The following is a 56,463-nucleotide window of genomic DNA, read 5'->3' as shown; positions in this document are numbered from 1 at the left end:
TGTCGCGCTGCTGATCCTGGACAGCCGCGCCGCCGGTTGACCGGTGCCGCTGCAGTGGAGCCCGCGCCGTTACACCTGATACCGTTTCTGTCAACCGGGCTGTCGCGGCGGCCCACCTCATCGAGCGAGGGGAACCCATGGCCACACCCGTCATCGTCAGCGCCGCCCGGACGGCCATCGGCAGGTCCTTCAAAGGTGCGTTGGTCAACACGCCACCCGAAACGCTCATCACGACGGTATTGCCGGAGGTGGTCCGCCGCTCGGGCGTCGATCCGGCCGCGTTCGACGACCTGATCTTCGCCGAATCCCACTACGGGGGAGGGGATCTCGCCAGGTACGCCGCGACGGCGTCGGGTATGGAGGGCGTCCCCGGGCAGTCGGTCAACCGGCATTGCGCCGGCAGCCTCACCGCGATCGGTAACGCCGCCGCGCAGATCGGATCCGGCATGGAGCGGGCCCTGGTCGCCGGCGGCGTGCAGTCGCTGTCGATGACCCCGCTGGTCAACTGGCGCATCCCCGGTCCCGAGCTCACGTTCGAGGAGCGCTGGATGCCCCCGACGCATGTCGAGACGCCGGACGCTCCCGCCAAGGACATGTCGATCACGGTCGGGTGGAACACCGCACAGGCGGCCGGCATCAGTCGCGAGGAGATGGACGCATGGGCCGCGCGTTCGCATCAGCGGGCGATCGACGCGATCGATGCCGGCAAGTTCGTCGACGAGATCGTCCCGCTCAAGGTGGAGCAGTTCGACGGATCGGTGGTCGACTTCAGCGTCGACGAGCACCCCCGCCGCGATACGACCGTTGAGAAGCTGGCCGGTTTGAAGGTGTTGCATCCGGAGATTGAAGGTTTCTCCATCACGGCCGGCAACAGCAGCGGGACCAACGACGCCGCCGCCGCGGTGGCCCTGGTCGAGGCGGGTTACGCCGCGGCTGAAGGTCTTCCGGTATTGGCGAAGGTGCGGGCGTGGGCGGCCGCCGGTGTGGCGCCGCGCGACACCGGACTCGGCGCTGTGGCGGTCATCGGCAAGGTGCTGCAGCGGGCCGGGCTCACCTCGGCGGACGTGACGCTGTGGGAGATCAACGAGGCCTTCGCCTCTGTCCCGATCGCAGCGTGCCGCGAGTACGGACTCGACGAGGAGAGGGTGAACGTCTCCGGCAGCGGCTGCAGCTTGGGGCATCCCATCGCGGCGTCGGGCGCTCGCATGGTCACCACTCTGGTGTACGAACTGCGCAGGCGTGGTGGCGGAATCGGCGTCGCGGCGATGTGTGCCGGCGGCGGACAGGGCGGAGCCGTCGTCGTCGAGGTGTGACACAACCGGTCGGTCAACCGCTAGCGTGATCCCGTGACGTCGAGGATGCCGTCGAAGAGGTAGGGGACGACGGTGAGCACGTCACCGTGCTCTACCAGGCGCCGATGAAGCTCGAGGACGGCACCGAGACGAGCATCGCCGGCATCGAGGTGTTCGGTGTCCTCTACGGCCGGATCACCGAGGTGTGGAACTGCGGATACCAACCGGGAGTGTGGACGTGAGTGAGCGGGCGCTGGACGAACTGGGTTACTACCTGCTGGCCGGGGCAGGTGGTGAAGGGCCCGCGACCCTCATGGATGAGGCCCGCCGCGGTGAGGAACTCGGCTTCGGTACCGCCTTCATCTCCGAGCGCTGGAACGTCAAGGAGGCGTCGTCACTGGTCGGGGCGGCCTGTGCCGTCACCACCCGGATGCACATCGCCACGGCGGCCACCAACCACAACACCCGGCATCCGCTGATCACCGGATCCTGGGCCACCACCATGCATCGGTTGTCCGGAGGTCGCTTCACCCTCGGCCTGGGCCGGGGGATCGGAGCGATCTATCAGGCGTTCGGTGTGCCCTCGGTGACCACCGCACAGATGGCGGACTTCGCCGATGTCATGCGCCGGCTCTGGCACGGTGAGGTGATCCTCGACCATGACGGCCCGATCGGCAAATACCCGGTGCTGGTTCTCGACCCGGCTTTCCACGAGGACATCCGCCTCGCGCTCGTCGCCTTCGGTCCGCAGACCCTGGCGCTCGGCGGGCGGGCGTTCGACGACGTCATCCTGCACACCTACTTCACGCCGGAGACCCTGCGGCGTGCCGTGAAGACGGTCAAAGACGCCGCCGAGCAGGCGGGCCGTGACCCCGCCACGGTGCGGGTGTGGTCGTGCTTCGCCACCGTCGGCGACCATCTGCCCGAAGAGCTGCGGTTGAAGAAGACGGTGGCCCGGTTGGCCACCTACCTGCAGGGTTACGGTGACCTGCTGGTGTCCACCAACGGGTGGGATCCCGACATGCTGCGACGGTTCCGGCAGGACGCGGTGGTCGGCTCGATCGCGGGCGGCATCGACCACAAAGCCACCGCCGAGCAGATCGAGCACATCGCCACCCTCATCCCGGACGAGTGGCTCGAGCCCGCGGCAACCGGTTCGCCGGAGCAATGCGTGGCCCGGATCCGCGAGGAGTTCGATCACGGCGCGGACGCGCTGATCATGCACGGCGCCACACCGGACGAACTGGAGCCGATCGTGCGGGCCTACCGCGCCTGGCAGCACAGCGAATAGCCGTCCCGCAGGTCAGCAGCAGCGAGCGTTCGGATTCGCCTCCGTCGCGGCGTGCCGCATCCGCCAGTAGTCACGTTCGGAGAGCACCGGCTCGCCCGGGTGGGCGCGGGCGCGGTACTCGACGTAGCGCCGGTAGTGGTTGTCGCCCATCAATGTTGACCAATACCAGCCGATCTGGCGTGCGAGCGCGGTAGCGCGTCCCATTGCTTGGCAACCTCCTTCTCGGCGTGGGTCGGGATCAGTCCCGACGGAGCGAAGATCCGTGACGGTACGGGCTCGTCCACCGCGAGCGGCAGACCGCGCCCGCGCATCGACTGGATCGCCGCGATCACTCCGGCGACGACCACGATGACCACCAGCACGGCGAACACGATCGACAGCGTGCCCTGGATGAAGGTGTTGCGCACCACGGCGTCGATGTCCTCTGGCGTCTTGGCCGACAGGAAGCTGGTCTCGCCCGCCTCCTGGGCCGCGCGGTACTGGAAGTGCTGGGTCCAGTAGCCCACCCGGGGGTCGCCGGAGAAGATCTTCTGCCACGACGCGGTCAGCGTGACGATCAGATCCCACAGCAGCGGAATGCCCGGAATCCACGCCCACTTGATCAGACCGCGTTTGATGACGACGACGGTGACGACGGTCAGGGCGATCGCCGCGAGCAACTGGTTGGCGATGCCGAACAAGGGGAACAGCGTGTTGATCCCGCCGAGCGGATCGGTGACGCCCATCAGCAGAATGCTTCCCCACGCGGCGACGACGACGATGCTGCAGATCCACGCGCCCACCCGCCAGCTCGGATCCTGCAACCGGCGCATCGGGCCACCGAGGTTCGACACACCGTCGGAGAGCATGAACCGCGCCACCCGGGTCCCCGCGTCGACGGTGGTGAGGATGAACAGCGCTTCGAACATGATCGCGAAGTGGTACCAGAACGCCTTGAGACCGGCTCCACCGAACACCTGGTGCAGCACCTCGGACATGCCGAAGGCCAACGTCGGGGCGCCGCCGGTGCGGGACACGATCGTGCTCTCGCCGACCGAGGCGGCCGCGTCGTTGATCTCGGCGGCGGTCATCGGCGCCCCGGAGAGCCCCAGCCCGTTGACGTACTGAGCTGCAGTCTCGGCCGTCCCGCCGGTGGCCGCTGCGGGCGCGTTGATCGCGAAGTAGAGGTGCTGGTTGAGGATGGCGGCGGTGATCAGCGCCATGATCGCGACGAACGACTCGGTGAGCATGCCGCCGTAGCCGATCAGCCGCATCTGGCTTTCCTTCTCCAGCAGCTTGGGCGTGGTGCCCGAGGAGATCAGTGAGTGGAAACCCGACAGTGCGCCGCACGCGATGGTGATGAACAGGAACGGGAACAGCGAACCCGCGAAGACCGGACCCGTGCCCGATCCGGCGAAGCTGGAGATCGCCGGTGCCTCCATCACCGGGCGGGCGATGAGGATGCCGATCGCGAGCAGGCCGATGGTGCCGACCTTCATGAACGTCGACAGATAGTCGCGAGGGGCCAGCAGGAACCAGACCGGCAGTACCGACGCGGCCAGACCGTAGATGATGATGCACCACGACAGCGTCACCTTCGACAGCGTGAACCACTCGTCGCCCCAGGCGGTCTCGGCGACCCAGCCGCCCGCCACCACCGCCAACAGCAGCAGCGCCACCCCGATCACCGACACCTCGGAGACCCGGCCGGGCCGGAAGAACCGCAGATACAGACCCATGAAGATGGCGATCGGAATGGTCATCGCGATCGAGAACACTCCCCAGGGACTCTCGGCGAGCGCCTGCACGACGACCAGCGCCAGCACGGCCAGCAGGATCACCATGATGACCAGGACACCGACGATCGCGGCCGCTCCACCGACGGTGCCGAGCTCGTCGCGCGCCATCTGCCCCAGCGACCGTCCGCGCCGGCGGACCGAGATCGCCAGCACCAGATAGTCCTGCACGCAGCCGGCGACCACCGCGCCGATGATGATCCAGATGGTGCCCGGCAGGAAGCCCATCTGCATCGCCAACACCGGGCCGACCAGGGGGCCGGCGCCGGCGATCGCGGCGAAATGGTGTCCGTAGAGCACCCGGCGGTCGGTCGGCACGTAATCGGTGGCGTTCTCGAGGATCTCGGCCGGCGTCGCGAGGTCGTCACGGGGCTGAACGATCTTCATCTCGATGAACCGGGCATAGAACCGGAACGCGACGAGATACGTGCAGATCGCGGCGAGGACGAACCACACCGCGTTGATCGTCTCACCGCGGAAGAACGCGATGATCAGCCACGCCACCGCACCGATGAGCGCGATGACTCCGAACACGATCCGGTGTTTGACGGTGATCGGTGACCGGTCGATCACCGCGACCGGGGGCAGATCGGGTTCGGTACGCACATAGACGATGTCTCCGTCGCGTTCCTCGGTGCGTTCCGACGGTGCCGCGGTCGATCCGGTCACTGATTCTCCCCCTTGGCGACGGTGCGTGCGGTCGATCCTTGCATCACCAAAATCGGGATGGAAGGAAACGGTGGCTTTACGTGTCTGCGGACGGTTCGTGAAACGCTCGCACGGTGTCGATGGTGTCGGCCTCGGCGGCCGGCTTGTCGTCCCGGTAGCGCACCACCCGCGCGAAACGCAGCGCCATTCCACCCGGATAGCGCGTCGAACTCTGGATGCCGTCGAAGGCGATCTCCACCACCTGCTCGGGTCGCACCGTCACCATGTAGCCGTCGGTCGGTCCGTCGGCCAACGCGAGGAAGCGTTCGGTCTGCCAGTCGAGCATGGCGTCGGTCATTCCTTTGAACGTCTTGCCGAGCATCACGAAGCCGCCGGTGGCCGGATCCCGGGCGCCGAGGTGGATATTCGACAATTTGCCGCGGCGCCTACCGTTGCCCCACTCGACGGCAAGTACCACCAGATCGAGGGTGTGGACGGGTTTGACCTTCAGCCAGCCGGCGCCGCGGCGCCCCGCCTCGTACGGTGCGTCGGCGGCCTTGGCCATCACCCCTTCGTGTCCGGCCGCCAGTGTCGCGGCGAGAAACCGTTGCGCTTCGTCGGCGTCGGCGGTGACCAGCCGGTCCACCCGCTGAGCGGCCGGAATCACCGCGTCCAGCGCCGCCGCGCGCTCGACGGTGGAGCGGTCGAGGAGATCGACGCCGTCGACGTGCAACAGATCGAAGACGAATACCGACAGCGGCTGCGCCGCCCGTGCGGTGGCGACGTCGGCGCTGCGGCCGAACCGCGAGGCGGTCACCTGGAACCGGTGCGGACGGCCGTCGGGGCGAAGGGCGATCGCCTCCGCGTCGGCGATCACCGTGTCGACCGGCCAGGCCAGTGCGGCGTCGACGACCTCGGGCAGCCGGGCGGTGACGTCGTCGAGGCTGCGGGTGTAGACCGACACCTCGGACCCGCGGCGGTGGATCTGGACCCTCGCCCCGTCGAGCTTGGCCTCGAAAACCGCTGCACCGCTGAGCTTTTCCAGCGCATGAGAAACTCCGGTCGCGGTCTGGGCGAGCATCGGCCCAACGGGGCGGCCCACCCGCAGCGTGAACTGGTCCAGCGCGTTCTGCCCGCCGGTCAGGGCCGCAGCCGCGACGGCGGGCAGATCGCCGGCGAGCATGGCCGCACGGCGGACACCCGCGCCGGGCAGGCCGGTGGCCTTGGCGACGGCGTCGGCCATCACCCCGAGCAGCGCGCCCTGGCGGAGTTCACCGGTGAGCAGGCGGCGCAGAAACGTCTGCTCCGGCGCGGTCGCCGCCGCGAACAGATCGCCCACCAGGCCGGCGCGGCGAGCCTGGGAACCCTTGCCGGTGGTGGCACCGATCTCGGTGAACGTCGTGTCGACGTGAGCCACGGTCAGTGACGGCGCCGCGGCGGGTGCGGGTAGTGACCGCAGTGCGGCCCATCCGACGCCGATCTGGCGCTGGGGCAGCTCACCGGACAGCCACGACACCACGACGGCCAGGGTCACGGCGTCGTCCTGGGCCGCCACATCGAGCAGTTCGGCGATCCGCGCGACCTTCGCCAGCCGCGACGAGGACGCACCGACCTGCGTCGAGGCATCGACCACGTCGATCAGCAACATCGGCTCAGCTTGGCATGCGGCACCGACAACGCTCGGTGTCGTCAGGCCACGCCGCTCGGAGTGCTCGCCCCGGCGTCGCCGCCGGCGTCGGGGCGCGCCCGCTCCACACCCGTCGGTGCTGCCGGTGCGGTGGATGCGGCCGGTGTGCGCCGCGCCGTACGGGCTTCATCGCCGCCGTCCCGGTCGGCGCCGCTCGAGCGGGCCGCAGCGGACGCGGCGCGTTCGGCCGTGGCGTTGTCATCCGCGCCGTCATCCGCGCCGTCGACGCTGCCCCGACTGACCGGCACGAATTCGCGGCGCGCCTCGGATTCGGCCGGTGGAGCGCCGGTGTCGCGGGTGCCGAAGACGGCGTCGGCCTCCGCCTGGGTGGACGGACGGTCGTACTGCGCCTCGATGTGGTCGCGCAGATCGTCGTTGAGCGCATCCGCCAATCGGCCGAGCCCGATATTGCGCAGCGGATCGAGGATCGGGACCTCCCGGTCGGCGACCATCTTGTAGGTGATGCCGTCGTTCTCCCACTGCACGACCTCGCCGTCCGCTTCGGCCGCCGCCAGGTCGAGGTCGTCGTAGACGGTCGGGTGGACGAACAACATGCCGTACACGGCGTTTGCGACGGCCAGCAGGTCGAACCGACTCGGCCAGTCCGCCCAGCCGTCGTACTGCGCCCACACCTCGGTGACCGGGAAACCGGTGTTCGTGGGCACCCGCGGCGCCCATGGCACCCCGTAGGTGTTCTCCGGATCCCCGACGAGCAGGAATGACGTGGTGTCGCGGCCGACGGTGGTGTCCGGTGCGTAGTTGCGCAGCCAGAAGCCGGCTATCTGGGCGCCCTGCGAGAATCCGAAGACGAGTTTGTCGTCGCCGTCGCCGCGCAGCAGGCCGTCCAGGGTCAGGGCCCCGCGCGCGATCGGCCCGTCCTCGCCCAGGATTCCGGCGGAGTGCGAGAAATCCACCGTCGCCTCGGTCGGCACCTTCACGCACTCATATGCCGCGCACACGGCGCCATTGAACAGCGCCGGTGTGGTGTCGGTGCCGCCGAGCGGTTCGATGGTGTACGCGGTGGCTGCCCAGGCGGCGGGTGCAGCGGCGTTCGGCGCGAGAAGCAGTGCGCCGGCCGCGGCCACGGCGAGGCCCAGCTGTCGGCGTGTCATACGGAAACCCCCCCGGTTGCAGCAAACTCCGTGAAGCAACCACTTTAGTGGAGCAGCCGTGGGGAGCAGCGCGGAATTCTCCGGACGATCACCGCACGGCGAACGTGATCTGGTGCCAGCCGGTGGCGCCGTCGGGCACCGGGTCGGCCCGCTCGGGGGTCTGCAGGGCACCGGTGTTGTCCGTCGCGCGGACGGCGATCGAATACAGGCCTGGCTCACCGGCGTTCCAGTCGTAACTCCAGAGCCGCCAGGTGTCGTCGGAGTAGCTGTCGCCCAGCGTGGCCGGCCGCCACTCGCCCTGGCCGCCGGGGGGATCGATGCGAACCTCCACCGAACGCACCCCGCGGTCCTGCGCCCACGCCACCCCGCCGAATCTCACCGGCCCCTGCGCCACGTCGGCACCGCTGCGCGGGACGTCGATGCGCGATCCGGTCTTGATCGGCCCGCGAGCCGCCCAGCCGAGCCTCGTCCAGTACGCCTGGGCCCGGTCGAAGCGCGTGACCTCCAGGTCGACCACCCATTTCGTCGCCGACACATACCCGTAGAGGCCGGGCACCACGAGACGGGCCGGGTATCCGTGTTCGACCGGCAACGGCTGGCCGTTCATCCCCACCGCGAGCAGCGAATCGCGGCCGTCGGTGAACGCCTCGACCGGGGTGCCCGCGGTGAATCCGTCCTGGGACATCGACAGGACCATGTCGGCGTCGGAGTGAATCCCCGCCGGGGCGAGCAGGTCTCGCACCCGATATCCGATCCACGTGGCGTTCGAGATCAGGTTGCCGCCGACCGGATTGGACACACAGGTCAGCGTGACGACCTTCTCGACCGCCTCGAACTGTTCGAGATCGGCCATGCGATAGGTGATCTCGCGGTCGACCATGCCGTGGATGCGCAGCTGCCATGCCTCGCGGTCGACCTGCGGGACGCTCAGTGCGGTGTCGATGCGGTAGAAGTCGGCGTTGCTGGTGAGGAAGGACGGCAGGTCGACCCCGGGCGGTTGTACGGCCGGCGGGATCGGGGGAGCGGCCACATCGGGACGCGGCACCGTGAACGCGGCGCGGTCGTCGGCCACCGAGGCGGCGCGCCGGGACAGGGCGGCTCCGGCCACCCCGGCGACCGCGCCCACGGCGATGGTGCCCATCGCCACCAGCGACAACCGTCGACCGCGGTCGGGTCCGTCGCCGACCGGTTCGCCGGCGTCGACGATGCGTCCGGACACCAGCAGCCGCAGCACCGCGATGCCGGCCAGCGTGCCGAGGATGGTCGGGATCGTATCGGTCGTGGTGGCCCCGGATCGGGACAGCACCGCGGCGCAGCCGGCCACCCCGCCGGCGAAAATCGCCACACTCCCGATCGGCACCCGCCGACTCTCCAGGCTGCCCGCGACCGCCGCGATCATTGCGATGACGAAAAGGACCAGCAGCGACAGCACCAGCTTGTCGGCCATGCCGAACGTGGAGATCGCCCATTCCTTGACGTTGCCGGGCGTGTTGTCGATGACCGCGGACCCGACGGCGGTGCGAGCGTCGGCCTCGGGGCCGAAGAGCGCGGCCGCGAGTTCGGTCACGCCCAGCGCGACCGCGGCAGCCGCGACCCCGCACCATGCTCGCGATGTCCGTGCGGCGCCGCCCATGGTGGCCAACGTAGTCACCGCACCCACCCGAAGGGCTTACCGTTCGCTGACGTCGGCTAGGTTGCCTTACAGATCGACCACGAAATGGAAAGGGTGCTGATGGAGATCGAGGGCAAGAAGGCCGTCATCGTCGGCGGTGCGTCCGGTTTCGGCAAGGCCACCGCGGAGGCGTTGGCCCACCGTGGCGCGGCTGTCGCGGTGCTGGACCGGCCGCAGTCGAAGGGCAAAGAGGTCGCCGACGCCATCGGCGGCACCTTCCACGAGGTCGACGTGCTGGACTTCGCCGGCACCGAACAGGTGCTAGGCGACGCGGTCGACGCACTCGGCGGCCTGCACATCGCGGTCACCACCGCGGGCGGTGGCTCGGCCATGCGGACACTCACCAAGAACGGTCCCCACGATCTCGACGTCTTCCGTCAGGTGCAGGATCTCAACACCGTCGGCACCTTCAACATCAGCAGGTTGGCCGCCGAGCACATGAGCCGCAACGAGCCCGAGGACGACGAACGCGGTGTCATCATCAACACCTCGTCGATCGCGGCGTTCGAGGGTCAGATCGGTCAGGTCGCCTACACCGCGTCCAAGGCCGCCATCGCCGGCATGTGTCTGACCATGGCCCGCGACCTGGGCAGTCTCGGCATCCGGGTGACCGCGATCGCGCCCAGCCTGTTCGCCACCGGCCTGACCGAGGGCATCCCGGACGAATTCGCCGCGCAGCTGACCAAGGATGCGGCATTCCCCAAGCGTCTGGGCCGTCCCGAGGAGTACGCCAAACTCGCGGTCGCCATCGTCGAGAACGCGATGCTCAACGGCCAATGCATCCGCTTGGACGCCGGACAGCGCTTCGCCCCCAAGTGAACCTGTGATTTCGGCGTGGATACCCGCGCTCCGCGCACGTCTCCACGCCGAAATCGCATAGGCTGCGCGCGTGGCGACTGTCGCTGATCACGTCATCTCGGCCCTGTCGATCAGCGGCGTACGCCGCGTCTACGGTCTGCCCGGTGACAGCCTCAACGGATTCACCGACGCCATCCGCCGCAGCGGCGCGATCTCCTGGGAGCACGTGCGCCACGAGGAGACCGCCGCCTTCGCCGCGGCCGCCGACGCCGCGCTGACCGGCCGGCTCGCGGTGTGCGCCGGTAGTTGCGGTCCCGGAAACCTGCACCTGATCAACGGCCTCTACGACGCCCACCGCAGCCGGGTGCCGGTGCTGGCGATCGCCGCCCACATACCGCGCTCCGAGATCGGATCGGAGTACTTTCAGGAAACCCACCCCCAGGAGCTGTTCCGCGACTGCAGCGTCTATCGCGAACTGGTCAGCACTGCCGAGATGCTGCCCCGCATCCTCGCGATGGCCATGCGGGCCGCGGTCGAGGAGAACGGTGTCGCGGTCGTCGTCGTACCCGGGGAGATCTTCCTGCAACGTGCCGACCCGTCGGGCTGGAACGCCCGCCCTGTGGTGGCGAGCAACTCGGTGGTACGCCCCGACGACGACTCGCTGCGGCGGGCCGCCGACATCCTCAACGACGCGCAGCGGGTCACCATCCTCGGCGGCGCGGGGGCTGCGGGTGCCCACGATGCGCTGGTCGACACCGCGGCGGTACTGAACGCACCGATCGTGCATGCGTTGCGCGGCAAGGAGTTCATCGAGTACGACAACCCGTTCGACGTGGGTATGACCGGCCTGCTCGGATTCGCGTCCGGATACAAGGCGATCAAGGAATCGGACGTGCTGCTCATGCTCGGCACCGACTTTCCCTACGGGCAGTTCTATCCCGACCACGCGCGGGTCATCCAGGTCGACATCCGCGGCCGCCACCTCGGCCGCCGCACGCCGGTGGAGTTGGGGCTGGTGGGAACCGTCGCCGACACGCTCGCCGCGCTGCGACCGCTGCTGAGGCCCAAGACCGACCGCGACCATCTGGACCGCTCGCTGCGCCACTACCGTCGCACCCGCGCATCGCTGGACTCGCTGGCCGTCAACGATCGCGACCGCAGCCCGATCCGGCCCGAATACGTTGCGGGACTGCTGGATCGACTCGCCACCGATGACGCGGTGTTCACCTGTGACGTGGGCTCACCGGTGGTGTGGGCGGCGCGCTATCTGCGGATGAACGGGCGGCGCCGGTTGATCGGCTCCTTCAACCACGGCACGATGGCCTGCGCGCTACCCCTGGCGATCGGTGCCCAGACGGCTCTGCCGGGCCGCCAGGTGGTGGCGCTGGCCGGCGACGGCGGGCTGACGATGATGTTCGGCGAACTGATCACCCTGATCCAGAACCGGTTACCCGTCACGGTGGTGGTGTTGAACAACTCGTCGCTGAATTTCGTCGAACTGGAGATGAAGGCGGCGGGCGTCGTCAACTTCGGGACCGAGCTGGTCAACCCCGACTTCGCGGCCGTCGCGCAGGCGATGGGTGCGTTCGGCCGGCGGGTCGAGGCGCCCGGCGACCTCGAACAGGCGCTCACCGATGCGCTGGCTCACGACGGGCCCGCCGTCGTGGACGTCGTCACCGCCCGCCAGGAGCTGTCCATCCCGCCGGCGATCACGGTGGAGCAGGCGAAAGGCTTCTCGCTGTACGCGATTCGCACCATTCTCGCCGGCCGCGGCGACGAGTTGCTCGACCTGGTCAGCACCAACGTGGCGCGGCGGATCCTGGACTGACAGCCTGTCTGCATGCCCGAGGATGCGCCCGAGTTGCCGAGCCTGTCCCGCGACGACGTCGTCGCGCTGACCCGTTGGGTGCGCGCCACCGGGCTCGGCGACACCGTGACCGATGTCGCCCCGCTGACCGGAGGCACGCAGAACGTCGTGGTGCGGGGGGTGCACGTCGACGGCCGGCCGATGGTGTTGCGGCGACCGCCGGTGCATCCCAGACCGACCAGCGACAAGACCATGCAGCGCGAGATCGCGGTGCTGCGCACGCTGGCGGGCAGCGACGTCCCGCACCCCGGTTTCATCGCCGGCTGTGCGGATCTCGACGTGCTCGGCGTGGTCTTCTATCTCATGGAGGAGGTCGACGGCTTCAATCCCGGCACCGAGGTGAGCCAGGTCTACTCCCGCGATGCCGGCGTGCGGCACGCGGTCGGGCTGTCCTACGCGGCCAGTCTGGCCCGACTCGGCCGCGTCGACTGGGAGGGTAGCGAACTGGCGGCGATCAGACGACCGGGATCGTTTGTGGGACGTCAGGTTCCGCAGTTCCTGCGGCTGCTCGAGAGCTACCGCCATGAGAACTACGCCCCCGAATCGTTCCCGGCGGTCGCGGCACTGGCGGAGTGGCTCACGACCCATCAGCCGCCGGACGGCGAGCCCGGGATCATGCACGGTGACGCCCATCTGAACAACGTGCTGCTGCGGCGCGACCGGCCCGAGCTCGCCGCCTTCATCGACTGGGAGATGTGTACGGTCGGTGACCCGCTGCTCGATCTGGGTTGGGTCCTGATCTGTTGGCCGCTGCATCCCAATCCGATCGACGCCGGCTCGGCCCTGGCCGCGCTCGGCGGTCTCGCGAGCCGCGGTGAACTCCTCGAGGCATATCTGGCGGCCGGGGGCCGCGAAACTCGCCATCTGGACTGGTATCTCGCGATGGCCTGCTTCAAACTGGCCATCGTCATCGAGGGCACGTGGTCGCGCTATCTCGCCGGACGGGCGACCTCGGAGGCGGGGGAGCGGTTGCACGCCTCAGCTCAGAACCTCATCGAGCTGGGAAGCCGGGTCGCCAAGGGCGACAACCCCTTTGATCTCGATCAGCGGTAGGCGTCGACGCCGAGTTTGACCGCCAGTGCCAGCCCGGCCACGCCGATGGCCAGCCGCAGCGGCGTCGCAGGGGCATGCCGCACGACGATCGGTCCCAACCGAGAGCCCACCAGGCAGCCCGCACCGAGGGTCAGTACCGCCGGCCAGTGCACGGGTGCGAGGAACACGAAGATCGCGGCGGCGACCACGTTCGAGGTGGCGAGGATGACGTTCTTGTCGGCGCTGGCATGGGGCATCGTCTCGCCGGTGCGTAGCAGCAGGGCCAGCAGCAGCACGCCGGCGGCGGCCCCGAAATACCCGCCGTAGACGCAGATCAGCGAGATCGCCCCGACGTGACCGAGCGCCGCCCAGCGTGACCGGGGCCCGTCGCCGGCGGTGCCGGCCCGGGGGCGGCGCGGGATCAGGATCGCGACCGCGGCCAGGGCGATCAGAATCGGAACCAGCTTCTCGAACCCGTCCGCGGGGGTCGACAGCAGCAGCATCGCGCCGGTGACGCCGCCGAGTGCCGCCCCGGGAACGATGCGCCGCAGCCATCGGCTGCGGCCCCGCAGCTCCGGCAGGGAGCCCCAGATCGAGCCGACTCCGTTGAAGACCACCGCCACCGTGTTGGTCACGTTCGCCGCCACCGGCGGTAGACCCACCACGAGCAGCGCGGGATAGGTGGCCACCGACGCCAGCCCGGCGATGCTTCCGGTCAATCCGCCGGCCACCCCGGCGATGCACAGGAAAAGGCCGTCTTGCCAGGTCATCGGGTTGTCCACATCGCCGACCACCCTAGGACGGCGGACGGCGGCCAGCGCAACCGGAAGGTGTTTGCGTGCGGTCGCCGGAGGGGTCTACAGTCACGAACGTGCCAAGGCGACTCGTAGTAGCAACCCGCAGCGGGGTCTGATCCAGACCGACCCCCCGCTGTGGGTCGTTGCTCCCTCGTCGGTCAGCTCCTCGAGTCCAGAGATGACCGGCACACATGATCCCCAGTTCGGCAAGTTCCAGCCAGGCAGAATCCGCCCCGAGCGCGCCCCGTGCGGTCGACATCGTCGCCCGCGTTCCGCGCGCGCTGCGCAAGGAGGCCGACGCGATGTCCTTCGACCGTTTCCTCGCCGAGTATTCACCCCACACCGGCCCGCTGCGGCTGGGCCACTGGGCGTGCACGGACGCCGAACGTCCGGCCCGCCGGCTAGGCCCGCAGCCGCGTCACTATCAGGCCACCCTGGCCTTCGGTGACCGCATCGGCACCGCGACCGCGGCGGCGTTCGGACCCGTCGCCGCGTTGACCGAGATGCTCTACGACCAAGGCGTCGCGGTGGAGATGATGGCCTTCCACCAGATGCCGGCCGGCGCGCAGATCGCGACCTTCATCCACGGGTCCGACGGCGCCCGCACCGAATGGGCGATGGGCGTGGCCGGCGATCCCACCCAGTCCGCGTTGCGGGCCGTCATCGCCTGCGCGAACCGGTTGCTCGCCGCGGTCTGAGGCAGCTCAGCGCAACGGGCGCAGCACGATCCGCATACCGTCCTTGGGCACCGGCATACCGCCGTAGTCCCACGTGGTGCGGTAGTCGGCGCTGGGCAGTTCGAGCCGGTATTTGCGCAGCAGACGGTGCAGGATGGTCTTCACCTCGAGCTGGCCGAACGTCATGCCGATGCACTTGTGCGCGCCGCCGCCGAAGGGACTGAAGGCGTACCGGTGTCCCTTGTGCTCGTTGCGCGGTTCGGCGAACCGGTCCGGGTCGAACTTCATCGGATCCGGATAGAGCTCCTCGAGCCGGTGATTCATGCCGGGGTAGGCGATGACGTTGGTGCCCTTGGGCAGATAGTGGCCGAGCAGCTCGGTGTCGCGCACGGTCTGGCGCATCGCCCACTGCACGGGGGTGACCAACCGGATCGACTCGTTCATCACCAGATCGAGCGATTCGAGCTTCTCCAGCGACTCGATGTCGACCGGGCCGTCGCCGAGGCGGTCGGACTCGTCGCGGCAGCGGTCCTGCCACTGCGGGTTGGCGGCGAGGTGATAGATCATCGTCGTCGCGGTGGACGTCGAGGTGTCGTGGGCGGCCATCATCAGGAAGATCATGTGGTTGACGATGTCGGCGTCGGAGAACTTGTTGCCGTCCTCGTCCTCGGTCTGGCACAACACCGACAGCAGGTCCGAGCCGTCCTTGCCGCGGCGTTCCTTGACCCGCTGGCTGAAATAGTCCTCGAGCAGCTTGCGCGCCTGCAGGCCACGCCACCAGGTGAAGGGCGGCACCGGGGTGCGGATGATCGCATTGCCCGCCCGCACGGTGGTGGTGAACGCTTTGTTCACCTTGGTCACGAGTTCGTGGTCGCTACCGGGTTCGTGACCCATGAACACCATCGAGGCGATGTCCAGGGTCAGTTCCTTCATCGCGGGATACAGCAGGAAGCGGGAGTCGTTGGCCACCCAGTCGTTGGCGATCACCTGCGAGACCACCTTGTCCACCTGTTCGGTGTAGCCGACGAGTCGGGTGCGGACGAAGGCCTCCTGCATGATCCGGCGGTGGAACATGTGCTCTTCGAAGTCGAGCAGCATCAGGCCGCGGTGGAAGAACGGCCCGATGACCGGGACCCAGCCCTGCTGGGAGAAGTCCTTGTTGCGGTTCGAGTAGACGGCCTGCGCGGCGTCCGGGCCGAGCGCGGCCACCGAGGGGAGCGCGGGTGAGTCGACGTAGAACACCGGGCCGTTCTTGCGGTAGAGGTGCAGGAAGTAGTCCGGTCCGCCGCAGAACATCTCGATCATGTGGCCGAAGATCGGCAGCCCCTTGTCGCCCATGACCGGTTTGAGATCGCTGCCCGCCGGCGGCTGGGCGAGAACCGTCGGCTTGAACTCGGTGTTCAGCAGCTTCTTCTCGACGACGCCCACGCCGGGGAAGTTGTTGATCGACGGGGTGAACCGCCGCTTTGCCTGGTCGAGCAGGTATTCCGGGGTGCTGATGGTCGGCATCTGAACGCTCCTGGTACTCACGACGCTGTGGTGGACGTCACCTCCGACCATCCTGACCGGCTGAATTGACGCATGTCAAGTTTTGTTCTGGCGTGCCGCGGTGCAAAGGTCTTATGTCATGAGCGCCGAACCCGCCTCGCCGGAGATTCGCCGCAGCCGCGGCGACCGGCAGCGTGACGCCATCGTCGCGGCGGTCCGGGAGCTGCTCGAAGAACAGTCGTTCGCCGATCTGTCGGTGAGCACGATCAGCGAGCGCGCCGGCGTGGCCCGATCCGGGTTCTACTTCTATTTCGACTCGAAGTACGCCGTCCTGGCGGTGATCGTCGCCGACGCGATGGCCGAACTGGCCAAGCTCAGCCACGACTACGCGCCACGGGAGGCCGACGAGTCACCGTCGGAATTCGCACGGCGGATGGTCGGCTACGCGAAGGCGGTGTTCGCCACCAACGATCCGATCATGCGGGCCACCACATTGGCCAGGAACACCGATGCGCAGATCCGCGAGATCATGAACGACTTCGAAGATGCGGTGATCGACAAGATCGTCGGGCTGGTGCGTCAAGACGCCGGCGCCCGGCCGATCACCGACGACCTGCCCGCGCTGGTGCGGACCCTGACGTCGACGACGGCGCTGACGCTGTCGCGCGACAGCGGGTTCGTCGGGCGCACCGACGACCCGGCGCGCGCCGACGGGGTGGTCGAGCGGCTGTGGCTCTACGGTCTCTGGGGCGGATCGGACCTCGGCGACGGACGGTAGGGTCGCCGATATGACCGACGGCGGCTTCGCCCGGAAGCGGTGTCTGCTCACCGGCGCAGCGAGCGGAATCGGCAGGGCCACCGCGTTGCGGCTCGCCGTTGAGGGCGCCGAGCTGTTCCTCACCGACCGCGACGCCGAGGGCCTGGCGGCCACCGTGGCCGACGTCTGCGCCCTCGGGGCGCGCGTGCCCATCCACCGCGCGTTCGACATCGCCGACTACGACGCCGTCGCCCAGTTCGCCGCGGACATCCACGACGAACACCCCGCGATGGACATCGTGATGAACATCGCCGGGATCTCCGCGTGGGGCACCGTCGACCGGCTCACCCATCAGCACTGGAAGTCGATGGTCGACGTCAACCTGATGGGACCGATCCACGTCATCGAGGCATTCGTGCCGCCGATGATCGCCGCGCGTCGCGGGGGTCATCTGGTCAACGTGTCGTCGGCGGCCGGTCTGGTGGCCCTGCCGTGGCATGCGGCCTACAGTGCCAGCAAATACGGCCTGCGGGGTCTGTCGGAGGTGCTGCGCTTCGATCTGGCCCGCCACCGGATCGGGGTGTCGGTGGTGGTGCCCGGTGCGGTGAAGACCCCCCTGGTGCAGACGGTGCAGATCGCCGGCGTCGACCGCGAAGACCCGAACGTGCAGAAATGGACCAACCGGTTCACCGGCCACGCGGTGTCGCCGGAACACGTCGCCGACCGGATCCTGAGCGGCGTGCGGCGCAACCGCTATCTCATCTACACCTCGCCGGATATCCGCGCGTTCTATCTGTTCAAGCGGACGATGTGGTGGCCCTACAGTGTGGCGATGCGTCAGGTGAACGTGATCTTCAGCCGCGCGCTGCGGCCGTCGCGGCGCTGATCACCACCCGGTTCGCCCACCGCCACCGCCGAAGATCCGGTCGCACACCATCGCGGCGAAGTCCTCGAGGATGCGCAGATGGCCCGGGGTCCAATCCCGCCGCACCCGGTCCCAGACCGACAGGACGCCGATGGTGTGGCCGGCGGGGTCGGTGATCGGAAAGCCCGCGTAGGCAACCAGGAAATGGTCTCGGACCAGCGGATGACCCATCAATGCCGGATGGGTGCGGGCGTCGGAGGCGACGAGCGGTTCGCCGGTGGTGACGATCGGCCAGGACATCGACTGATCGATGGGCACCTGACGGGCCAGGGCGAGCTCCTCGTGCAGACCGATGGCGCTGAGCAGGTAGACGTCGTCCCGGTCGACCAGCGACACCGCCGCCGAAGGGACGCCCAAAGCTCCGACCGCCATCTCCACGATCCGGTCGAGGAAGCGGCCGCGACCGGTGTCGAGCAGTCCGGTGTCGTACAGCGCGCGCAGCCGGTCCGGGTCGGCGATGACCGATCGCGCGTTACGCGTGACCGCGGGTAGTTCCAGATCCATCCGGCGGACCCGCTCGAGAATCTCGTCGAGGTTGCGGTCGTCGCGGCGGGCCTGCTCGACCGCCATGCGCGCCGCGACCGCCCGCGCGACGAACCTATCCACCGACTCCCCGGCGATTGCGGCTTCTTTGGCGAGCTCATCGGTCATCCACTCGTCGAACCCCGGAACTGACGCCATTGTCAAAAGATAGTCGCAAACGTTGCCGGACGCGGGTTTTCGGTTCTCCGTCACCGATGTCTCAGCGCGCGCCCCAGTCCCACGGTGGCGTGCTGAGCAGGTTCTGATCCTGGATCCGCGTCTCGCCGTACTCCTTGTACAGCGACAGGTGTACCGCTTCGCCGTCCTCGTCGATCGCGACGGTGTCCAGCAGTTCGACCATGGCGGGGGAGTGGGTGACCACCACCACCTGAGTCTGCGCGGCCGCCGTCGCGACAAGGCCCGCCAGGGGGCGGACCAGATCGGGATGCAGGGATGTCTCCGGTTCGTTGAGGATCATCAGTGACGGTGGCGACGGACTCAGCAGCGCAGCGGCCCACAACAGGAAGCGCAGGGTGCCATCGGATAATTCGGCGCATCGCAACGGACGGAGCATGCCGGGCTGGCGGATCTGTAGATCGAACATCCCGTCGTGGTCGGCGATCTGCAGCGCCGCCCCGTCGAACGCGGCGGCCACCGCACGGGGCAGATCGTCCAACCCGGCTTCGAGAATGGTCTGCACGGCGGCCGCGAGATCGCTCCCGTCGTCGGACAACACCGGCGTGCGGGTACCGACCTGGGGCCGGCGAGCGGGCGCGGCGGCGTCGACGCGGAAGCCGTCGTAGAACCGCCAACTCCGCAATCTGTCGCGGACCGCCGCCAGCTCGGGCAGGGCCTGCGGATGTGCGAAATCGCCCAGGACGCTGCGATACAGCGGCAGCGCCCTGGTCAGCTCGTCGAAGCCGCCCCCCGACGCCGAACTCGCCTCGGCGAACTCGCCGCCGCGCCGCACCAGCGTCGCCCCCGGACGCGCGACCGCGCCGGCGAACACCAGCTCGCGTTTGATCTGCGGATCGCGTCCGAACAGCGAGCCCGGCCCGGCGTGCACCGGTAGGCCCAGGTCGACGAGATATCCGAAATCATCTGCGGCGAAACCCATCTCGAGCGAGACCGGACGTGTGCGCACGGTGCCCTGGGACTGCCCGGTGCGCCGCGCGCCGGCGATCTGTTCGGGACCGGCCCACAGCACCGACTGAAGACCGCCTTCGCGGGCCAGCGAGCCGATCACCTCACCGCGGCCGCAGTCGGCCAGCAGTCGCAGCGCCCGGTACAGCGAGGACTTGCCGGTGCCGTTGGCGCCGGTGACCACGGTGAGGCGGCGCAGCGGCAGGACCACGTCGCGCAGCGAGCGGTATCCGCGGATGGCGACCGTCTGCAGCATGGCGTGAGGCTAGTGCCCGGCGGTGACAGCCGGTTCGGGCATCGCGAGTTCCAGCCGCACGCCGAGAAGCCGGACCGGTCGGTCGAGCTCGAACCGGTCGAGCACGTCGAGTGCGGTGGCGATGACGGCGTCGGCATCGACACCGGGTGCGGGCAGTGTGCGGATCTTGGTCCGGGTGAAGAACGTCTTGGTGCGTACGGTCACCGCCACCCGGGTCACCACCCGGCCCTGTTCGACCACCTCCGCCAGTGTCCGGCGAGCCAGGTCGACGACCGCGGCGTCCATGTCGGCACGGTCGGTCAGATCCTCGGGGAAGGTGGTGACGTGGCTGCGTGAACGCGGGACCCAGGGCTGCGCGCTGACGGTGTCGTCGCCACCGCCCTTGGCCAGCAACAGGATCCACAATCCGGTGGTCGGTCCGAAGGCCGACGTGAGCACCGCCGGGTCGGTTGCGGCCAGGTCGGCGACGGTGGTGATGCCCATGCCGGCGAGCTTTTTGGCGGTCTTGGGACCCACCCCCCACAGCGCGTCGACCGGCCGGTCGCCCATCACCGCCATCCAGTTGTCCTCGGTGAGCGCGAAGACGCCCGCCGGTTTGCCGAACCCGGTCGCCACCTTCGCGCGCTGTTTGTTGTCGCTGATACCGACCGAGCAGGACAACCCGGTGTTCGCGGCGATCACCGTGCGGATGTGTTCGGCCAATGCGACGGGATCGGCGGTGTCGTCGAGGTCGGCGCCCAGATAGGCCTCGTCCCAGCCCCACACCTCGACCGGATGCCCCAGATCGCGCAGCAGACCCATCACCTCTGCCGACGCTTGGTCGTACGCGTCGGGATCCGACGGCAGGAACACCGCGTCCGGGCAGCGGCGGGCCGCGGCACGTAGCGGCATGCCGGCATGTACGCCGAATGTCCGGGCGGGATAGGACGCGCACGCGACGACCTTGCGCGCCTCGGTGGGATCTCCGTTTCCGCCGACGACAACGGGGCGGCCCTCGAGTTCGGGGCGACGGCGCACCTCGACCGCCGCCAGGAACTGGTCGAGGTCGACATGCAGCACCCAGCGCATCAGGTGCCGCAGAGCTTCCGGGCGACCGACGACCAGGCGTCACCCTGTGCATCGAGCGTGACGCCCTCGGCCAGCCGGTGTTCGACGTAGTCGGCGTCGAGCAGGGCGGTGAGCGCAACCGCCTGCGAGTCGAGGTCCCCGGTGGTGCCGGCGGTCTCCAGGAGGAACCGGACGTGCGCGAGGTGCAGGCTCATCGGCGCGTTGAACCGGGTCTGGAGATCGCGGGCGGCGTCGGACAGCAATGCATGGTGCTGGTGGACGAAGCTCAGGCGTTCACGCCCGTAGGCGAGCAGCCGCTCCAGCGGCGGTGCGCCGGGGCCCAGGGGCGGCGGCCCGAACATGAACGCCTCCTGCTGGGCCTTCTCGTTCTCGTCGAGCAGCACCACCATCAGACCTGCGCGGCTGCCGAAGCGGCGGAACAGCGTGCCTTTGCCGACGCCGGCCTCGGCGGCGATGTCGTCGGTGGACACTGCGTCGGCGCCGCGCTCGGTGATCAGCCGCCTCGCCGCCTCCAGCAGGAGCAGACGGTTGCGCGCCGCATCGCCGCGCTCGGCCGGCGCGGACGCGATGACCGGCAGGCCGATCATGCCGTCGGTGGCGCTCACCTCTGCACTTTAGCTCAGCCGGAATTAATCGGACCGAAGTCCGGTTAGCTCATGGGAGGATCTGGACGCCGACCGAAGGGATATGACATGCCGGATGTGCACGTGCTGGTACTGGTGGGCAGCCTGCGGGCCGCCTCGGTGAATCGTCAGCTGGCCGAACTCGCCGCGGAATCCGCGCCCGACGGAGTGCGGCTGGAGGAGTTCGATCGCCTGGGCGAGCTGCCGTTCTACAACGAGGACATCGACACCGCTGATGTCGCCGAGCCGGTGATTGCGCTGCGAACCGCCGCCGCGCGGGCGAATGCGGCACTGGTCGTCACGCCCGAATACAACGGGAGCATCCCCGGTGTCCTGAAGAATGCCATCGACTGGCTGTCGCGGCCGTGGGGCAACGGCGCGCTGAAGGACAAGCCGCTGGCCGTGGTCGGCGCCGCGCATGGGCGTTACGGGGGCGTGTGGGCGCACGACGAGACCCGCAAGTCGTTCGGGATCGCCGGACCGCGCGTGGTCGAGGATCTCGAGCTGTCGATTCCGACGGAGACCCTCGACGGGAACCATCCGCGCGAGAACGCCGAGCTGGCCGCGAAGCTGCGCGACATCATCGGAAAGCTGGCCGCCGAAGTCGGCTGAGAGGGGCCGACGAAGCGGCTCGGATGTAGCCGCCGCCTCCCGGTGGCGGCGTAGGTGCCCGCCTGGTGGGCGACATGGGTGTGACAGCAGGCTGTCGGTGACCTGTCGCCACCAGGCGGGCTGTTCATTTCGGCCGGAGCCGGTGGTGACGGAAGGGGCGCGCGAGGCCAAAGTGACGTACGGGGCGACGCACCTTCCCGAGTTTGCTGGCGGGTGTCGGCGTTCCGGTGCGTCGCCGCGGCTTTGTCGGTGGCTGCTGATAGACACGTCGTGTGGTGGTCGAGGTGGCACTCGGCGGTGTGCGACACGCCGACCGGGGAGCGACACACCGCGGTTACCAGGCAAAATTCCAAACGTGTCATTACGACACCTAGTATGTGTTTCACTAACTGAGCACAACATCTAGTGTCTACGGTGGAGGTCAGGAAGCGGAGCCCCGCGGACGATCAACGCAGGTTCGAAGGAAGTTCTCCCTTCGTCTCGACGTTGAAAGTCAACGAGCTCTCGTTGTCCAACCGCTGGTGCGTTAGTGGGGTGCAGCGTGACAAACAACCACAGATCGCCGAACGAAGATTTCGCTGAGGGAGCCCGTCGAATGACTGTCACCGTGTACACCAAGCCCGCCTGCGTCCAGTGCAACGCCACCTACAAGGCCCTCGACAAGCAAGGTGTCGACTACGACGTGGTCGACATCTCGCTCGATCCCGAGGCGCGCGACTACGTGATGGCCCTGGGCTACCTGCAGGCTCCGGTCGTGGTGGCCGGCGACGACCACTGGTCGGGCTTCCGCCCGGATCGCATCAAGGCGCTCGGTGGAGTGGCTGCCGCGACCGCCTGACACGGGTAACCGGCACAGCGGAAGGAAACGACGATGGGCGACCTGGTGTACTTCTCCAGCGTTTCGGAGAACACCCATCGCTTCGTCATGAAGCTGGGGCTGCGCGACGGCACCGTCACCCGCATTCCGCTGCACGGCCGCATCGAGGTCGACCGACCGTACGTTCTGGTCCTGCCCACGTACGGCGGCGGACACGCCAACGGGCCCGATCCGGACGCCGGGGGATACGTCCCCAAGCAGGTCATCGCGTTCTTGAACAACGAGCACAACCGGTCGCTGCTACGCGGTGTCATCGCGGCCGGCAACACGAACTTCGGCGCCGAATTCGGCTACGCAGGCGACGTCGTCTCCCGCAAGTGCGGCGTGCCCTACCTCTACCGGTTCGAACTGATGGGGACGACGGACGACGTCTTCGCGGTACGGGCCGGCCTCGAAAACTTCTGGAAGGACCAACCGACGTGGCACCAACCGTCACAGCTGCAGAGCCAGTAGTCACCGCTGCCCAGACGCTCCCCGGGGAGACGGACTACCACGCGCTCAACGCGATGCTGAATCTGTACGACAAGGACGGCAGGATTCAGTTCGACAAGGACGTGCTCGCCGCGCGCGAGTACTTCCTGCAGCACGTCAACCAGAACACGGTGTTCTTCCACAACCAGGACGAGAAGCTCGACTACCTGATCCAGAAGGACTACTACGAGCGCGAGGTGCTCGACCAGTACTCGCGTAACTTCGTCAAGACGCTGCTCGACCGGGCGTATGCCAAGAAGTTCCGCTTCCCGACGTTCCTCGGTGCGTTCAAGTACTACACCTCCTACACGCTGAAGACGTTCGACGGGAAGCGCTACCTCGAGCGGTTCGAGGACCGGGTCGTGATGGTTGCCCTCACGCTGGCCGCCGGGGACACGGCACTCGCGGAGAAGATCGTCGACGAGATCATCGACGGCCGCTTCCAGCCGGCCACCCCGACGTTCCTCAACTCGGGTAAGAAGCAGCGCGGCGAGCCCGTGTCGTGCTTCCTGCTGCGCATCGAAGACAACATGGAGTCCATCGGCCGCTCGATCAACTCGGCGCTGCAGCTGTCCAAGCGCGGCGGCGGTGTCGCCCTGCTGCTGAGCAACATCCGCGAGCATGGTGCGCCGATCAAGAACATCGAGAACCAGAGCTCGGGTGTCATCCCGATCATGAAGCTGCTCGAGGATTCGTTCTCCTACGCCAATCAGCTCGGTGCTCGACAGGGTGCGGGCGCGGTGTATCTGCACGCGCATCATCCCGATATCTACCGTTTCCTGGACACCAAGCGGGAGAACGCCGACGAGAAGATCCGGATCAAGACGCTGAGCCTGGGCGTCGTGATCCCCGACATCACCTTCGAGCTGGCGAAGAAGAACGAGGACATGTACCTGTTCTCGCCGTACGACGTCGAGCGGGTGTACGGGCTGCCGTTCGCCGACATCTCGGTGACCGAGAAGTACTACGAGATGGTCGACGATGCGCGGATCCGCAAGACCAAGATCAAGGCACGCGAGTTCTTCCAGACGCTGGCCGAGCTGCAGTTCGAGTCGGGCTATCCGTACATCATGTTCGAGGACACGGTGAACCGGGCCAACCCGATCGACGGCAAGATCACCCACTCGAACCTGTGCTCGGAGATCCTCCAGGTCTCCACGCCGTCACTGTTCAACGAGGACCTGTCCTACGCCAAGGTCGGCAAGGACATCTCGTGCAACCTGGGCTCGCTCAACATCGCCAAGGCGATGGACTCACCGGACTTCGCGCAGACCATCGAGGTGGCGATCCGGGCGCTGACCGCGGTCAGCGACCAGACCCACATCTGGTCCGTGCCGTCGATCGAGCAGGGCAACAACTCCTCGCACGCGATCGGGCTCGGCCAGATGAACCTGCACGGCTATCTGGCCCGGGAGCGGATCTTCTACGGCTCCGAAGAAGGTGTCGACTTCACCAACATCTACTTCTACTGCGTGCTCTACCACGCGCTGCGCGCCTCGAATCGCCTTGCGATCGAACGGGGTACGGCGTTCGGTGGGTTCGAGAAGTCGAAGTACAAGTCGGGGGAGTTCTTCGACAAGTACACCGAGCAGGTGTGGGAGCCGGCCACCGACAAGGTGCGCCAGATCTTCGCCGATGCCGGCATCCGCGTTCCGACCCAGGACGATTGGCGGCGGTTGAAGGAGTCGGTGCAGCAGCACGGCATCTACAACCAGAACCTTCAGGCCGTCCCGCCGACGGGCTCGATCTCCTACATCAACCACTCGACGAGTTCGATCCACCCGGTGGCCAGCAAGATCGAGATCCGCAAGGAAGGCAAGATCGGTCGTGTCTACTATCCGGCGCCGTACCTGACCAACGACAACCTGGAGTACTACCAGGACGCGTACGAGATCGGCTACGAGAAGATCATCGACACCTATGCCGCGGCCACGCAGCACGTCGATCAGGGCCTGAGCCTGACGCTGTTCTTCAAGGACACCGCGACCACGCGCGAGGTGAACAAAGCGCAGATCTACGCCTGGCGCAAGGGAATCAAGACGCTGTACTACATCCGGCTGCGCCAGATGGCGCTGGCAGGCACTGAGGTGGAAAATTGCGTCAGCTGTATGTTGTAGTGCCCGGTCGCTGACAGCGGCCGTGTCATGACGGACGGGACTCCGGGCCGGGGCGTGATCTACGGGGTAAGGCTTCGGCCGGAGCTCGTCTATCGGTATGTCGGTCTGACGACGAAGACCGCGAAGATTCGTCTCCGACAGCATCTCAAAGTTGCCCGATCGGGTAGAAAGACGCCTTTCTATGACTGGCTACGAATACATGACGGCGAGGACATCGTTGCCGACGTACTCGAGGTCGTCGAGGGCTTGCAAGAGCTGGGCGAGGCCGAGATCGCCTGGATAGAGCGGCTTCGAAGCGAAGGACACAAGCTACTCAATCTATCCGAGGGAAGCCTGGGGCCGACCGGGGTCGAATGGACGGCGGAGATGCGGGAGGCGGCCAGAATCCGTTCGACGGGCCGCAAAGGCGTGAGCAGGTTCGCCGCGGAGAACCCGTTCTACGGGCGGAACCACGCCGATGAACAGCGTGCAAAATGGTCGGCACTCCGCAAGGGGCAGAACGCGGGTCCCGCGAACCCCAACTTCGGCAAGTTCGGCCCCGATCACCCGGGCTTCGGGCGCGTCATGTCCGAAGAAGCCCGTGCTCAGCTGGCAGAACTGCGGCGTGGGGCCGCAAATCCCAACTACGGGCGCAAGGCGAGCGATGAAACCCGCGCCAAAATGTCGGCAGTCCGCAGAGGAAGGCCGAAGCCGTCGAGTAGACGTAGTGCGCATACGAGGCACCACACGAATAAGGACATCAAGAGAGACACGTGCCGGTATTGCAACGAGAGCAATGATTCCGACGGGCAGCCTTCGCCGGATGCTCTGTAGGCGATGGTCTCTCGGTGTCGACAACCGTCGAGGTCATCCTCGTCGCCGCTCTGGTGCTCGGAATCGTCGTGGCCCTGTTCGCCCTGATCTCCGTCTGGGAGAGGTGGGGTAAGGGTTCGCGGTTCGAGCGGCGCGTCGATCGATTCTTCGACCGCCTCAGCGAGCTTTTCGACCGCTGACGATGAGTGCGCCCAGCCGGCACGGTCTGCATTGGCGACGGCGTCCTGCACGAGGATTCCGCGATCACCGGAAGGCACTCCCGCATGCACACACCGATCTTCGTCAACCTGCCCGTGGCCGACATCGACCGCTCGCGGAGCTTCTTCGCCGAACTCGGGTACCGCTTCCACGAGCAGCTGTGCGGCGACCAGTCGGTGGTTGTGGTGCTGAGCGACAACCTCTTCGCCATGCTCCTGCAGCGCGAGGTTTTCGATTCCCTCCACCCCGTGCAGACCGCGGACGCCGCCACGACGAAGGAGTGCGTGATCTGCCTCGGCGTCGAGAGCAGGGAGGCGGTGGACGCCCTCGTGGACCGCGCCCTCGCCGCGGGCGGAACGGCGGGTGACTGCGAGGACGAGGAGTTCATGTACGGCCGCAGCTACAACGATCCGGACGGCCACTCCTGGCAGATCTTCTGGTTCAACCCAGCGGCGGCGCCCCAGACCGAGGTCAGCTCTGCCGCGCCTGCTCGGCCCGCGACGCCTTGAGTCGCCGCTCCTCACGCAGCACGTTCTGATAGCTCTCGCGTTCGGCCAGCAGCCACTCAGGCATCTCGTCGAGCAGTGCGCTGATCTGCTCGGTGGTCAGCGCCTCGGTGACACCACCCCGGCCCAGGCCGGCGATCGAGACGCCCAGCTTCGCCGCCACCAGGTTCTTCGGGTGTGGGCCGTTTTTGCGGAGATCCTTCAGCCACTGCGGCGGATCCGACTGCAGCGCCTCGAGCTCGGCCCGGGTGATCGGGTTCTGCTGAAACTCCGAAGGCGTCGCGGGCAGGTACACGTCCAGCTTCTTCGCCGCGGTGGCGGGTTTCATGGACTGCGCGTTCGGCCTGCTCATCATCGCCGATTCGCTCCGCAAGGGTCGCTCATGGCCGTCAGCCTATCGGTAGCCTGAGGCGGTGACCGCGTCCGAACTCACGCTTGGTTACGTCCCGGGGGCGACGCCCGCGAAGTGGGCCCGGATCTGGGCCGAGCGCCACCCCGACGTGTCGCTGCACCTGCGCAGCGTGGCCGCGGCCGACGCTGCCTCGGAGGTCAGAACCGGTGCCATCGACGTGGCGGTGCTCCGGTTGCCGACCGACGCGTCCGGTCTGGCCGTGATCCCGCTGTACCAGGAGACGACGGTGGTGGTCGCGCCGACCGACCACGTCCTCACGGCCGCCGATGAGATCACCGCCGCGGACCTCGCCGGGGAGCCCATCCTGATACCGCTCGACCACGTCGTCGACTGGCCGGATGCGCCCGGTGCCCCCGTCGAGCACCGGCCTGAAACCACCGAGGCCGCAGTCGAACTCGTCGCCGCGGGCCTGGGTGCCCTGATCGTGCCGCAGTCGCTGGCCCGCCTGTACCACCGCAGGGACCTCACGTATCGTCCGATCGTCGATGCGCCGGGGTGCCCGGTGGCGCTCGCCGTCCCGGACGGACCGCAGACCGACTACGTCGAGGAGTTCATCGGAATCGTGCGCGGCCGCCGAGTCGGTTCCTCGCGGGGACAGACCGAGACGGCCCCTAAGCGCAGCGCACGGGAGAAGACGCTCGCCAAACAGGCCGCCCGCGCCGCCGCAGGGAAGGTGGCCCGCACACCGGGCAGGCCCGGACGCGGTCGACGCTGACGCTCAGTGCACGTGCGCCGACCAGAACGCGACGGTCGGCGAGCCGGTGGACGTGCTGTCCGGTGGCGGCAGCAGGGTGACGTAGTCCAGCAGGTCTGGGGCGATGACCCGGATGTCGGCCTGGTATATCGACAGCACCGGATGGCCGGTGAACTCGCGGCCGGAGGGTAGATAACAGTGCGAGTGCACCGGGATCATCCGCGGCGCCCGCGCCAGGTGATACGCCGCGCTGCGCAGGGCGTCCTTCATCCGGGCTGGACGCGCACCCCAGCCGTCGTCCCAGAACCGCTTCCACTCCACCGCGAACAGGATGCCGTCCACGGGTAGCCGCAGTCGCCGCTCGAGGCGCCGGTGTCCGTCCGCCCGCCAGTTCGGCCACCCCTCTCCGACCGGCAGCCCGGTGGCGAGGAACTCTCGGTGGTCGTCGGCGAACGTGAACCCGAACGACGACTCGAGGTGGACGACCTCGTCATCGGACAGGCCCGGCTCCATCGGCGCCGTGCCGTTCGCCGAGAGGTGCCGTGCGGCAGCGGCGCCGAGTCCGGACATCTGGTCAGGGTATGGCCGGCCGAGGCGGCGGCGGGGAGTACATGTGAATACGAAGGCTGAACCGTTTTAAAGCCGCGCGGTTTTCGCCAGGGTCTGCCGGGGAACCCGGCGATCTGTGTGCCCGATCACACCCGGCACGCTGATCCATCTGGAACGTGCACGTTCGAACGGAGGACCCGGCCGATGGCATCTGAGAAATCCGCGCCCTTCTTCAGCCGCGACCGGATCGTGGCGGCACCGGGGTGGAGCCGCTGGCTGGTGCCGCCGGCTGCGCTGTCCATCCACCTGTCGGTCGGCGCGGCCTACTCGTGGAGCGTGTTCAAGAAGCCGCTCGAGGGGGCCCTCGACATCTCCGGCACCCTGAGCGCGCTGCCGTTCACCGTGGGCATCGTGGTGCTCGGCCTGTCCGCGGCGCTGTTCGGCACCTGGGTCGACCGCAACGGCCCCCGCACCGCGATGTTCGCCGCCATGTGTTGTTTCTGCGGTGGCTGGCTGGTCGGAGCCGCTGGGCTCGCGCTGGAGCAATACTGGCTGGTGCTGCTCGGGTACGGCGTCCTCGGCGGCATCGGGTGGGGCATCGGCTACATCTCCCCGGTGTCGACGCTGATCAAGTGGTTCCCTGACAAGCCCGGCATGGCAACGGGTCTGGCGATCATGGGTTTCGGCGGTGGCGCGCTGATCGCGTCGCCGTGGTCGACCGCGATGCTCGACGCGTTCGGCACCGAATCCTCGGGGATCGCGAAAACGTTCTTCGTGCACGGCGTCGTCTATGCGGTTTTCATGTCCCTGGGCTGGTTGCTGGTCCGGGTGCCCAGGGCGGACTGGAAACCGCACGGCTGGACACCGACCGAACCGACGGTGGGGTCGATGGTCTCGGTCGGACAGGTCTCGGCGAACAACGCCATCAAGACGCCCCAGTTCTGGCTGCTGTGGGTGGTGCTCTGCTTCAACGTCACCGCCGGCATCGGCATCCTCGAGAAGGCGTCGCCGATCTACCAGGACTTCTTCCCCACGGCCGGCGTCGCTGCAGCCGGACTGGCCGCGGCGGCGGCGGGGTACGTGGCGCTGCTGTCGTTGGCGAACATGGCGGGCCGCATCGGATGGTCAAGTCTCTCGGACAAGATCGGCCGCAAGAACGTCTACCGCATGTACCTCGGCGTCGGAGCACTGCTTTACCTGGTGATCACGCTGATGCAGAACTCCAACAAGGTCGTGTTCCTGGTGTGCACGCTGCTGATCCTGTCGTTCTACGGAGCCGGATTCGCGACTGTGCCCGCGTACCTGCGTGACCTGTTCGGCACCTATCAGGTCGGCGCGATCCACGGCCGACTGCTCACCGCCTGGTCGGTGGCGGGCATCGTCGGCCCGGTCATGGTCAACGCGATCGCCGACACCCAGGCCGACGCCGGAAAGTCCGGACCCGATCTGTACACCCTGTCGTTCTCGATCATGATCGGGCTGCTGGTCGTCGGGTTCGTGTGCAATGAGTTGATCAGACCCGTGGCCGACAGATGGCACGAACCGGACGCGTCTGTCGGGGGCGCACACGACGTCGAGGAGAGCAGGCGATGACCGACCCAAGCGCCGACGGCGAACTGCACGACTACCGGGCGACCGTGCCCAGGGCCTATATCGCTCTGGCGTGGCTGTGGGTGACCGTCCCGTTCCTCTACGGCGTCTTCGAACTCGTGTTGAAGGTCCGGCAGCTGTTTCAGTGACGGCCGGTCACCCCAGTCGTCGCGCGCGCAACACCGCGTCATGCGTGTGCCGGTGTTCTTCGCCGCCCAGGGGTGTTTCACGGACGCGGCTGTCCTCGAAATGGACGTCCCAGTCGTCGCCGAGCAACGAGCGAACGTCGGCCGGAAAGACGTAGTCGGCCGGGTCGAAGCCGCGGGCCTTCGCCGCCTCCCCGTCGAATCCGGCGTGGTGCACCACCAGCAGCAGCCCGCCGGGTGCGACGGCGCCGATCAGGGCGCGTTCGACCGCACGGCTCTCGGTGGCCGGCAATGCCGGATACTGCGCGGTGACGAGGTCGAAGCCAGCGGCGGGAAGGGCCGCCTCGAGTAGGCCGCTGCGCACCCAATCAATCTGTACGCCAGCCTTGTCCGCGCTCGCGGCGGCCCGCTCGATGGCGACGCCCGAGACGTCCAGCCCTGTGACTTCCCAGCCCCGCGTGGCCAGCCACACCGCGTCGGCGCCCTCGCCGCAGCCGACGTCCAGCGCCCGGCCCGGCGGCAGTCCGCTCACCTCGGCGACGAGGACGGTGTTGGCTCGCCCGCTGAACAGCTGCGCCGCACTGGCGTAGCGCTCGTCCCACTCCTGCTGAACATCGGATTCGGTCATGACACCAGCGTGCCCCGCATGCCACCTACTGCCAAGCTGCGTTGCTGATCTGGCAAAGCCCGGCGGAAAAAGCCGGGTGTGTGATCCGCTCACGCGAACCACACACCCGGCGGTGCGCCGATATACCTCGGCGGGGCGGAAACCTATGTGTACTTGTGCTGCGGGCCTTGTTCTTTCTTGTACAGCGCCTTGAGCATGCGATCCCGCAAGAAGGCGTTGTCGATCACCTTGATGCCGTTGTTCGCCACCGCGGGAATCCCGGCCAGTTTGTGGAAGTAGCGGCCGCGCTTGTACTCCCGACCCCACGCCGCCTCCATGCGCTGCGCGTAGTTGGTGAAGTCGTCCGGCCCACCGTTGGTCAGCGCGGCGATGGCGCATTCCCCCGCGGCCAGCCCGGATTCGAGCGCCTTGGAGATGCCCGCACCTGAGGCCGGCTTGCCGGCGCCCAGGGAGTCGCCGGTGAACAGCACACCGGGTCGCCACGGCGGCCAGGCGGTGAACCCCATGGGCAGTCGCCATGCCCGCACACTCTTGTTCTTCTTGAGCTCCTCGATGGCGGGCAGATCCCAGTCCCGCGGAAGCGTGCGCAGGAAGTCGCCGAGGAACTGGGTGGCGTTGATCGACTGCCAGTTCTTGTAGCTGTTGACGTAGCCCAGGCCGATGTTGAAGATGCCGTCGCCCATCGGGAACACCCACCCGTACCCCGGCAGCTGGTCACCCTCGAACTGCAGCTTGAGATAGATGTCCAGGCTGTCGGAGTCCGGTCGGTTGGCGGGCATCTCCGAGCGGATCGCGATCGCCTGGTAGCCGTTGTACTGCGAGTCGATCTTCAGGGCCCGCTTGATGGGGGAGTAGGCGCCGTCGGCGGCGATGACCGCGTCGCCGTACACCTTCTCGCCGCCTTTGAGGGTGACGCCGATGACCCGGCCGTTCTCGTCCTGGATCGGACCGGTGACCTCGGCGCCCTGGCGGACCTCCGCACCGGCGGATTCGGCGTGCTTGAGCAGCACGGTGTCGAGGTGCTCCCGGCTGACGGTGTGGCCGTGGTCGGGCATGCCGGGGCGCTTGGGAAACGACAGCTCCCACTTGCTCGGGCTGAACACCGTGACCCGGTTGACCCGGTGGTAGGTGGCGACCTCGTCGGCGAGCCCCATCTTCTGCAGATAGCTGACCGCGCGGGCGGTCAGACCGTCACCGCACGGTTTGGCTCGCGGAAACTCGGCTTTGTCCAGCACGACGACCTTCGCGCCGGTCTGTGCGGCCTGCCACGCCGCGGCCGAACCCGAGGGCCCACCGCCGGCGACGACCAGGTCGTATCGCTGTGTCATGAATCTCGTCTCGTCTCTGGCGACTGTCGCTGAGGATAGTACCCATGGTCGGCCCGGACGGCGTTGTGGGCAAATGGTCACAGGTGAACGGAACGTCGAGGTCGCGGCGGTTCCGAGCAGGTCAGTCGCGGCACTGCGAGTACAGTGGGCGGGTGCGTCGAGGGTCGAGATCACGTCCCGGTAGCGATACCGGCGACAAGGTGGACGCGCGCAGCGAACGCTGGCGCGAGCACCGCAAGAAGGTGCGTGCGGAGATCGTCGATGCCGCGTTCCGGGCCATCGACCGGCAGGGACCCGACGTCAGCCTCCGCGAGATCGCCGAGGAGGCCGGGACGGCCAAGCCCAAGATCTATCGCCACTTCGCCGACAAGTCCGACCTGTTCCAGGCCATCGGTCAGCGGTTGCGCGACATGCTGTGGACGGCGATCTTCCCGTCGATCGACCTGTCGACCGACTCCGGTCGGGAGGTCATCCGGCGCAGTGTGGAGCAGTACGTCCGCATGGTCGACGAGCACCCCAACGTCATCCGCTTCCTGATCCAGGGCCGGTTCGCCGAGCAGAGCGAGTCGACGATGCGGGCGCTGAACGAGAGCCGCGAGATCACCGTGGCGATGGCCAACATGTTCGACCACGAACTGCGCGACATCGAGATCGACGCGGCCACGCTCGAGCTCGCCGCCTATGCCGCATTCGGCTCGGTGGCCTCGGCGACCGACTGGTGGCTGGGTGCTGACGGTGACCGCCCGCGACGCATGCCGTCGGGCGAGTTCGTCGCGCATCTGACCACGATCATGGTCGGTTCGATCAGCGGTACCTGCGATCTGATCGGCATCAAGCTCAACCCGGACCTGCCCCTGCACGAGGGTGTCCGGCGCAGCGAGCACGTCGCCTGAGTCGCGACACGCAGCACAAGTTCTTGTGTTGCGGCGTGTTGTCGGACACCAGAGGTAGTGTCGAGTCACGTTTTCCGTCCGGGTCGAAATGGGGTTCTCGTGAGCGAAATCAAGCTGATCGATCGTGTCTCGGCGATCAACTGGAACCGCCTGCAGGACGACAAGGACGCCGAGGTGTGGGACCGCCTGACCGGCAATTTCTGGCTGCCCGAGAAGGTTCCGGTGTCCAACGACATCCCGTCGTGGGGCACGCTGACCGACCACGAAAAGCAGCTGACCATGCGGGTCTTCACCGGTCTGACGCTGCTCGACACCATCCAGGGCACCGTCGGCGCGGTGTCGCTCATCCCCGATGCGCTGACCCCGCACGAGGAGGCGGTCTACACCAACATCGCGTTCATGGAGTCCGTGCACGCGCGCAGCTACAGCAACATCTTCTCCACACTGTGCTCGACGGCCGAGATCGACGATGCGTTCCGCTGGTCGGAGGAGAACCCCAATCTGCAGCGCAAAGCCGAGATCGTGATGCGCTACTACAAGGGCGACGAGCCGCTCAAGCGCAAGGTCGCCTCCACGCTGCTGGAGAGCTTCCTGTTCTACTCCGGCTTCTACCTGCCGATGTACTGGTCCAGTCGGGCCAAGCTGACCAACACCGCGGACATGATCCGGCTGATCATCCGCGACGAGGCCGTGCACGGCTATTACATCGGCTACAAGTTCCAGCGCGGGTTGGCGCTGCAGGATCCGGCCAAGCAGGCCGAGCTCAAGGACTACACCTACGAACTGCTCTTCGAGTTGTACGACAACGAGGTGGAGTACACCCAGGACCTCTACGACAGCGTCGGCCTGACCGAGGACGTCAAGAAGTTCTTGCGCTACAACGCCAACAAGGCGCTGATGAACCTCGGCTACGAGGCGCTGTTCCCCCGCGACGAGACCGACGTCAACCCGGCGATCCTGTCGGCGCTGAGCCCCAATGCCGACGAGAACCACGACTTCTTCTCCGGTTCGGGCTCCAGCTACGTGATCGGCAAGGCCGTCAACACCGAAGACGAGGACTGGGACTTCTAGAACGGCCTGTCTAGCAAACCTTTATTGGTCGCTTTCCGAGGCCCGTGCCCACATTTTGCCCACACTCTCACGTGATCTGGCGGCATCGAGAGCGGTCGCCACGGCTTCCAGATCGTCGTTGAACAGGTCGGCGTAGACATCGAGAGTCATCGCCGCCGAGGCGTGGCCGAGCATCTTCTGTACGGCCTTGACGTTGGCCCCGGCCGACACCGCCAACGATGCGGCGGTGTGCCGCAGATCGTGCGGTGTGGCGTGGGGGATACCCGACGCCGTGACCGCCTTGGCAAACCACCCGGAGACCGGGTGCGGACGGCGCAGGTGCTCGCCATCGTCGCCGGGGAACAGTAGATCGCCTCGGCGCTTGCCCTCGCACTGACGGGCAAGGTGGGTGAGCAGGAAGGCTGGAAGCGGTACGGTGCGCTGCTTGTGCGCCTTGGGCGTCCCGACGTGAATCTTCCCGCCGGTCTCCACGGCGTTCTCCGCGATGGTCGCCCGCCGCCGCAGCATGTCTAGATCGTGCACCCGCAGCCCGACCGCCTCGCCCCATCGAAGGCCGGTGTAGGCCAGCAGCAGAACGAGGCCTTCATAGGCGCCCGCCGCAGCGGCAAGCGCCGACACCTGCGCATGGGTGAGGTACAGCGGGCGCTTGCGACTGGTCTGCGGGAGCCGGACCCCCGCCGCCGGATTCTTAGCCAGCATGTTGTCCCGCACGGCGTCGGCCAAGATGGACGAGAGCACGTAGTGGGTGCGCTGAACCACCGATGCACCCACGGCCTTGGCGTCGTCGGTGCCCTGGCTCAGCTCGGCAATCCAGTGCTGCACCGCCGTGGGCCGAATATCGCCGAGGGCGACCTTGCCCCAGCGCGGCCGGACCCGCAGCCGCCAGGCGGTCTCCATGACGGCGTAGCCAGACGGCTTGAGGTGGCCGCGCTGGCGGTCGAGCCACGCCTGACCGAGTTGGTCGACGGTGATCCGGGCATTCGACGGCGACACGTAGTCACCCCGGAGCTTGTCTACCTCCACGGTGTTGGCGAAGGCCTCGGCCTCGCGCTTGGTGCGGAACCCGCGCTTGTCGGTCTGCCGGTGGTCGACGCGGTAGCGGACCCGGTAGAGGGTGGTGCCGTCGCCCGCCTTGTACTTGCTAATGGTCGCCACGGTCGCCGCCCTCGGTGATCATCCGCTCGATGCGCCCGACGATCTCGCGGTTGCTCCACGATGGTGCCGCGCGCCGGACCCACGTCACCCATTCGAGCAAGATCGCCGAACGGCCATCGTCACCGCCGTCTGGTCCGTGCAGGGTGCTCGCCGTGCGAAGCCAGTCCCACAGAATGCTGGCCTTGACCGCCTCGGCTCGCCCGGTCACCTCCGCCGGCTCGTCGTCGGTTTCGGTGTAGGGCATCAGCAGGGTGACCGGCGAAACATCAAGTGCGAGAGCAAGACTCGTGAGGTCATCCACGTCTACACGGCGACTGCCGTCCTCGATGCGCCGTAGCCCAAGCGGGGGGATCGGGCGACCTAGGGCGGTCAGCTTCTCGGACAACTCGGTGACGGGCATCCGGCCGCGCAGCCGCCGGATGTTCTGACGCACCGTCTCACCGGTTGGGCCGAGAGGGCGGCCGGACTTCTCGGTAGGCATGGGCACACCATAAGTGATCAATTCTGATAAGTCGAGAACTCGTGCTTGACACACTGAATTACATCGATGCAATATCGAGTAGTTAGACGATCAGAATTGATCCATTCCGTAGTCAGAGAGGCACCCCCCGTGGCCGACATTGAACACTTGCCCGCCCTGTCCACTCCTGCGCAGCTTGCGGAGGTGATGCAAACCACCACGTCGGCACTGGCTCAAGACCGCTACCTCGGCCGCGGCATCCCGTACGTCAAGTTCGGCAAGCGGATCCGCTACCTGCGCGAGGACGTCCTGAGCTACCTCGCTGCCAACCGGGTGAGCCAGACCGGTCGACCGGCCTGACCCCCGATTCGCCCCCCGCCCATCCGCGCCCAACGAATCGAGCCGCCCCAATGTTGACCCTGGCCCGTCGCCGATCGGCGGCGCTGCGCTGCCCGCCTCTTGAGTGTGGTTGCCCGGACCCGTGGCCGTGCAGGTGCACCGATCCGCCGCTGACTGATGCCGCCCTGGACGCGTGGGCCGCTGCTGCCCGCCACGTGCTCGAAACCGGGTTGGTGCCGATGGTGCCCATTGAGGTCCGGCGCGCTCTCTGGCGTCGTGGTGATCGGGACCGCGATCTGGCCCACACCCTGCACAGGCTTTGCGGGGGGGTCGCTTCGTGACCGACGCGACCTGGGACGAGGCCGAGGCGGCACGCGAGGCCGAGGCGCTGTACGACGAACGCGCGGTAACCGCGAAATGGCTTGGTCAGCAGGTGTTCCCGCCGTTGGAGTGGATCGTGGAGGGTGTAGTGCCCGAGGGTTTCGGCCTGCTGGCCGCACCGCCCAAGGCGGGCAAGAGCTGGATGGTGGCGGCGTGGGCGCTGGCGTGCGCCGCTGGCGGTTCGGTGTTCGGCGCTGTGCCCGTCAAGCAGCGGCCCGTCCTGTACTTCGCGATGGAGGACGGACATAGGCGGCTGCAATCGCGGTTCCGTCAGCTGATGGACGGCGACGAGCTGCCGAGCGGACTGGAAGTGGTCACGCGGGGGTCGTCCGCCGAGTGCATGACCATGACCGACGAGTTCCTACGGCGCTACGGTCACGATGCCCCGCTGGTCATCCTCGACACCCTCGGAAAGGTCAAGCCGCCGAAGGCATCGTTCGAGGACTCTTACGCTCACGACTACCGGATCGGCGGCTCGCTGAAAGGCCGCATAGGCGACGTACCCGGCGGGTGCCTGCTGGCCGTCCACCACACGCGGAAGGCCGAGACTGGCGACTTCCTCGACTCCGTGAGTGGAACGCAGGGCATCGCCGGATCGGCTGACTTCATCCTCGTGTTGGCGCGGAAACGTCATGCGTCCGAGGCAATCCTGTCGGTCACCGGCCGCGATGTGCGCGAGGACGAGTACGCGCTGATGACACACGATGGGCGCTGGTCCCTCGACGGCATGGACCTACTGGACGCCGCTGCGACCGCGCGCCGTCGCCGCGAGTCGGGCGACCTCGGTGACCGGAGCACCGAGGCCGTGGCGTTCGTGAACGGCAGGCCCGAGACCCGACCAGCCGACTTGGCCGGTCACCTCGGTATCAACGGCAACGACGCGGGCACCTACCTGCGCCGACTGGCCGACGCTGGCCGCATCGCCAAGCGGAGCCGAGGGCTCTACGGACCCCTGTCTGAAGTGTTTGAAGTGTCTGAAAGCCATTCCCGTTCAGACACTTCAGACGGTTCAGACACCCCCTTCCACTGGACGAGGAGTGATGCACGATGAGGATGCCGCCGAACCTTGGCCTTGTGACCGACGCCGACCTTTCCGTACTCGAACGCTGGACTGAGCCCCTAGCCACCCTGCGCGACCCGGGACTGTCGGTGTGGGCGATGGCCGCATGGCAGTCGGTCAAAGATGAACAGCGACACCGGCTCGAAGGTGGCTACGCCTACGCCGCCTGTTGGCCAGCACTGGGGTGGCTGAGCACAGAGCACCTGGTGTTCCTGGGCCCACTGGTCAGTATGTTGCACGACGCGGGTAGCTCGGTCCTGACCGCGTGGGTTGAGCTGGTCTCCGATCAGTTCGTCGCGGAGATGGCCGAGCGCATCGAAGGAACCGGGTCGTGACCTTGAACCGGCCATGCCTGACGTGCGGAACACCGAGCCCCGCGAGCCGCTGCGAGGACTGCGCACCCGAGCATCGTCGTCAGCACGCGCCCAAGGTCAGCGCTCGGCTGCGTGGCTACGACAGTCGATGGGACGCGCTCTCGCGTCGAGCCCGCAAGGCGCAACCGTTCTGCGGTCGCTGTGGCGCGACGACGGACCTGCAAGCCGACCACACGCCGGCCGCGTGGGCGCGGAAGGATGCAGGAAAAGCGTTGCGGCTCAGGGATATTCAGGTACTTTGTGGACCGTGCAACCGCCTCGCCGGTGCCGCACGTGGTGCGAAGCCCACCCGGGTTGGGGGTGACCGCTCGGAGCGGGACTCCTCGGTCAAGGCCGAGACCCGATCTAATACCCCGGCGTCAGGCGGTGTCGGTGGGTAAGCCAGGCCCCAAGCTCGCTGCTGACCTGACACCGTTGCCGTGGCGACCGCGCTCGGTGGGCTCGCGCCGGTTCCAGTCGTTCGCCGAGCGGTTCATCATCACGCCCAAGGGTGCGGGTGCGTCGGCGCCGTTCCGGGTGCGGCGGTGGCAACGCGAACTCGTGGCGACCGTGCTGGACGATCCGGCCGTCAAGATCGCGTTGTGGGTGCTGCCTCGCGGATGCGGCAAGAGCACGTTGACGGCGGCGCTGGCGCTGTACCACGTGTTCGGCGATCTACCGGGCGCGCGGGCGGTGGTGGTGGCCCAAGATGAGCGGTCGGCGCTGCGCCTGCTGGCGACGGCGGCCAGGATGACGGCGCTGAATCCCGAACTCGCGAAGAGGGTCCGCCCGTACCGTGACCGGCTCGTGGTCGAGCGCACGGACTCCCAAATCATCGCGCTGCCCGCCGAGGCCGCGCGCATCGAGGGCGAAGACGCCTCGTTGGCGATCATGGACGAGATCGGGTTCTGTCGCCGCGACTCCTACGAGAGCCTGTTGCACTCGACGGGCAAGCGCGAGACCTCGCAGCTACTCGCCATCGGCACTCCGTCGCCGCCGACCTGGCGCGAGGCCAGTCCGATGCTGGATTTGGTGCTGGAAGGCCGCACGACGACATCGCCGGACTTCCGGTTGGTCGAGCACGGCGGCGACATCACGCACGCGGTGGACTGCCCGTGCTGCTGGGACCGGATACCGGGCATTGACGATCTGGTCAGCCGCGAGCACCTGCGGGCCGCGCTGCCGCCTCGGAGCCGAGAGAGCGAGTTCCGGCGTGCCCGTCTGGCCGAGTGGGTCGAGCACGATGACGCCTCGTTCCTTCCGGCCGGCGCGTGGGATGCGCTGTCGACCGGTGAGCCGATCCCGGACGGCTCGCGGATCGTGCTTGCGCTGGACGGTTCGTTCAACGGCGACGCGACGGCCGTGGTCGCGGCAACGGTGAGCGCGACGCCGCATTTCGACCTCGTGGGCCTGTGGTCGCCGCCGGACGATTCACCGGATTGGCGGGTGCCGATCTTGGAGGTTGAGCAGACGATCCGGGACGCGGCCAAGCGCTGGCGAGTGGCCGAGCTGACCGCTGATCCATTTCGGTGGCAAAGGTCGTTGGCGCTGCTGGCGGGTGAGGGGCTGCCGGTGACCGAGTTCAACCAGACGGCGGCGCGGCTGACCCCGGCGACCACCGACGCGTACCAGGCTGCGATCAACGGGGAGATGACCCACAGCGGCAACGCCGATCTGGCGCGGCACATCGCCAACGCGACGGTGACCGAGGACGCCAGGGGCGTCAGGTTGGCGAAGGAGAAACGGCACTCGCGCCGGCGGATCGACGCCGCCGTGGCGATGGTCATGTGTCACAGCCGCGCCACCTGGATCCACAACCACCGGAAACGAAAGAGAGCGAGGAGCTTCGCGTCATGAATACCCTAGAGAGTCTGTTGCAGAAGATCGACGAAAACATCAGTTGCACAACGGAACTGGACAAGTATTACCGTGGTGAGCAGCCGCTAGCGTTCCTGTCGCCGGAGGCAAAGGCCGCTCTGGGCAGCAGGTTCGGCGTCCTGTGCAGCAACATCCCGCGCGTGCAGATCACGTCGCTGGCGGAGCGGTTGCGGATCACTGGGTTTGCTGGCGCGGACATCTGGGCTGACTGGATTCGGTGTGACATGGACCAGCTCAGCGGCGTCGCGCATCGTGAGGCGTTGCTGCTGGGCGACTCGTACGTGTCGGTGTGGGCGCGGAACGGTCGGCCCTCGGTGGCTATCGAGTCCAGCCGTCAGGTCGCCGTCCAGCGTGACCCGGCGACGCGGCAGGTCGTCGCGGCGGTCAAGCGATGGGCCGATGAGCAGGCACAATGCACCTGGGCGGTGCTGTACTTGCCGGATCGGATCGTGCGCTACCGGGCGACGACGATCGGCGCGACCATCGCCGGTTTCGAGCAGGTCGAGACCATCCCGAACCCGCTCGGCGTCGTGCCGCTCGTGCCGCTGTCGAACACGGACATGCTGCTGTCCGAGCGCGGTACCTCGGAGATCGCGGACTTGATCCCGCTGGTCAACGCGATGAACAAGGTCCTCGCGGACATGCTGGTCGGCTCCGAGTATTACGCGCGGCCCCGCCGATACGCGACCGGGCTCGAATTGGAGGAGCGGCCCAAGCTCGACGCGGACGGCCTGCCGGTGGTGGACCTCGACACCGGGGAACCGCTGATGGAGGCCGTGAGCCCATTCGGTGAGGGCGACCGCATGTTGGTCAACGAGGACGCGGCCGGCAAGTTCGGCAGCCTGCCCGCCGCCGACCTCGGTGCGTATGAGGCAGCGGTTCGGGTGCTGACCGCGCAGATAATGGCCGTGTCCGCGCTCCCCGCGCACTTCCTCGGCCAGCTCACCCAGCAGCCCACGTCCGCCGATGCGCTGCGCGCCGCCGAGGCCAGCCTGACCGCCCGCGCCGAGGCCCGACAGGCGACGTTCGGGCGCGCGTGGGAGCAGGTGGGCCGGCTCATCGTGGCCGTCCGTGACGGCGTTGACCCGGCCTCGGTTGACGTGCGGGTGCAGTGGGCCGACGCCGCCACGCGATCGGTGGCACAGGAGGCCGACGCGGTGACCAAGTTGTTCGCGGCCGGGCTGCTGCCCGCATCGTTCGCGCTGGCGAAGCTCGGATACTCCGACGACGAGATCACCCAGATTCGCACCGCCCGCCGTCAGGAGGCCCTGGACGGTGCCGGGGTGGACCTGCGGCAAATCGCGGCCTCGTGACGTACCGGGACGAGCTGCTGGCCGTCGCCGACGCGACCGAGGCGCAGGCCGTCGCGCTCTACGGCGGATTCCTCGGTGGCGCGTTCGGCGTCGGGGCGAGCGGGATCACCTACACCGCCGGCGAGTTCGTCGCGTTCCTGGCATCGCTGATCGCGCAGGCCAACTCGACGGTCTACGCGCTGGCCGATCTGTCGGTGTCCGCGTCGATAATGCTCGCGACCGCCGAGCCCGTGCCGGTCCTCGGTCTGACGCCGCCGGTGGAGGACTTGCCGCGACTGACCAAGGCCGCAGAAACCGTGCTCGAGGTCGCCGACGAAAGCCCGGTACCCGACAAGATCATCCGCCGACTGGCCCGGTCGGAACCGCTCGAGACCGCCGCGCGTGCGATCAGCGAGGCGATGGACCGCCAACCCGCCGTAACCGGGTGGGTACGGGACATCTCCGGTGGTGCCTGCCAGCTCTGCCAGTGGTGGGCGCGCGACGGCCGGGTCTGGCCCGCCGATCACCCGATGCCGACACACAAGGGCTGTAGCTGTACCCCCAAACCCGTTGTCGTAGAACGTATTCAACCCGTATCGAAAAGGAGACGATAGTGCCCGAGCAAGACGAGAACACCACCACCGAGGAGACCAGGGAGACCGAGGAGGAGCCCACCACCGAGGAGCCCGACGACGACGCCGAGCCCGACGACGACGCCGAGACGTTCCCGCGTGCCTACGTCGAGAAGCTGCGCAAGGAGTCCGCCGGATACCGCGAGCGCGCCGGTCAGGCCGACGCCATCGCGCAGCGGCTCCACACCTCGTTGGTGGCAGCGACGGGCCGCTTGGCCGATGCGTCGGACCTGCCGTTCGACGCCGAGCACCTGGACGACGCGGACAAGCTCACCGCGGCGATAGACGATCTGCTGGCCCGGAAACCACACCTGGCGTCCCGGACCCCGCACGGCGACATCGGCCAGGGTGCCGGGGGAGCGGTAACCGGCTCGGTCGACCTTGCGGGGCTGCTGCGCAGTCGGGCATAGATTCCCCATAGATGCCATACATTCCGGGTTCGCAGAGCTGGAATGTATGGAATCTATGGGCCGGTGATCTTGCCCCCGTTGTCCTGATCCGCCAGCGGGGGTGAGGCGCGCTTGGTGCGGTCAAGCCGCGGCCGCACCGGGCGCGTTACCCTGTGAGCGGGCCCGGTGCCCATCCTGCGCAGCGACCCCGGCGGTCGGCGTGACCATTCCGCTGAACGCACAGGAGTCTCACCGTGGCCGTATCCACTACTTCCGCAACCGAATTGACTCGCGAGCAGGTCGCCGCGATCCTCGTCAAGCCGCTCGAAGAGGCCAGCAAATTCTTGGCTTCCAGCCCGCGCGTGTTCGACACCGCGAGCGAACTGCGCATCCCCAAGCTCGGCGGTCCGACCACGGTCACGTGGGTCGGGGAGAACGAGCTGATCCCCGAGTCCGATCCCGGATTCGATGAGGTCCGGCTGTTGCCCAGCACCATGAAGAGCCTCAAGACGTTGACGAGATTCAGTAACGAACTCGCACGTCAGAGCGTCGTGGCACTGGATGCGGCACTGAAGGATCGGCTGGTCACCGACGTTGCTGCGAAGTTGGACAGCCAGTTGTTCTCGGCGTCCGGCGACGGCGTGACCACCCCGCGCGGCATGTTCGCCTGGACAGGAGTACAGAGCCTCGCGGTGGACGGTCCGCTGGAACTCGACACCCTGCACGACGCGGAGGCGATGGCGCTGGCCGCGAACGTCAATGTGCCCGCGCTCAAGTGGGTGATGACGAGCCGCGAACTGGTCGGGTTGCGCAAGGTCAAGGACGCCGATGGCCGCTACATCGTCGAGAGCGACGTGACCGCCGCCAACGGGTACACGTTGCTCGGTCACGGCGTCGTCATCAGCAGCCGGATACCGTCGACCACCGGCCAGACGCCGACCGCGCGCGCGGCGCTGATCGACTTCAGTCAGGTCGCCGTCGCGCGCGACATGGCACCGACCGTCAAGATTCTCGATCAGACTTTCGGTCAGTACGACCAGCAGGCGCTACGGGTTGTGTGCCGCTACGACGCGGCCCCGCTGAATCCCGAGGCCGTGGTTCGGTTGACCGGCATCACGATCTGATGCCGCACCCGACGTACTGGGTGGTCGGGGACAAGCTCGGCGCGAACCAGTGCCCGCGTCCGAGCTTCCCCGACCTCTCGCGTGGCGCGTGGTCGGTCGGCGATGTAGCCGCCCGTGACGTGAATGGCGTCACGCGCAACCGCATGGGATCGTTCGCCGAGACGGCCATCGTCCTGCCCGGTGTCCCGGTCGCCGCCGCCGCGTTCAAGATCACGGCGCTGATCATCGCGCCGTCCGCCGGCGGGACGCCCCGCATCGGAGTGCGGCCGGTGGGATCGTCACGCCAGGGCGCAGAGGTCAACAACACCACCGGCTACGAGTGGCGCACCATCACCAGCGCGATCCTGCCAGGGGACACCGGCAGCGCCGTCGAGCTGGTGCTGTGGACGCCGACGAATGGGCAACTGGGCCTCGTAGACCTTCGGGTGGACTACGCCGATTCGCCGATCGCCGGGTACTTCGACGGCAGCACCGCCGACACCGCGCAGTACGACTACGCCTGGGACGGTGCGGCGTTCGCCTCGCCGTCATCGGCGAAGGCCAAGGTCGCCAACCCGGCACCGGAGCCCGACCCCGAGCCCGACCCGGAGGACCCCGAAGAGCCGGAAGACCCGGACCCCGAGGAGCCGGACCCGGAGGAGCCGGACCCGGAGCCCGAACCGCTGCCCGAGGTGAGCGCCGAGGCCCGCGCCGTCGCCGCATTCCTCGGCCAGCCCGCCGATGCCGGATTGCTCGCGCTGGCGGCGCAGGCGGTGCCGATCGTGACCCTCATGGCGAAGGCCTACACCCGCGATCAGGGATTCACCGGCATGGTCCCAAACGACGAGATCGCGGCCGTGATCACGATGGCCTCGGCCCGACTGGTCGCCAACCCCGAGCAGCTCGATTCGACCGTGGGCAGCGTCGGCCTACGCGGTGGCTTCCAGGGCTGGACGCTCGCGGAGATGTTCGTGCTCAACCGGTACCGGAAGCGGGCGCAGTGATCCTCCACGACAGTGTTCGGATCGTCTGGCAAGTGCCCGCCAAGCCGCCCCGCGAGGACGCCCACGGGAACGCCGTCACCGAGCCGCGAGAGGCCACCGTCCGCGCCGAGGTGGTCGCCCTCGACACCGACGCCACCGTCGCAGCGAATGCCGAGTTCGTGATCACCCGCTACCGCGCCGTCCTGGCCCCGACCGTCGATCTGCCCGCCGATGTGGGCGCGGCCGTGATCCACTGGGGCGGCGTCGCCTACCTCGTAGACGGCTCGGTGGAACGGCACGTGCTGCGGGGGAGGCTGCATCACTACGAGGCAATCCTCAAGCGGGTCACCTAGCAGAGCCGTGCCCACGCCGTGCCCACAATCTGCCCACAGTTACAGATAACTAGAGTGAACTACGGTGATGTGTTTCAGCACGTCGAGACGGTCTCGCGGCCCTGATCAGGTAGCTGATTAGAACCACGACTTCTTCTCCGGCTCGGGCTCCAGCTACGTCATCGGCAAGGCCGTCAACACCGAAGACGAGGACTGGGACTTCTAGAACGGCCCTGTGCGGCAAGCGGTTTGGGTAACTTCGACATGTGCCCGAGCTGACCAACCGCCAGATCCTGCTGCGTCGACGCCCGCACGGGCTCGTCGCGCCCGAAGACACCGAGCTGATCAGCAGCCCCGCGCCGGAACCTGCCGAGGGGGAGGCGCTGGTACGCGTCACCTACGTCGGGATCGACGCGGCGGCGCGCACCTGGCTCAACGACCAACCCGGCTACCTGCCGGCGGTGCAGCTCGGCGAGGTCATCCGCGCCGCGGGCATCGGGGTGGTCGTGGCCTCCCGTTGCCCCGCCTACAGCGTCGGTGACGTCGTCACGACGCTGACCGGGTTCCAGGAATACGTCATCGTCCGCGACGACATCTTCTGCACCCTCGTCGACGATCCCGCCGCCGACCATCGCGCGGTGATGTCGATCTACGGACCCACCGGCGCCACCGCCTACTTCGGCATGCACGACATCGGCCGGCCGCAGCCCGGGCAGACCGTCGTGGTGTCGGCCGCCGCCGGGGCGACCGGATCGGTGGCCGGCCAGATCGCCAAGATCGCCGGCGCGCGGGTGGTCGGCATCGCGGGCGGGCCCGAGAAGTGCCGCGCGGTGGTCGAGGACTTCGGCTTCGACGCGTGCATCGACTACCGGGCCGACGACGTGGCGGCGGGGCTGAAACACCATTGCCGCACCGGCGTCGACGTCTACTTCGACAACGTCGGCGGGCCCATTCTCGACGCGGTGCTCGGACGGCTCGCACCGAAGGCGCGCGTGGTGCTGTGCGGGGTGATCTCCAGCTATCTCACCGGCGATCACCCCGGACCGGCCAACTACGTCAACCTGCTCGCCAGGACGGCCACCATGCAGGGCTTCAACGCCCTCGACGAATGGGGCCGCTTCGACGAGGCCTTCGCCGCACTGCGCGGATGGGAGGCCGAGGGTCTGCTGACCCACCGCGAGACGGTGTACGAGGGCATCGAGTCGTGTGTCGACGCACTCAACGGACTGTTCACCGGCGCCAACATCGGCAAGATGCTGGTGCGGATCGCCGACTGAACCGGCCACCCGGCGCGTCGATCGACGAAAGGCCGGGTGAGGGGTTCGGTCAGCAGGTGATGGTGCCCAGATAGAAGCCGGAATCGTCGGTACCGACCGTGCTGTAGAGCGCCGCAGGCATACCGCGGAACCTCGAATTGGTCGGGCTCTGAGTCGGGGACGGGACGCCCTCGGGGAACGCGACGATCAGATTGGCGTAGAAATTCGTCCCGGCCGGGCAGTTCGACGTCGGAGCGGCGGGCAGCGGCTCGTCGGCGTGGACGACCGCGGGGAACTCCTCGCGGTATCCGGCGGCGCAGTTCGGTTCGCACACCTGATACGAGTACAGACCGCGACCGGTCGCACCATCGGGTCCCCAGCGGTCCCAGACGAGGTTCGTCAGTTCCTTCGATCCGTCCGCGCACGTCTGGAACCCGACCTGGCCGGGCCGTTCGACCGGCGGAGTGCCCATCCCGTAGCACGCGGGCAGAGCGAAGACCGCCGGCTGCGCGGCGGCAGTACCGGCTCCGACGGTCGCCGCGGCCGCGCCCAGGACGAGCGCGGCCGCGGTCGCGGCGGTGCGTGTCAGCGTGATGTTCAATGGTCCTCCCGACCGTCGGTGTCGCGTCACGCTATCGCGGACCGGGCGGCTGGCGGGGGATTGTTGGATCCTTCAGGGGGCGCGGTCAGGCGCGTTCGTGGGTGTCCTCCATAACCGTGCGGCCGATCTCTGCGTAGACGGCCGGGCGGGCGAAGCGCAGCCACAGCGCGTACGCCAGACCGATCACGAACACGGCGAGGATGAGATACGGGCCGGTCTTGAACACCAGGGATTCCGACGCATAACCGGCGGCGAAGGCCCGGTTGTCCCACAGCAGCCACACCACGTAGAGCATCGCCACACCACCGATCAACGGGCAGATCAGCGTGGTGATGACGTTGCCGGGATGGGTCTTGCGCACCCAGAAGTAGGAGACCACCGCCGCCGAGCAGATCGCCTGCACCAGCAGGATCGCCGCGGTGCCGATCAGCGCGAGCAGACCGTAGATGTTGGTGTAGGGCACCAGTGACGGGGTGTCGACGGGCACGCCGTCGGCGTCGGGTACCTGCACCGCGGTGAAGCCGGCGAACAACAGCACGATCACCAGCGTGATGGCGCTCTGGATGGCCGAGGCCACATAGGGCGACCCGTGCGTGGCGTGGGTGCTGCCGACGGTCCGGCGCACCGAATCGGCGGGGATCTCGCGACCCAGCGCGTACAGATAGCGCGATGCGGCGTTGTGGAACGCCAACGCGCAGGCGAACGATCCGATCACCAGCAGGATCTTGTACACGTCGAGCAGGAAGGTGCCCAGGTTCGCCTGCACCAGGCTGAAGTACAGATCCAGCGGTGACGAACTGATCGATGCCTCGACCGACGCCTTGGCGCCGTTACCGGCGAGCACCATCGCCGAGATGAAGGTGTAGAACAGTCCGAGACCGATCACGGCGATGAGCGTGGCCCGCGGGATGATCTTCTTCGGGTTGCGCGATTCCTCGCCGTAGACGGCGGTGGTCTCGAAGCCGACCCACGACCAGAACGCGAAGAACAGACCGATCGCCATCGAGCCGGCCGCCGCGGCGGTACCGAATGCTTCGGCGGGCAGACTCTCGAAGGCCCGGTTGAGCAGGACCGTCCTGTCGAGCATGAATCCGTCGGGTCCACCGCCGGAGAAGATCACCGAGAACGCCAGCGCGAACAACACCACCACCTCGGCCACCAGCGTCACACCGAGGATCGCCGCGGCCAGGCTGATGTGGAAGTGCGACAGCACGCCGATGATCACCACCGCGGCCACCGCGAACACCAGCCAGGGGATGTCGACGCCGACGATGGTGTTCACCGCGTCATTCGCGAAATACGCGCAGCCGCCGATCAGCGAACCCTCGAACACCACATAGGCGAACGTCGCCAGCATGCCGCTGGCCATTCCCCAGACCTGACCGAGGCCGTGGGAGATGAAGCCGTAGAACGCGCCCGTGGTGGTGATGTGTTTGGCCATCGCCACATAGCCCAGCGCGAACAGCGTCAGGATGATCGTCGCGAACAGGAACCCGGCGGGCGCGCCGAGTCCGTTGCCGAAACCGACCGCGATCGGGGTATTGCCCGTCATGGCCGTGATCGGCGCGGCATTGGCCACGGCCATGAAGATCACCGCGACCATGCCGATCGCGCCCTTCTTCAGACCGGCGGGCGCCGGTGTCTCGACAGGTGCGGATTCAGTGCTCACCGCGGTCTCCTGATTCGGATCGAGGGGTATGGAGGGCCTGCGGCGCTGCAGTCCGCACAAGAGCGTCGCACCCGCGGGAGATTGCGACAACCGGAGGACACACACTGTTTACAAAGGGATGTGACCAAAACATGACGTCAGGTGACAGGACGTGACGGCGGGTTAACAACGGGCACCTGGGCAGCGACATACGGGGTGACCGGCTGCCCACGGGCGGGCCGGTCTGCGCAACGGATGCCAAGCAGCGGCATCCCGACGCGGGGCGCGCTGATGCGCCCGATCGCAACTCCTTTTCACCACAGCCACGTCGTCATCGCGACGCGGCTCGGAAGGATGGCTTGACCAGATGAGATTCATGCAGCGTGCGGGCCGCCGGTTGATGGCCGGCGCCCTGGCAGCACTCGTGCTGCCCGGCCTGATCGCCGTCGCAGGTAACTCCGCGACCGCATCGGCCTATTCACGACCGGGACTGCCGGTCGAGACCCTGATGGTGCCCTCGGCGGCGATGGGCACGACGGTGCCCGTCAAATTCCAGGGCGGTGGACCCAAGGCGGTGTATCTGCTCGACGGGCTGCGCGCCCGCGACGACAACAGCGGCTGGGACATCGAGACCAGGGCGTTCGAGGACTACTACGAGTCCGGGTTGTCCGTCGTCATGCCGGTGGGCGGCATGTCGAGCTTCTACACCAACTGGCAGTCCCCGGCGGTCGGCAACGGCCGCACCCAGAACTACCAGTGGGAGACGTTCCTCACCTCGGAGCTGCCGGCCTACCTGGCCGCCAACAAGGGCATCTCGCAGAGCGGCAACGCCGTGGTCGGACTGTCGATGTCGGGCAGCTCGGCACTGATCCTGGCGGCCTACCATCCCGACCAGTTCAGCTACGCCGCGTCCCTGTCGGGCTTCCTGAACCTGTCGCAGGGCATCTGGCCGACGCTCGTCGGCTTCGCCATGCGTGACGCCGGCGGTTTCGACGCCACGGCGATGTGGGGACCCGGCGGCGGACCGGCCTGGCAGCGCAACGATCCGACGCTGCAGGCCGGCCGGCTGGTGGCCAACGGGACCCGGCTGTGGATCTACACCGGTAGCGGCCGGCCCGGTGACCTCGGCGGCGGCGGCGACATCCCGGGACAGGTGCTCGAGAGCATCACCCAGGACAGCAACCGCGCCTTCCAGCAGGCCTACCTCAACGACGGGGGCGGCAACGCGACGTTCCACTTTCCCCCGAACGGCACCCATGGCTGGGGGTACTGGGGAGCGCAGCTGGCGGAGATGAAGCCGGACATCCAGCGCACGCTGGGCGTCTAGTCCGACATACGTCTAGTCCGACATACGTCTAGTCCGACAAACGGCAACGGCCGGAGTGCTTCTGCACTCCGGCCGTTGTCGGGTGGATCAGTTCCGCAGGGACGCGGTATCGATGACGAAGCGGTAGCGCACGTCGCTGGCGAGCACGCGCTCGTAGGCCTCGTTGACGTAGTCGGGTGCGATGACCTCGATCTCGGGGCGGACGTCGTGTTCGGCGCAGAAGTCGAGCATCTCCTGGGTCTCGGCGATGCCGCCGATCAGTGAGCCGGCGATGCGGCGCCGGCCGAAGATCAGCGCCCCGGCCGGGACCTCCATCGGGTGCTCGGGCATACCGAGCTCGACCAGGGTGCCGTCCAGCTTGAGCAGCTTGAGATAGTCGGCGAGGTCGAGATTGGCCGACACGGTGTTGATGATCAGGTCGAACCGGCCGGCGAGCTCTTTGAAGGTCTCGCGGTCGCTGGTGGCGCGGTAGTCCTTGGCGCCCAACCGCAGGCCGTCCTCCATCTTCTTCAGCGACTGGCTGAGCACGGTGACCTCGGCGCCCATGGCGACGGCGATCTTGACCGCCAGATGACCCAGGCCGCCGAGCCCGATCACGGCGACGTTCTTCCCCGGCCCGGCATCCCAATGCCGCAGCGGCGAGTAGGTGGTGATGCCGGCGCACAGCAGCGGCGCCGCCTCGTCGAGGGAGATGCTGTCGGGGATGCGCAGCACGTAGTTCTCGTCGACGACGATCGCGCCGCTGTATCCGCCCTGGGTGGGTTGGCCGTCGCGGCCGACGCCGTTGTAGGTGCCGGTCATGCCGCCGCCGGTGCAGTACTGCTCCTCACCGGCGCGGCAGTTCTCACATTCGCGGCAGGAGTCGACGAAGCAGCCGACCCCCACGCGATCGCCCACCTGATACTTGGTCACTTCGGAGCCCACCTCGGTGACGATCCCGGCGATCTCGTGGCCCGGCACCAGCGGATACTTCACCTGGCCCCACTCCGCCTTGACGGTGTGGATGTCGGAGTGGCAGATCCCGGCGAAGTGGATGTCGAAGGCCACGTCGTGCGGGCCGACATCGCGGCGGGTGATCGTGGTCTCGGTCAGCGGATCGGTCGCCGAGGTCGCGGCGTAAGCGGAAACAGTCGTGGTCATACACACCTCTTCGGACGTCTTTTCTTCTGTGGTACTGCGGCTCGCGCGGCGGGGCTGAGCCGGCATGAAGGGCCGCGGCGATGCGGCGCTCCCAGGGAATAACCAGACGCGGTCGGTGACTAATCCCCATCCGCGAATATGTCAGCTATCTGACAGCGCCGGGGCGCGGAACGCCCCGTTGAACGTCACCCGTTCGTAGCGCACCACGCCGGCCTGCTGGTACGGGTCGGCGGCGATCAGGCCGTCGGCGTCCTCGGCGCTGATGTCGCCGGTGACCAGAACGGCGCCGGTCTGCGCCTCGACCCGGCCGGCCAGCAGGATGCGGCCCCCGGCGACCTCGTTTCCCAGCCACTCCAGGTGGGCGGGGCGGGTCTGATCGATGACGTCGAGCGGCTGCAGGTAGGTCAGCGTCAGCACATGGAACACGGGCCGAACCCTATCGGACGTCGGTTGATGTGACGTGGCAGTCGGGTCGGTGTGCGACGTCGACGCGATACCTGTCACACGACAGAAACACGCGCAGCGCGTTCGTAACCGGCCGGCGAGCAACGGTTACCTGACGGCAACCACGAGCGCACCGCGGACGCGAAAACTGTCAGCTGACAGAAATGCCGCCATCGGAGGCGGTGCCGCAGAGCTCAGGGAGCCGTCTGTGACCAGCGATCTTCGCACCCCCGATGCCGACGTCGATCCGCCGGCGTCGGCCACCGCCACGACCGCGGGCGCCCGCGCCCACGCCCGCGCCCAGCACGGCCGCACCGCTGAACACATGCGCCACATCCCGGCATCGACGGCGCCGGGGCTTCCCGACGGCGTCCCGGGCGAACGACTCGTGTGGGCCGAGACGGTGGCGCCCGGCGGATACACCACCGCGGTACTGGCGCGCGGCACCAGGATCAGGCTGACCGACCCGGACGGCGACGCCTGCGCGCATCTGCTGGTGCACCGGGCCGACGCGCCCCACGAACGGCTCAACGTCGCCGACACGGTGAAGGTGCCCTGGCAGGCCTATCTCACCGCCGGCCACCCGCTGCTCAGTGGCTTCGGGCGGGTGCTGGCCACCGTCGTCGCCGACACCTCCGGTTCCCACGACGCGCTCACCGGCACCACCACCCGCGCCGGCAACGACGCCCGATACGGCTCCGGTGCACCCGAGTCGGCCGCTCCGGCGGGGCGGGAACTGCTGCTGCTCGGCGCGCTCAAACACGGTCTGGGCCCACGGGACCTGCCTCCGTCGCTGTCCTTCTTCCAGGGCGTGCGGGTGGGTGCCGACGGGGTGATCGGCTGGCGGGGGTCGGCCGGACCCGCGACGGCGGTGGACCTGCTGCTGCATGTGGACGCGATCGTGTTGCTGGCCAACACCGCTCACCCCCTCGATCCGCGCCCGGAGTTCACCTGTTCGCCGCTGCAGGTGCACGCCTGGCCGGCCCGAGCCGACCTCGACCTGCTGGCCGACGGTGCGCTGGTGGGCGAACTCGGCCCCGAGCACCGACAGGCCATTGCCAACACCGACGCCGACCTCATCGCCCGAGGAGTGCTGTGACCGCCACCGAAACCTCGCCGCCGACCTCCCCGCCGGCGCTGGTCGCCGGCACCGTCATCCGAGACGAACCGGTCGCGGCCAGGGCACCCTGGTCGGCGATCGTCGCCGCCGGTGACGTGCTGACGATCGTCGACGTCGCCGGCAACCAGGCCGTCGATTGTCTGCTCTACGCCGCGGAGGACACCTCGGTGCGCTACTCGGCGCCGGAAACCATTGCGCGCCAAGGGCGTATCGCGCTCACCACCGGATCGGTGCTGCGCGCCGACACCGGGACGGCATTGATGACGGTGGTAGCCGACGAGGTCGGGGTGCACGACACCCTCGGCGGTGCCTGCTCGAAGGAATCCAACACGCTGCGCTACGGCCAGCACACCCGCTCCCAGCACGGCTGCATGGAGAACTTCCTGATCGAAGGCGCGCGCTACGGCCTCGGCGCCCGCGACCTGGCCAGCAACATCAACTGGTTCATGAACGTCCCGGTCGACCCCGACGGTGCACTGGGGATCGTCGACGGACTGTCCGGCCCCGGCAAGCGCGTCGCGCTGCGCGCCGACGTCGACACCCTGGTGCTGATCTCGAACTGCCCGCAGATCAACAACCCCTGCAACGCTTTCGATCCGACCCCGGTCCGGATGATCGTGACGCGGCCGTGAGCGCACCGCAGAGCGTTCTGATCGCCAACCGCGGTGAGATCGCCGTACGGCTCGTGCGCGGGGCGCGCTCCCTCGGACTGCGGACCGTGGCGGTGTTCTCCGACGCCGACCGCGGCGCGCCGCATGTGCGGCTCGCCGACACCGCTGTCCGACTCGGGCCGGCCGCACCGAGCGAAAGCTATCTACGAGGCGAGGCGATCATCGATGCGGCCCGGGCCACCGGGGCGGACATGATCCACCCCGGTTACGGCTTCCTCTCCGAGGACGCCGACTTCGCCGCGGCGGTCGAGGCGGCCGGGCTGATCTTCGTCGGACCTACGCCCGAACAGCTGCGCGCCTTCGGCACCAAGCACACCGCCCGGGCCGCCGCACGCGCCGCCGGAGTGCCCGTCTTCGCCGGCTCGGAACTACTGGCCGACGCCGCGGCGGCGGTCGAGGCTGCCGAGACCGTCGGCTATCCCGTCATGCTCAAGGCGACCGGCGGTGGCGGCGGCATCGGCATGCAGGTCTGCCGGGACGCCGCCGAACTGCGTACCGTGTTCGGACGCGTCGTCCGATTGGCCGAGCGGAGCTTCGGCGCCACCGGCGTGTTCGTCGAGCGATTCGTCGACGGAGCCCGCCACGTCGAGGTGCAGATCTTCGGCGACGGAGACGGACACGTCGTCTCGCTGGGCGATCGCGACTGCTCGCTGCAACGGCGCAACCAGAAGGTCATCGAGGAGGCTCCCGCACCGGCCCTGCCCGAAGCCCTGCGCGCCGAACTGCACGCCTCCTCGCGCGCGCTGGCCTCGTCGGTGTCCTACCGCTCGGCGGGCACCGTCGAATTCGTCTACGACCCGGTCCGCCAGGAGGCGTCGTTCCTGGAGGTCAACGCCCGTCTGCAGGTAGAGCACCCGGTGACCGAGGCGGTCACCGGGGTGGATCTGGCCGCCTGGATGTTCCGGCTCGCCCGCGGGGAGAAGGACTTCCTGACCGCCTCGGCGGTGGATGGGGCGGTACGCGTGCACGGCCACGCGGTCGAGGCGCGGCTCTACGCCGAGGACCCGTTCCGCGATTACCGGCCCAGCACGGGCACGGTCACCTCGATCACCTTCCCCGACAGCGTGCGTGTCGACACCTGGATCGAGGACGGTACCGAGGTCACCGCGTCCTACGACCCGTTGCTGGCCAAGGTGATTGGCGCTGGAGCCGAACGCGGCGAAGCGCTCGACCGGCTCGGCGATGCGCTCGGTGAGACGGTGCTGCACGGCATCGAGACCAATATCGGCACGCTGCGCGCCGCCCTCGTCCACGACGACGTGCGCGCCGCCGTGCACAGCACCTCGACACTGGCGACCGTCGCGGACCCGCGTCCCCGCATCACCGTCGAACGACCCGGTCTGCTGACCACCGTGCAGGACCTGCCGGGCCGAATCGGGCTGTGGCATGTGGGCGTTCCGCCGAGTGGGCCGATGGACGACCTGTCCTTCCGCCTCGGTAACCGGGCGCTGGGCAATCCCGACGGTGCACCAGGGCTGGAGTGCACCGCATCCGGGCCCGCCCTGCGGGTCACCCACGGCCTGACCGTCTGCGTCACCGGTGCACAGTGCGAGGTCACGGTCGACGGTCAGTCGGTCCCGATGTGGGAACCCGTCGATGTCGAGGCCGGCGCCGTGCTGGACATCGGTGCCGCCGAGACGGCAGGGCTGCGCAGTTACGTCCTGTTCGCCGGCGGCCTCGACATCCCCGAATACCTGGGCAGCGCATCGACCTTCACGCTCGGCAGATTCGGCGGTCACGGTGGCCGACAACTGGTCACCGGTGACGTGCTGCGCGCGGTCGCGGCCACCGCAACGCAGCGGGGCCCGGTTCCCGGCACCGTCCCCGCCGACCAGCGACCGGCGCTCCCGTCGGAATGGGAGTTGGCGGTCACCGAGGGTCCGCACGCCGCTGCGGAGTTCTTCACCCGCCAGGACATCGCGACCCTGTTCGCCACCGCCTACCGGGTGCACTTCAATTCGGCACGCACCGGAGTGCGACTGGTCGGCCCGCGACCGCAGTGGTCGCGCCCGGACGGTGGTGAGGCCGGACTGCACCCGTCCAACATCCACGACACCGCCTATTCGGTCGGCGCGCTCGACTTCACCGGTGACACACCGATACTGCTCGGACCGGACGGTCCGAGCCTCGGCGGATTCGTCTGCCCGGTGACGGTGATCGCGGCGGAGCGCTGGAAACTCGGCCAGCTGCGGCCCGGGGACACCGTGCGATTCGTCCCGGTCCGCGCAGCCGACGCACCCGGGCGGTCCGACGCCGCCGCGGTGCGGCGGGCCGCATCGCGGCGGGTCGTGCGCGGTGCGTCCGACGGCGACGACGGTGTGCTGGCCCGACGGCGGGCCGCCGGCGCTCCCGCCGTCACCTACCGCCGCAGCGGCGATGACAACGTCCTGGTCGAGTACGGCGACATGGTGCTCGATCTCGCGCTGCGGGCCCGGGTGCACGCACTGCACACCCGGCTCGAGGAGGCGCGCCGCACGGGATCCATCCGGGGCATCGTCGATCTCACGCCCGGCATCCGCTCCCTGCAGGTGCACGTCGATCCGCAGACCCTGCCGATCGGCCGGCTGCTCGGCGCGCTGTTCGAGCTGGAGGAGGAACTGCCCGCCACCTCGGATCTCGTCGTGCCCAGCAGGTCGGTGCGGTTGCCGCTGAGTTGGGACGATCCGGCGACCAGGGAGGCGATCGCCCGGTACGTGTCGGGTGTCCGCGACGACGCGCCCTGGTGTCCGTCGAACATCGAGTTCATCCGGCGCATCAACGGGCTGGATTCGCAGGCCGACGTGATGGATGTGGTGTTCTCGGCCGAGTACCTCACCCTCGGTCTGGGCGACGTGTATCTCGGTGCGCCGGTGGCCACTCCGCTGGATCCGCGCCACCGCCTGGTCACCACGAAGTACAACCCGGCCCGGACGTGGACCGCGGAGAACTCGGTCGGCATCGGCGGCGCATACCTGTGCATCTACGGGATGGAGGGCCCGGGCGGGTATCAGTTCGTCGGCCGCACCACGCAGGTGTGGAGCACCTACCGGCATACCGCCCCGTTCGCCCCGGACAGCCCGTGGCTGCTGCGCTTCTTCGACCGAATCTCCTGGTATCCGGTGTCGGCCGAGGAGCTGCTCGAGATGCGGGCCGACATCGCCGCCGGCCGCGGATCGGTCGAGATCATCGACGGCACCTTCGATCTCGGGGAACACGAACGCTTCCTGGCCGACAACGCCGCCTCGATCGACGAGTTCCGGGCCCGGCAGAACGCCGCCTTCTCCGCCGAACGCGCGGCGTGGGTCGCCGCCGGTGAGTTCGACCGGGCCGATCAGGCCGAGTCCCGCAGCATCGCGGTGAACCCCGATCTGGTGGTGGACGACGGCTCTCAGCGCATCGACGCACCGTTCTCGTCCAACGTATGGAAGGTGGACGTCGCCGTGGGACAACGTGTTCACGCGGGTCAGCCGCTGCTGGCTCTGGAGGCGATGAAGATGGAGACCGTCATGACCGCACCCGCCGACGGTGTCGTCACCCATGTGCTCGTGCAGGCCGGTCATCAGGTGGACCCCGGCACGCCGCTGG

57 protein-coding genes and 2 pseudogenes (2 of these 59 running past the window's edge) are annotated in these 56,463 nt (G+C 68.0%); 38 read left to right on the top strand and 21 right to left on the bottom strand.

Features of this window, described 5'->3' with window-relative positions; translation table 11 throughout:
• From ACN27E_RS10000 to ACN27E_RS09985, 4 genes and pseudogenes are all read left to right on the top strand, one after another.
• Positions 1-40: the 3' portion of a PucR family transcriptional regulator gene (locus tag ACN27E_RS10000; RefSeq protein WP_422748666.1), read on the top strand. 1,559 nt of this gene lie to the left of the window's left edge; the window shows 40 of its 1,599 coding nt (coding positions 1,560-1,599); its start codon lies off the left edge, out of view; its stop codon occupies positions 38-40.
• A gap of 97 nt (positions 41-137) precedes the next feature.
• Positions 138-1,313, top strand: coding sequence for a thiolase family protein (locus ACN27E_RS09995; RefSeq protein WP_422748664.1), 1,176 nt, complete (start codon positions 138-140; stop codon positions 1,311-1,313).
• 62 nt (positions 1,314-1,375) lie between these two features.
• Positions 1,376-1,534 (top strand): annotated as a pseudogene (locus ACN27E_RS09990) (nuclear transport factor 2 family protein); the annotation flags it as partial.
• Entirely contained in the window at positions 1,531-2,583 is a 1,053-nt protein-coding gene (locus ACN27E_RS09985; RefSeq protein WP_422748662.1) for a TIGR03857 family LLM class F420-dependent oxidoreductase, read from the top strand. The pseudogene ACN27E_RS09990 and the gene ACN27E_RS09985, both read left to right, overlap by 4 nt.
• 12 nt (positions 2,584-2,595) lie before the next feature.
• Here the strand turns inward: ACN27E_RS09985 and ACN27E_RS09980 are convergent, their stop codons facing one another.
• The 5 genes from ACN27E_RS09980 to ACN27E_RS09960 all read right to left on the bottom strand — a co-directional run bounded on the left by ACN27E_RS09980 (position 2,596) and on the right by ACN27E_RS09960 (position 9,438).
• Positions 2,596-2,787, bottom strand: coding sequence for a YbdD/YjiX family protein (locus ACN27E_RS09980; RefSeq protein ID WP_422748660.1), 192 nt, complete (start codon positions 2,785-2,787; stop codon positions 2,596-2,598).
• On the bottom strand, positions 2,733-5,027 hold the full coding sequence (locus ACN27E_RS09975; RefSeq protein WP_422748657.1) for a carbon starvation CstA family protein: 2,295 nt from the start codon (positions 5,025-5,027) through the stop codon (positions 2,733-2,735). Before ACN27E_RS09975 ends, ACN27E_RS09980 begins: the two co-directional genes overlap by 55 nt.
• 76 nt (positions 5,028-5,103) lie before the next feature.
• A complete protein-coding gene (locus ACN27E_RS09970) occupies positions 5,104-6,654 on the bottom strand; it encodes an ATP-dependent DNA ligase (RefSeq protein ID WP_422748655.1) in 1,551 nt (516 codons plus the stop codon).
• Positions 6,655-6,695: 41 nt separating this feature from the next.
• Positions 6,696-7,805: a PE-PPE domain-containing protein gene (locus ACN27E_RS09965; protein WP_422748653.1), complete on the bottom strand. Its 1,110-nt coding sequence runs from the start codon at positions 7,803-7,805 to the stop codon at positions 6,696-6,698.
• A gap of 88 nt (positions 7,806-7,893) precedes the next feature.
• Entirely contained in the window at positions 7,894-9,438 is a 1,545-nt protein-coding gene (locus ACN27E_RS09960) for a molybdopterin-dependent oxidoreductase (RefSeq protein WP_422749776.1), read from the bottom strand.
• Between the two features lie 99 nt (positions 9,439-9,537).
• Between ACN27E_RS09960 and ACN27E_RS09955 the strand changes: the two genes are divergently transcribed.
• The 3 genes from ACN27E_RS09955 to ACN27E_RS09945 all read left to right on the top strand — a co-directional run bounded on the left by ACN27E_RS09955 (position 9,538) and on the right by ACN27E_RS09945 (position 13,195).
• Positions 9,538-10,296 carry an SDR family NAD(P)-dependent oxidoreductase gene (locus ACN27E_RS09955; RefSeq protein WP_422749775.1) on the top strand — a complete coding sequence of 253 codons (759 nt, stop codon included), beginning with the start codon at positions 9,538-9,540 and terminating at the stop codon, positions 10,294-10,296.
• Positions 10,297-10,366: 70 nt separating this feature from the next.
• Complete coding sequence (gene poxB / locus ACN27E_RS09950) at positions 10,367-12,103, top strand: ubiquinone-dependent pyruvate dehydrogenase (protein ID WP_422748651.1); 1,737 nt, start codon at positions 10,367-10,369, stop codon at positions 12,101-12,103.
• Between the two features lie 12 nt (positions 12,104-12,115).
• Positions 12,116-13,195 carry a phosphotransferase family protein gene (locus ACN27E_RS09945; RefSeq protein ID WP_422748649.1) on the top strand — a complete coding sequence of 360 codons (1,080 nt, stop codon included), beginning with the start codon at positions 12,116-12,118 and terminating at the stop codon, positions 13,193-13,195.
• Here the strand turns inward: ACN27E_RS09945 and ACN27E_RS09940 are convergent.
• A complete protein-coding gene (locus tag ACN27E_RS09940; protein WP_422748647.1) occupies positions 13,186-13,944 on the bottom strand; it encodes a sulfite exporter TauE/SafE family protein in 759 nt (252 codons plus the stop codon). The two genes, ACN27E_RS09945 and ACN27E_RS09940, sit on opposite strands and share 10 nt — an antisense overlap.
• 218 nt (positions 13,945-14,162) lie before the next feature.
• Between ACN27E_RS09940 and ACN27E_RS09935 the strand changes: the two genes are divergently transcribed.
• Positions 14,163-14,669, top strand: a complete 507-nt coding sequence (locus ACN27E_RS09935) for a homocitrate synthase (RefSeq protein WP_422748646.1) — start codon at positions 14,163-14,165, stop codon at positions 14,667-14,669.
• Between the two features lie 6 nt (positions 14,670-14,675).
• Here ACN27E_RS09935 and ACN27E_RS09930 read toward each other — a convergent pair whose 3' ends face one another.
• Positions 14,676-16,157, bottom strand: coding sequence for a cytochrome P450 (locus ACN27E_RS09930; protein WP_422748644.1), 1,482 nt, complete (start codon positions 16,155-16,157; stop codon positions 14,676-14,678).
• Between the two features lie 118 nt (positions 16,158-16,275).
• Here ACN27E_RS09930 and ACN27E_RS09925 point away from each other — a divergent pair, with 118 nt between their 5' ends.
• On the top strand, positions 16,276-16,914 hold the full coding sequence (locus ACN27E_RS09925) for a TetR/AcrR family transcriptional regulator (RefSeq protein ID WP_422748642.1): 639 nt from the start codon (positions 16,276-16,278) through the stop codon (positions 16,912-16,914).
• A 10-nt stretch (positions 16,915-16,924) separates the two neighbouring features.
• Positions 16,925-17,779: an SDR family oxidoreductase gene (locus ACN27E_RS09920; RefSeq protein WP_422748640.1), complete on the top strand. Its 855-nt coding sequence runs from the start codon at positions 16,925-16,927 to the stop codon at positions 17,777-17,779.
• On the opposite strand, the gene ACN27E_RS09915 is transcribed toward ACN27E_RS09920, so the two are convergent.
• The 4 genes from ACN27E_RS09915 to ACN27E_RS09900 all read right to left on the bottom strand — a co-directional run bounded on the left by ACN27E_RS09915 (position 17,780) and on the right by ACN27E_RS09900 (position 21,394).
• Positions 17,780-18,499, bottom strand: a complete 720-nt coding sequence (locus ACN27E_RS09915; RefSeq protein WP_422748639.1) for a GAF domain-containing protein — start codon at positions 18,497-18,499, stop codon at positions 17,780-17,782.
• Positions 18,500-18,560: 61 nt separating this feature from the next.
• Positions 18,561-19,739, bottom strand: coding sequence for an AAA family ATPase (locus ACN27E_RS09910; RefSeq protein ID WP_422748637.1), 1,179 nt, complete (start codon positions 19,737-19,739; stop codon positions 18,561-18,563).
• Positions 19,740-19,748: 9 nt separating this feature from the next.
• On the bottom strand, positions 19,749-20,807 hold the full coding sequence (locus tag ACN27E_RS09905) for a DNA polymerase IV (protein ID WP_422748636.1): 1,059 nt from the start codon (positions 20,805-20,807) through the stop codon (positions 19,749-19,751).
• A complete protein-coding gene (locus ACN27E_RS09900; protein ID WP_422749773.1) occupies positions 20,807-21,394 on the bottom strand; it encodes a TetR/AcrR family transcriptional regulator in 588 nt (195 codons plus the stop codon). Before ACN27E_RS09900 ends, ACN27E_RS09905 begins: the two co-directional genes overlap by 1 nt.
• 105 nt (positions 21,395-21,499) lie before the next feature.
• Here ACN27E_RS09900 and ACN27E_RS09895 point away from each other — a divergent pair, with 105 nt between their 5' ends.
• The 7 genes from ACN27E_RS09895 (at position 21,500) to ACN27E_RS09865 (ending at position 27,027) form a co-directional block, all read left to right on the top strand.
• Complete coding sequence (locus tag ACN27E_RS09895; protein WP_422748634.1) at positions 21,500-22,042, top strand: NAD(P)H-dependent oxidoreductase; 543 nt, start codon at positions 21,500-21,502, stop codon at positions 22,040-22,042.
• Positions 22,043-22,637: 595 nt separating this feature from the next.
• On the top strand, positions 22,638-22,880 hold the full coding sequence (locus ACN27E_RS09890; protein WP_422748633.1) for a redoxin NrdH: 243 nt from the start codon (positions 22,638-22,640) through the stop codon (positions 22,878-22,880).
• Positions 22,881-22,913: 33 nt separating this feature from the next.
• Positions 22,914-23,372 carry a class Ib ribonucleoside-diphosphate reductase assembly flavoprotein NrdI gene (gene nrdI / locus ACN27E_RS09885; protein WP_422748632.1) on the top strand — a complete coding sequence of 153 codons (459 nt, stop codon included), beginning with the start codon at positions 22,914-22,916 and terminating at the stop codon, positions 23,370-23,372.
• Entirely contained in the window at positions 23,339-25,507 is a 2,169-nt protein-coding gene (gene nrdE / locus ACN27E_RS09880) for a class 1b ribonucleoside-diphosphate reductase subunit alpha (RefSeq protein WP_422748631.1), read from the top strand. Before nrdI ends, nrdE begins: the two co-directional genes overlap by 34 nt.
• A gap of 27 nt (positions 25,508-25,534) precedes the next feature.
• Positions 25,535-26,320, top strand: coding sequence for an NUMOD3 domain-containing DNA-binding protein (locus ACN27E_RS09875; RefSeq protein WP_422748630.1), 786 nt, complete (start codon positions 25,535-25,537; stop codon positions 26,318-26,320).
• A 14-nt stretch (positions 26,321-26,334) separates the two neighbouring features.
• Complete coding sequence (locus tag ACN27E_RS09870; RefSeq protein WP_422748628.1) at positions 26,335-26,499, top strand: hypothetical protein; 165 nt, start codon at positions 26,335-26,337, stop codon at positions 26,497-26,499.
• 84 nt (positions 26,500-26,583) lie between these two features.
• Positions 26,584-27,027, top strand: a complete 444-nt coding sequence (locus tag ACN27E_RS09865; protein ID WP_422748626.1) for a VOC family protein — start codon at positions 26,584-26,586, stop codon at positions 27,025-27,027.
• On the opposite strand, the gene ACN27E_RS09860 is transcribed toward ACN27E_RS09865, so the two are convergent.
• A complete protein-coding gene (locus ACN27E_RS09860; protein WP_422748624.1) occupies positions 26,990-27,376 on the bottom strand; it encodes a DUF5997 family protein in 387 nt (128 codons plus the stop codon). The genes ACN27E_RS09865 and ACN27E_RS09860 overlap by 38 nt on opposite strands.
• A gap of 61 nt (positions 27,377-27,437) precedes the next feature.
• Here ACN27E_RS09860 and ACN27E_RS09855 point away from each other — a divergent pair, with 61 nt between their 5' ends.
• Entirely contained in the window at positions 27,438-28,151 is a 714-nt protein-coding gene (locus tag ACN27E_RS09855) for a LysR family substrate-binding domain-containing protein (RefSeq protein WP_422748622.1), read from the top strand.
• Positions 28,152-28,154: 3 nt separating this feature from the next.
• Here ACN27E_RS09855 and ACN27E_RS09850 read toward each other — a convergent pair whose 3' ends face one another.
• On the bottom strand, positions 28,155-28,700 hold the full coding sequence (locus ACN27E_RS09850) for a hypothetical protein (RefSeq protein ID WP_422748621.1): 546 nt from the start codon (positions 28,698-28,700) through the stop codon (positions 28,155-28,157).
• 183 nt (positions 28,701-28,883) lie between these two features.
• On the opposite strand from ACN27E_RS09850, the gene ACN27E_RS09845 reads away from it, so the two are divergent.
• Both ACN27E_RS09845 and ACN27E_RS09840 read left to right on the top strand, forming a co-directional pair.
• Positions 28,884-30,272 (top strand): L-lactate MFS transporter, encoded by a 1,389-nt coding sequence (locus ACN27E_RS09845; protein WP_422748619.1) that lies wholly within the window; start codon positions 28,884-28,886, stop codon positions 30,270-30,272.
• Positions 30,269-30,418 (top strand): MFS transporter small subunit, encoded by a 150-nt coding sequence (locus ACN27E_RS09840; protein WP_422748617.1) that lies wholly within the window; start codon positions 30,269-30,271, stop codon positions 30,416-30,418. Before ACN27E_RS09845 ends, ACN27E_RS09840 begins: the two co-directional genes overlap by 4 nt.
• A 7-nt stretch (positions 30,419-30,425) precedes the next feature.
• Here ACN27E_RS09840 and ACN27E_RS09835 read toward each other — a convergent pair whose 3' ends face one another.
• Both ACN27E_RS09835 and ACN27E_RS09830 read right to left on the bottom strand, forming a co-directional pair.
• On the bottom strand, positions 30,426-31,043 hold the full coding sequence (locus ACN27E_RS09835) for a class I SAM-dependent methyltransferase (RefSeq protein WP_422748615.1): 618 nt from the start codon (positions 31,041-31,043) through the stop codon (positions 30,426-30,428).
• Between the two features lie 143 nt (positions 31,044-31,186).
• Complete coding sequence (locus ACN27E_RS09830) at positions 31,187-32,371, bottom strand: NAD(P)/FAD-dependent oxidoreductase (protein ID WP_422748613.1); 1,185 nt, start codon at positions 32,369-32,371, stop codon at positions 31,187-31,189.
• Positions 32,372-32,523: 152 nt separating this feature from the next.
• On the opposite strand from ACN27E_RS09830, the gene ACN27E_RS09825 reads away from it, so the two are divergent.
• Together ACN27E_RS09825 and nrdF are read left to right on the top strand one after the other, a co-directional pair.
• Complete coding sequence (locus tag ACN27E_RS09825; RefSeq protein ID WP_422748611.1) at positions 32,524-33,264, top strand: TetR/AcrR family transcriptional regulator; 741 nt, start codon at positions 32,524-32,526, stop codon at positions 33,262-33,264.
• 108 nt (positions 33,265-33,372) lie between these two features.
• The gene (gene nrdF, locus ACN27E_RS09820; protein ID WP_422749771.1) at positions 33,373-34,335 is read left to right on the top strand and encodes a class 1b ribonucleoside-diphosphate reductase subunit beta; all 963 of its coding nucleotides are present in this window, start codon (positions 33,373-33,375) and stop codon (positions 34,333-34,335) included.
• Positions 34,336-34,356: 21 nt separating this feature from the next.
• Here nrdF and ACN27E_RS09815 read toward each other — a convergent pair whose 3' ends face one another.
• On the bottom strand, positions 34,357-35,490 hold the full coding sequence (locus ACN27E_RS09815) for a tyrosine-type recombinase/integrase (protein WP_422748609.1): 1,134 nt from the start codon (positions 35,488-35,490) through the stop codon (positions 34,357-34,359).
• Positions 35,477-35,923, bottom strand: a complete 447-nt coding sequence (locus ACN27E_RS09810) for an XRE family transcriptional regulator (protein ID WP_422748608.1) — start codon at positions 35,921-35,923, stop codon at positions 35,477-35,479. The genes ACN27E_RS09815 and ACN27E_RS09810 overlap by 14 nt, the downstream gene beginning before the upstream one ends.
• A gap of 177 nt (positions 35,924-36,100) precedes the next feature.
• Between ACN27E_RS09810 and ACN27E_RS09805 the strand changes: the two genes are divergently transcribed.
• The 12 genes and pseudogenes from ACN27E_RS09805 to ACN27E_RS09750 all read left to right on the top strand — a co-directional run bounded on the left by ACN27E_RS09805 (position 36,101) and on the right by ACN27E_RS09750 (position 45,969).
• Positions 36,101-36,310, top strand: a complete 210-nt coding sequence (locus ACN27E_RS09805; RefSeq protein ID WP_422748607.1) for a DNA-binding protein — start codon at positions 36,101-36,103, stop codon at positions 36,308-36,310.
• A gap of 316 nt (positions 36,311-36,626) precedes the next feature.
• Positions 36,627-37,721, top strand: coding sequence for an AAA family ATPase (locus tag ACN27E_RS09800; protein ID WP_422748605.1), 1,095 nt, complete (start codon positions 36,627-36,629; stop codon positions 37,719-37,721).
• 23 nt (positions 37,722-37,744) lie between these two features.
• Positions 37,745-38,065, top strand: coding sequence for a hypothetical protein (locus ACN27E_RS09795; protein ID WP_422748603.1), 321 nt, complete (start codon positions 37,745-37,747; stop codon positions 38,063-38,065).
• Between the two features lie 339 nt (positions 38,066-38,404).
• Positions 38,405-39,940 carry a terminase TerL endonuclease subunit gene (locus ACN27E_RS09790; protein ID WP_422748602.1) on the top strand — a complete coding sequence of 512 codons (1,536 nt, stop codon included), beginning with the start codon at positions 38,405-38,407 and terminating at the stop codon, positions 39,938-39,940.
• The gene (locus ACN27E_RS09785; protein WP_422749769.1) at positions 39,937-41,274 is read left to right on the top strand and encodes a phage portal protein; all 1,338 of its coding nucleotides are present in this window, start codon (positions 39,937-39,939) and stop codon (positions 41,272-41,274) included. Before ACN27E_RS09790 ends, ACN27E_RS09785 begins: the two co-directional genes overlap by 4 nt.
• Positions 41,271-41,867, top strand: a complete 597-nt coding sequence (locus ACN27E_RS09780) for a hypothetical protein (protein ID WP_422748600.1) — start codon at positions 41,271-41,273, stop codon at positions 41,865-41,867. The genes ACN27E_RS09785 and ACN27E_RS09780 overlap by 4 nt, the downstream gene beginning before the upstream one ends.
• Positions 41,867-42,295: a hypothetical protein gene (locus ACN27E_RS09775; RefSeq protein ID WP_422748599.1), complete on the top strand. Its 429-nt coding sequence runs from the start codon at positions 41,867-41,869 to the stop codon at positions 42,293-42,295. Before ACN27E_RS09780 ends, ACN27E_RS09775 begins: the two co-directional genes overlap by 1 nt.
• Before the next feature lie 233 nt (positions 42,296-42,528).
• The gene (locus ACN27E_RS09770) at positions 42,529-43,398 is read left to right on the top strand and encodes a phage major capsid protein (protein ID WP_422748597.1); all 870 of its coding nucleotides are present in this window, start codon (positions 42,529-42,531) and stop codon (positions 43,396-43,398) included.
• Complete coding sequence (locus ACN27E_RS09765; RefSeq protein ID WP_422748596.1) at positions 43,398-44,381, top strand: hypothetical protein; 984 nt, start codon at positions 43,398-43,400, stop codon at positions 44,379-44,381. Before ACN27E_RS09770 ends, ACN27E_RS09765 begins: the two co-directional genes overlap by 1 nt.
• A gap of 32 nt (positions 44,382-44,413) precedes the next feature.
• Positions 44,414-44,713 carry a hypothetical protein gene (locus ACN27E_RS09760; RefSeq protein ID WP_422748595.1) on the top strand — a complete coding sequence of 100 codons (300 nt, stop codon included), beginning with the start codon at positions 44,414-44,416 and terminating at the stop codon, positions 44,711-44,713.
• A 121-nt stretch (positions 44,714-44,834) separates the two neighbouring features.
• A pseudogene (locus ACN27E_RS09755) lies at positions 44,835-44,918 on the top strand (hypothetical protein); the annotation flags it as partial.
• A 40-nt stretch (positions 44,919-44,958) separates the two neighbouring features.
• Positions 44,959-45,969 carry an NADP-dependent oxidoreductase gene (locus ACN27E_RS09750; RefSeq protein WP_422748594.1) on the top strand — a complete coding sequence of 337 codons (1,011 nt, stop codon included), beginning with the start codon at positions 44,959-44,961 and terminating at the stop codon, positions 45,967-45,969.
• A gap of 49 nt (positions 45,970-46,018) precedes the next feature.
• On the opposite strand, the gene ACN27E_RS09745 is transcribed toward ACN27E_RS09750, so the two are convergent.
• A complete protein-coding gene (locus tag ACN27E_RS09745; protein WP_422748592.1) occupies positions 46,019-46,549 on the bottom strand; it encodes a hypothetical protein in 531 nt (176 codons plus the stop codon).
• An 85-nt stretch (positions 46,550-46,634) separates the two neighbouring features.
• On the bottom strand, positions 46,635-48,152 hold the full coding sequence (locus tag ACN27E_RS09740) for an APC family permease (RefSeq protein WP_422749767.1): 1,518 nt from the start codon (positions 48,150-48,152) through the stop codon (positions 46,635-46,637).
• A gap of 412 nt (positions 48,153-48,564) precedes the next feature.
• On the opposite strand from ACN27E_RS09740, the gene ACN27E_RS09735 reads away from it, so the two are divergent.
• The gene (locus ACN27E_RS09735; RefSeq protein ID WP_422748590.1) at positions 48,565-49,524 is read left to right on the top strand and encodes an alpha/beta hydrolase; all 960 of its coding nucleotides are present in this window, start codon (positions 48,565-48,567) and stop codon (positions 49,522-49,524) included.
• An 87-nt stretch (positions 49,525-49,611) separates the two neighbouring features.
• Here the strand turns inward: ACN27E_RS09735 and ACN27E_RS09730 are convergent, their stop codons facing one another.
• Complete coding sequence (locus tag ACN27E_RS09730) at positions 49,612-50,664, bottom strand: NAD(P)-dependent alcohol dehydrogenase (RefSeq protein WP_422748588.1); 1,053 nt, start codon at positions 50,662-50,664, stop codon at positions 49,612-49,614.
• Positions 50,665-50,805: 141 nt separating this feature from the next.
• Entirely contained in the window at positions 50,806-51,090 is a 285-nt protein-coding gene (locus ACN27E_RS09725) for a YciI family protein (RefSeq protein WP_422748587.1), read from the bottom strand.
• Between the two features lie 226 nt (positions 51,091-51,316).
• On the opposite strand from ACN27E_RS09725, the gene ACN27E_RS09720 reads away from it, so the two are divergent.
• The 3 genes in view from ACN27E_RS09720 to uca are tightly spaced (each overlapping or abutting the next) and all read left to right on the top strand, a layout consistent with a single transcriptional unit that may run on beyond the window.
• Positions 51,317-52,207, top strand: coding sequence for an urea amidolyase associated protein UAAP1 (locus ACN27E_RS09720; RefSeq protein WP_422748585.1), 891 nt, complete (start codon positions 51,317-51,319; stop codon positions 52,205-52,207).
• The gene (locus tag ACN27E_RS09715) at positions 52,204-52,860 is read left to right on the top strand and encodes an urea amidolyase associated protein UAAP2 (protein ID WP_422748583.1); all 657 of its coding nucleotides are present in this window, start codon (positions 52,204-52,206) and stop codon (positions 52,858-52,860) included. Before ACN27E_RS09720 ends, ACN27E_RS09715 begins: the two co-directional genes overlap by 4 nt.
• Positions 52,857-56,463: the 5' portion of an urea carboxylase gene (gene uca, locus ACN27E_RS09710; protein ID WP_422748581.1), read on the top strand. The gene runs 41 nt beyond the window's last position; 3,607 of the gene's 3,648 nt are visible here — the first part of the coding sequence; its start codon is at positions 52,857-52,859; the stop codon falls past the right edge of the window. The genes ACN27E_RS09715 and uca overlap by 4 nt, the downstream gene beginning before the upstream one ends.

The organism is Mycobacterium sp. WMMD1722, assembly GCF_049315205.1.
Taxonomy (GTDB): domain Bacteria; phylum Actinomycetota; class Actinomycetes; order Mycobacteriales; family Mycobacteriaceae; genus Mycobacterium.
Note: the sequence above shows the minus strand (reverse complement) of the source record. Positions and strands in the feature narration are given on the sequence as shown.

What these genes read in the sequence shown, in the direction of transcription:
- ACN27E_RS09995 (WP_422748664.1), top strand. Translation starts at nt 138, where the DNA reads ATGGCCACACCCGTCATCGTCAGCGCCGCCCGGACGGCCATCGGCAGG.
- ACN27E_RS09980 (WP_422748660.1), bottom strand. Translation starts at nt 2,787, where the DNA reads ATGGGACGCGCTACCGCGCTCGCACGCCAGATCGGCTGGTATTGGTCA.
- ACN27E_RS09970 (WP_422748655.1), bottom strand. Translation starts at nt 6,654, where the DNA reads ATGTTGCTGATCGACGTGGTCGATGCCTCGACGCAGGTCGGTGCGTCC.
- ACN27E_RS09965 (WP_422748653.1), bottom strand. Translation starts at nt 7,805, where the DNA reads ATGACACGCCGACAGCTGGGCCTCGCCGTGGCCGCGGCCGGCGCACTG.
- ACN27E_RS09960 (WP_422749776.1), bottom strand. Translation starts at nt 9,438, where the DNA reads ATGGGCGGCGCCGCACGGACATCGCGAGCATGGTGCGGGGTCGCGGCT.
- ACN27E_RS09955 (WP_422749775.1), top strand. Translation starts at nt 9,538, where the DNA reads ATGGAGATCGAGGGCAAGAAGGCCGTCATCGTCGGCGGTGCGTCCGGT.
- ACN27E_RS09945 (WP_422748649.1), top strand. Translation starts at nt 12,116, where the DNA reads ATGCCCGAGGATGCGCCCGAGTTGCCGAGCCTGTCCCGCGACGACGTC.
- ACN27E_RS09940 (WP_422748647.1), bottom strand. Translation starts at nt 13,944, where the DNA reads ATGACCTGGCAAGACGGCCTTTTCCTGTGCATCGCCGGGGTGGCCGGC.
- ACN27E_RS09935 (WP_422748646.1), top strand. Translation starts at nt 14,163, where the DNA reads ATGATCCCCAGTTCGGCAAGTTCCAGCCAGGCAGAATCCGCCCCGAGC.
- ACN27E_RS09930 (WP_422748644.1), bottom strand. Translation starts at nt 16,157, where the DNA reads ATGCCGACCATCAGCACCCCGGAATACCTGCTCGACCAGGCAAAGCGG.
- ACN27E_RS09925 (WP_422748642.1), top strand. Translation starts at nt 16,276, where the DNA reads ATGAGCGCCGAACCCGCCTCGCCGGAGATTCGCCGCAGCCGCGGCGAC.
- ACN27E_RS09920 (WP_422748640.1), top strand. Translation starts at nt 16,925, where the DNA reads ATGACCGACGGCGGCTTCGCCCGGAAGCGGTGTCTGCTCACCGGCGCA.
- ACN27E_RS09915 (WP_422748639.1), bottom strand. Translation starts at nt 18,499, where the DNA reads ATGGCGTCAGTTCCGGGGTTCGACGAGTGGATGACCGATGAGCTCGCC.
- ACN27E_RS09910 (WP_422748637.1), bottom strand. Translation starts at nt 19,739, where the DNA reads ATGCTGCAGACGGTCGCCATCCGCGGATACCGCTCGCTGCGCGACGTG.
- ACN27E_RS09905 (WP_422748636.1), bottom strand. Translation starts at nt 20,807, where the DNA reads ATGCGCTGGGTGCTGCATGTCGACCTCGACCAGTTCCTGGCGGCGGTC.
- ACN27E_RS09900 (WP_422749773.1), bottom strand. Translation starts at nt 21,394, where the DNA reads ATGATCGGCCTGCCGGTCATCGCGTCCGCGCCGGCCGAGCGCGGCGAT.
- ACN27E_RS09895 (WP_422748634.1), top strand. Translation starts at nt 21,500, where the DNA reads ATGCCGGATGTGCACGTGCTGGTACTGGTGGGCAGCCTGCGGGCCGCC.
- ACN27E_RS09890 (WP_422748633.1), top strand. Translation starts at nt 22,638, where the DNA reads ATGACTGTCACCGTGTACACCAAGCCCGCCTGCGTCCAGTGCAACGCC.
- nrdI (WP_422748632.1), top strand. Translation starts at nt 22,914, where the DNA reads ATGGGCGACCTGGTGTACTTCTCCAGCGTTTCGGAGAACACCCATCGC.
- ACN27E_RS09875 (WP_422748630.1), top strand. Translation starts at nt 25,535, where the DNA reads ATGACGGACGGGACTCCGGGCCGGGGCGTGATCTACGGGGTAAGGCTT.
- ACN27E_RS09865 (WP_422748626.1), top strand. Translation starts at nt 26,584, where the DNA reads ATGCACACACCGATCTTCGTCAACCTGCCCGTGGCCGACATCGACCGC.
- ACN27E_RS09860 (WP_422748624.1), bottom strand. Translation starts at nt 27,376, where the DNA reads ATGAGCAGGCCGAACGCGCAGTCCATGAAACCCGCCACCGCGGCGAAG.
- ACN27E_RS09850 (WP_422748621.1), bottom strand. Translation starts at nt 28,700, where the DNA reads ATGTCCGGACTCGGCGCCGCTGCCGCACGGCACCTCTCGGCGAACGGC.
- ACN27E_RS09845 (WP_422748619.1), top strand. Translation starts at nt 28,884, where the DNA reads ATGGCATCTGAGAAATCCGCGCCCTTCTTCAGCCGCGACCGGATCGTG.
- ACN27E_RS09840 (WP_422748617.1), top strand. Translation starts at nt 30,269, where the DNA reads ATGACCGACCCAAGCGCCGACGGCGAACTGCACGACTACCGGGCGACC.
- ACN27E_RS09835 (WP_422748615.1), bottom strand. Translation starts at nt 31,043, where the DNA reads ATGACCGAATCCGATGTTCAGCAGGAGTGGGACGAGCGCTACGCCAGT.
- ACN27E_RS09830 (WP_422748613.1), bottom strand. Translation starts at nt 32,371, where the DNA reads ATGACACAGCGATACGACCTGGTCGTCGCCGGCGGTGGGCCCTCGGGT.
- ACN27E_RS09785 (WP_422749769.1), top strand. Translation starts at nt 39,937, where the DNA reads ATGAATACCCTAGAGAGTCTGTTGCAGAAGATCGACGAAAACATCAGT.
- ACN27E_RS09765 (WP_422748596.1), top strand. Translation starts at nt 43,398, where the DNA reads ATGCCGCACCCGACGTACTGGGTGGTCGGGGACAAGCTCGGCGCGAAC.
- ACN27E_RS09740 (WP_422749767.1), bottom strand. Translation starts at nt 48,152, where the DNA reads ATGGTCGCGGTGATCTTCATGGCCGTGGCCAATGCCGCGCCGATCACG.
- ACN27E_RS09735 (WP_422748590.1), top strand. Translation starts at nt 48,565, where the DNA reads ATGAGATTCATGCAGCGTGCGGGCCGCCGGTTGATGGCCGGCGCCCTG.
- ACN27E_RS09730 (WP_422748588.1), bottom strand. Translation starts at nt 50,664, where the DNA reads ATGACCACGACTGTTTCCGCTTACGCCGCGACCTCGGCGACCGATCCG.